Genomic DNA, 55,160 nt, shown 5'->3' on the forward strand with positions numbered 1-55,160 from the left:
CTTACCCCTGCGCCTGTCCTTCGCGTAGCGTGCTTTCGCCACGGCGAAAGCGCCGCGAACGCTGGAGACGCCACCGACGATCCTGCGTCCATCCCATTGACCGAAAGGGGGACGCAGCAAGCGATCGCAATCGCCCGGCGCTTTGCCTCTCCTCCGGGCATCGTGATCTGCTCGCCCTTCTATCGCGCACAGCAAACAGCCGCTCCAACGCTCGGTCAATTTCCCTTGACGCCGTGCGAGACATGGCCGATTCAGGAATTTACATATCTCGCGCCTGCGAAGTGTGCGGGCACATCGGCAGCACAGCGTCGTCCGTGGGTTGAAGCGTACTGGGATACGTCCGATCCGACGCTCGTGGACGGACCAGGGGCTGAATCATTCGCAACGTTCATCGAACGTGTGCGGGCCGCGTTGAGTCACCTCACGAAACTCCCCTGCTCGTCAGATCTCACGGCGGCGATGTTCGGCCACGGTCAGTTTTTCCAAGCGATGCGATGGTTGATCGAGACTGGCGCTCCAATCATCGATGCCGATGCCATGCGAGCGTACCGACTGATCGATCAGCGAAGCCCTATGCCCAATGGGGGCGGCTTTGTCGCGACGTTCGACGGTCGGTTATGGGCGCTTGAACAGGACTCGCCGATACGCTGACCAACTACCGCCCGGCCACCAGCTCAGCCCTAGCTCCACTTTTTCATGTTCACGAGGAATGTTCACAACACGCAATTGCTCGAGCTCGGATTTTGTGAACAGCGTGCGTGCGCTGAACAACTACCGGGCACTGGCACGATGCGCTGAAGAACTACCGCAGGCCGACCACAGTTCCGCGAGTCCGGCCAGTCATCAAATTGCGACAGCGCAAATTTCTTGCGCTGTCGCAATTTTTTGAGCGGATCGGCTACCTTGTCGGCTCGTCAGGTCCACGCTTGCCGCCCGGTACTGTCGACCGCTGGATTTCAACGTGCCGCACTCGTGACTTGCCAGGACGATCCCCGGCAGTCGGTTCATATGAAAGCTGAACGGCCGGCATCTGCTTTACTAGGTTCACGATTTCTACGGCCAGCGCTCGATCACCTACGTCCTCTGACTCGGCCATGGCACGCGCTATCGCGCCATATGCTCGTATCACTTTTTTGTCCGTCTCGACACGTATGCGGCGCGCTTCATCGCGCATCGGGCTGCGGGGCCGTTCAGGTACCACATTGCGCTTTTCCCGCATGTTCATCACTGGTTGAGGTATGGCCCGCTTCGTTACGCCGCGCGCCTGCCGACGGGTCGCATTTGCTTCCACGCCGTGATCGCGCAAATGCGAGGCGAACGATTCCCGCCAGTTTTGCAAATCTGCCTTTCGCGGATTGAGCCTCGTACCATCTTTGGATCGAGCGACAACGCACAGATGAACATGCGGGTGCGCTTCATCGGTGTGGCATGCGAATACATAACGGAAATTCTCCCCAAACTCCTCGGCAGCAAAGGCGCGCACTGAATCGTGAACGGCAGTTCTATCGGTGCCGGGCGGCATCGAGAACACGACATTGAAAGCCTCCCGGACGCGGCTCTCTTCCGGAATGCCGAATCCACCGTACTGAAGTTCCTTCTTGAGATAATTGATGTCGTCGCGGCCAATTAGCCGGTCGCCGTCCTGGTTTTCAAGCGACACCTCGCCATTGCGCGATATGTAGTCGAGATGAGCTCGAATCGCCCTCATTCCGCGGCCCCCACCGCTGATCTTGACGACCACTTCAGGCACCTTGCGCGTGGTTGCAACGAGCATCTGCCGAATCCTGGCTACGCCTGTCGGCCGGGTCCGTTTGCTGGGCGATCTCCGCCAAGGCGCGAGTGTCACTCCGGTGGCTGCTTTACGTGGTCGGACGACATGGGTGTCGTCACCGAACAACTCGTCGCCCCACGTGCGTAGTATTCCGTTTACGTAAATCTTCGGTTGAGTCACGTTCCCCAGCTCCCCGCCCCAGCGTTATCGAGTTCGCCCGCCAGATTCGCGCGAATGCAGTCAGTCCCTGCGGCCCAGCAGACGTTCATAGGTAGCTCGCTGGTATGCAGGGATTGGTGAGCTGGTACCTCCGGAAGATCTCGACGAAGGCTTCCCTCCATCGGATACGGATCCGCCGTTTCGGGGCTGAATCTTCGGAGGCAGTTGGGGCTGGTCACCACCATTCCCCCCGAACCCTAGGCGGCCCAGGACCGCTCCGAGTGCCATGGCCGCAGCACCTGAAACCGGAGCGCCGCCGGAGATCCCCGCCGCGACTCCCGGAAGCTGGATAATCAGGATGTTGATTCCCCCTGTCAGAGCCAGTAGGTTCATCGCATCCCCTAGTGCATTGGCTGTTGTAGAACTCGCGATCATTTGGTCGAAGAACGTCTTGTAGATCGACAGGCAGATCGCCGCCGCTGCCGCCAGGAGGAAAATCAGAAGACTGTAGTTTGCGATCTTTGATGTCCATCCTTCGGCGAATCGTCTCGTTGGCACAAAGGCGAAACACGCAACAAACAACGGACCAACGGCTAGCATGAGAGCCAACGCGACTTTCGCAAGCAGTAGAAAACCTGCGATGACGAGTTCGGCCGCCGCCGCCGATACACCTACGATCAACGCGGAAACGAGATCGGCATATCCACCTGCCGGAAAAAGATTGGTCCCTCTTTCCCAATACATCTGCATGAGCTGGAATCCCTTGGCATCAAGCTGATCGACCGCAGAAAACACGTTGCTCGTCGAACCCGGCATTACCGTTTGCACCAGCCCAGTTGTCAATCCGTTGACGAATTCGACCACGTAGGCCTGATAGGCACCCGATCCCAACGCGACCGCGAGTATCGCCGACACCTTGAACGCTCTCTCCGTAAATTGGGGAACCGGCTCGTGGACTTCGCCGCGCATCACCGTCCACCCATACATGAGAATCCAGATCGTCACCGCCGCCGTCACGCCGGGGATGATCGCGCTCGCAATCGATGACGAAATTTCGGTCACGTATTTTGAAATTGCGTTGTCGATTGATCCGGAAACAAACTGCCAAAGCTGACCTTGATCCATCGTCACTCTCCTTACTTGTTCCAACCGAATTGGCTAGCAGGTATGGGCGCGAGGTGGTCCTGCGCTCGTTCTTTGCTGGATTCGTTGCTCTCCTTCTGACATGCGGTGAGAGCAACAATCATGATGCAGATGAAAAGCAGTTTCATCGAACATCCTCCTCACTGGCGCGGAGTCCCACGTTCGCGCGCCGATAGCCGACAACGAACGTCACGAAAAGCGCTGCAATCACGTACAACCCATCGTTGTGGGCGAAGCCGAAAAGCTGGCGAGCCCCCAGCACAAGCAGCGCGATGTATGCGAGCATCGACGCGAGATCTCCGACGAAATAGATAGGTGTATGGACGAAGTAGCCGAGCAACTGGCGATTTCTGACGAGGAAGCTCCAGTCGAGGCAATGGATATAGAACAGGAAGCTTGAAACCAGAAAAATGAGAATCCAAAGGGAGATCATGGCCGGTCTCCCGGTTGAGCGCCCAGGGGGCGCAAGGGGCGCAGCCCCCTTCTTGCAGACCTAGCACATTGGAGCCTCGCAGGGCGAGGCTCGTCCGCTCGGTGAGGCATCAGATGACAATCCCAAACGCCAAGGTCAAGCAAGACGTTTTCGAAATCGAGATCAACGTCCAGGTCTAGCAGTTCCTCCGCGCACTCCTCAATCGATCTAAACCAAACTGCGCCGCCGTTTCGAAAAACAGGCACGGGACCAGATGTGGTTATCACATACAGGCCCAACCCGCGATACTTATTCGCTCGAATCAAAAGTGTGGGCATTGGCTCAATGCGACACGAAGCCGCGCGCTTGGGCGTAGTGATTTGATTCTTCCGAGCGGCCAGTGTTTTCAGGTCAAGCCATCTGACGCACTGCTGTAGCGACATGCTTCCCTCCATAGCTAACGTGTCCAACGTTCAACATTCGCTCGAATGAGCGTCGAAACTTCCACGGTGTGTGCTTCAACCCGCGTCGTAAGCGATTCGATAACGGTCATCAGGTCTTCGCTCCGGCTCTCTCGTGTCGAATTCACAATCCTCGCGATCTGGTTCAAGTTGCGTCCCATTGCGAGAAGCAGGCTATTCGAGCGAGAAAGCTGCTCAAGCTCGTACTGTCCAAATTGCGGACCATTGGCCAGTTGCGCGCGGATCACCGCCACTATCCACGCATTCACGGAAAATCCGGCATCCGTTGCCAGCCGCACTATCTCGTGATGCTCCGTCTCTGTTACGCGTATTTCGATTCGTCGCTTCAAGTCACCAAGCACGGGTGGTGCTGGATCGGCAGCAACTACTTCGGACGAGACGCTAGACACCAGTTTTCGGATCACCTGCCTCGTGGCGTCGCTCCTCGAAACGCCCCGGTCTTTGCAGTACCTTTCCCATCTTTCGTTAAGGTTTCCTAAATTAACACTGAGAATATTTCCCTTCGTCATGATCTGATCGTTAGGCAGCGCCCAACGCCGTTTCTCTATCGTTTCGCGACACTCAAATCTCTGATCTTCTGAAGTTCAAGCGTAGCCACGTCAGACAGGAGCCGCCCCGGAGACTCGGATCGAACTGACGCCATTGAACTGCCGTTACAACTACTGTTAGAGATATTTTTATTGTTACTGTTAACGACGCGAAATCCAGATACGCTATCCGGTGTCTCTGGATAGGGTATCGATACCGTATCCGGCACACCACCTGTGGATAAGTAGTTATCCAACACTTTTTGAACGTCGATGGACACGCGCGCGCGAAGATCTGCCACAAAAGAAAGCCACCATTGCGATGGCATTGCGTCGATTTGAGCAAGCGCTCTACCACGCAACTTTGGAGCCAGAGCCATTTGAGGCGAGTTGTGCTCCCACCACGTCCTGATCCATACATAACTCGTCGGCTCATCAAACGAAACCAGCCCCTTGTCGCCCAAACGGCGAACAACGGGCAGGAACTGTTCTGCCGTCCACCCCATTTCCGCGGCCGAGATTCGAGCCACAATCGGATAGACACCGATGATGTTGCTACTTGGCGACGTGAGCAAATACAGCAACGTCGCCTTGTCTTCTTGAGTAAGGTCCGCCACTTGGGGAGAGCGCCAGAAGTTGGCGTCATCTATAGTTCGTTGACGCCCCATCACTGAGCCTCGTCAAGAAATTTGGCAAGCTCGGTTGCCTTGAACATCACGCGACGTCCGAGCTTTACTTTCGCCGGCCGCAGCCGCGCAGCGAGCTCATTGTCGGTGTTGAGGGTAACGCGAAGTCCCTCGACACTTCGGTTTAGGAGTTCAGAACAATCCTTCAGCGAGAGCAATACGCCATACCGCTTGAGCAGCATCTCTTCGGTGGTCATCGTGGAAGCAACCTTTGCGCAATGAAAAGGACCGACTCATAATGAGTCAGCGTGGCTAGATTCACTAAATTCAGTCATATTTTGACTATTTATAGTCGTTATACGAACATTTTGGATAGATGTCAACAACTATTGAGGATCGGGTCATCTTGCTTCTGAAAGAGCAGATGAGCCCGGAAGAACAAGAGGCAGCCGGCGAAGGAACGCTTGTGTCGTTGTGGCGCCAGTGGCGGTCGCCGCCCTATGCCGGCAGAGGCTTCTGGGAGAGACTTGCTGAACTCACCCATACCCCGTCACAGCGGTGGAGGAGCGTCTTTACCCGTCGTCAAAAGCCAACGCCCGCAATGATCCAAGATCTAGCGCGCCTATGGCCTTCGTATGCCTTCTGGCTCGTCACAGGCATAACTGACGCTGTCAACGGCCATATCGCGCCCATGACGGCCTTGACATTCCCTGAACGGGTTTATTCGGAAGATGGTTCAAGCCGTTCGTACTTCCAGCAGTCGTTAGAGCTTTTTGACCGTCTCTTTGTGGAAGGGCAGGTATCCGAGGCAGACGATGACGCGCGCCTGGAGGCAGCGGAGAGAAACCGCTCACTTGCTCACTGGATCGGCGGAAAGTTAGTCAACACTGCGTACAAATTGGCTCGCAGTGAAGAATATGCTCGCGCCGTAGCGATCTGGGAACAGCGCGAAAACACGCGCTCCAAGCATGTTGGCATGCTGACGGGAACCTACCGGCCGTGGGAAGAGAAAGAACGAGAGCTGGCAAAGTCCGGCATGCTAACGCCCATACTTGGGGCCGATCAGCGCTCGGCCCATCAAAGTAACTGGGACTTGTTTTACAAGCCCCCTCCTTCGGGCAATTAAGCATCGTCGGACACGTCTTCTGTGGCCGCCAGCCGATCTAGCTTTCGGACAAGATCTTCGCCACGAAGATGTGTGTAGCGCTTCAGCATCTGCATCGATTGGTGTCCACTTATTGCCGCGACCTCTTGGTCGCTCAACCCCATTTCGACAAGACGGCTGACAGCTTCGTGGCGTAGGTCGTGGAAATGTAAGTCCGCTAAGCCAACGGTCTGCACAACGCTCGCCCAGAGCTTCTGAAACACGTAAGGCTTGCGCTTTCCGTCTCGCCCCGGCTCTCCGAAGAACACGAGATCGATGCCAATCGGTCGTATAGGATTGTCCAGCGCCGAGCGCAGGATTTCGACCGCCACGCGAGTCAACGGAACCAAGCGCGCGGAGCCATTCTTAGTGTCCTTGAGGGTGACAACCCGGCGGTTCAAATCGACTTGGGAGCGACGCAACCCCGTGATCTCGGATGAGCGCATGCCGGTTTCGACGGCCAGCCGCACAATCCATCCGAGCATCGGATTGCTATGTGCGTCGGCGGCGGCAAAAAGCCGCTGCTGGTCCTCCTGCGTCAAGCGCCGATCCCGGCCAGCGCCGGGGCTCGGCTTTCGAATGTTGGCGACTGGATTGAACGTCAGGCCGATCCCCCACTCCTGAATCGCAACCCGGAACAGATGCCCGAGCATTGCCAGCTCGATGCGCACGGTGTTGTTCGATTTGCCGGCCGCCAACCGTTCGTCGCGGTACTTGGCGACGAGTTCAGCACTGACGGCCGCCATCGAATACTTCCCGAAGAACGCAGCCAAGTGCTGCGAAGTAAAGCGCTCGCTGCGCTGCGTGGTCGCCTTCTTGGTGATCGACACCTCCTCCATATACCGTTTCAGTGCGGCCGACACCGTGAGTTTTTCGGAGGGAGCACGCGACAGGTAGACACCCCGAACCATCTCATCTTCGGTCCGGCGCGCCCAATCCTCGGCGTCACGTTTAGTGCGGAAGGTCTTGGCCGTAGTCGGCCAACCGATTTTGCGAATGACTGCCTTCCACGTGCCGGAAGGCGTCTTGACGATGGTTGCCATGTACCTGTTCTGAGAGCTGACTGTACCGAAAATGTACTTTTCAGCACCCAGAAAGCACAAGGGGTTACGTTAAACCCACGTAACCCCTTGATTTTATTGGTGCCGGCTGCAGGACTCGAACCCGCCACCTGATGATTACAAATCAACTGCTCTACCAGATGAGCTAAGCCGGCGTAAGCGCGAGATTCTACCTCATTTCACGATCTTGAGGCGAGGTCTGCTGCCGCCTTTCGAACCATCGCCGTCGGTTTTCGGCGGTTCATCGGCACCCTCGGACGGCTCTTCGTTCGCGCCGTGATCGGCAACCGGCGTCAGCACCGCAGGCGACTCGTCGCGTTGCGCATCGTCGGCCTGCTCGGCATCGTCCTCGAACGCACCCGAATCCGCGCCTTCGCCCGCCACCGCATCGACCTGGAATGCCATCCCCTGCCCGTTCTCCCGCGCGTAAATCGCGAGCACGTTGGCCACCGGAATCTCGATCTTGTGCGCCTTCCCGGAGAACCGGGCGGTGAACTCGATCCACTCGTTACCCATCTGCAGCTGGCTCGTCGCCTCGAAGCTGATGTTGAGCACGATCTCGCCGTCACGCACGAACTGACGCGGCACGCGCGTCGAGTTGTCGACCCTCACCGCGATATGCGGCGTGTAACCGTTATCGGTGCACCACTCGTACAGCGCGCGCAGCAGATAAGGTTTCGTTGAAATCTCTTGCATCACAATCCTCGAACCCGGAGCGGGCACGCGGCACGCCGCGCGCCCGCTCCGTCATGCACTCATTGCACCATCAACGACGCATGACCTTTTCGGACGGCGTCAGTGCTTCGATATAGGCCGGACGGCTGAAGATCCGCTCGGCGTACTTCATCAGCGGCGCGGCATTCTTCGACAGCTCGATGCCGTAGTGATCCAGACGCCACAAGAGCGGCGCGATCGCGACGTCGAGCATCGAGAACTCCTCGCCGAGCATGTACTTGTTCTTCACGAAGATCGGCGCGAGCTGCGTCAGGCGATCGCGGATCGCGAGGCGTGCCTTCTCGTGGTTCTTCTCCGCTGCCTTGCCCTTTTCGTTCTCGAGCGTGCTGACGTGAACGAACAGCTCCTTCTCGAAGTTGAGCAGGAACAGGCGTGCACGTGCGCGCTGCACCGGGTCGGCCGGCATCAGTTGCGGGTGCGGGAAGCGCTCGTCGATGTATTCGTTGATGATGTTCGATTCGTACAGAATCAGGTCGCGCTCGACCAGAATCGGCACCTGACCGTACGGGTTCATCACCGAGATGTCTTCCGGCTTGTTGAACAGGTCGACGTCACGGATCTCGAAATCCATGCCCTTCTCGAACAGCACCAGCCGGCAACGCTGGGAGAACGGGCAAGTTGTGCCGGAATACAGAACCATCATATTTGCGTTTCCTCAAAAAAGCCGAGGGCCGGCACGCGGCGCAACCCCTTTCACGGGTTCCGCCTTGCGCCGGCCCCACGCCGGTCAGGCGTGTTTACTTGATATCTTTCCAGTACGCGGCATTGAGCCGCCAGGCCAGGAAAGTCAGGACACCGAGAAAGACCAGCACCCACACGCCGAGGCGCTTGCGGGTCTGCTGGGCCGGCTCGGACATCCATGTCATATAGGCCACCAGGTCGGCCACCGCAGCATCATAGTCCGGCGACGACAACGTCCCCGGCGTGACCTGCTGGAAGCCGACGAGCGTGTGGACCTTCTCGCCCGTCTCCTCGTCCGTCTTGTCTTCGAATTTGGCAGTGCGCTGCCCCTGCAGTTGCCACAATACATGAGGCATGCCGACGTTCTCGAACACCGCGTTGTTCCAGCCGCTCGGCCGCGTATCGTCGCGGTAGAAACTCCGCAGGTACGTGTAGAGCCAGTCGCGGCCGCGCGCCCGCTCCTCGACCGACAGGTCGGGCGGTGAGGTGCCGAGCCAGTTCTTCGCGTCTTCGGGCCGCATCGCGACGGACATCGTGTTCCCGACCTTGTCGGTCGTGAACAGGAGATTCGTTTCGATCTCCTTCTGGGATATGCCCAGATCCGTCAGACGGTTGTAGCGCATCAGGTTCGCGCTGTGGCAGTTCAGGCAATAGTTTACAAACAATTGCGCGCCGTGCTGAAGCGAAACGAGATTTTCCGTGTTATCGGGCGCCCGGTCGAGCGGAAAATTACCTTCCGCGCGCACGGCCGGCGCCGCCAGCAGCGCCACGGCCGTCGCCCCGATCAGCGCGAGCGTCGAAAGCAGTTTCTTCATGTCGTTCTCTCCTCGCTCACGTTAATGGGGCTTGAAGCGCACCCGTTCCGGCGGCTGCTTGAACGTGCCAAGCGGCGTCCAGACGGGCATGCCGAGGAAGAACGCGAAGTAGATCAGTGCGCAACCCTGCGCAATCAGCGTCGCGACCGGCGATGGCGGCCGTGTGCCGAGGAACGCGAGGATCAGGAACGCCGCGACGAAGATCCCGAGGAACACCTTGTGGAACAACGGCCGGTAGCGAATCGACTTCACCGGGCTGCGGTCGAGCCACGGCAGGAAGAACAGCGTGATCACCGCGGAACCCATCACGACGACGCCCCAGAACTTCGATTCCGTCAGGAACATGAACACGACGATCGCGGCGGCCAGCACCGGCAGGCCGACCTTCCACTTGCCGCGCGCGCGGATCAGCGCGAGCACGCCGAGCAGCGCGATCACGACCATCAGCACGATCTTGAACGGGTCGGTGGTCGCGCGCAGCATCGCGTAGAACGCGGTGAAGTACCAGACCGGCGCGATCTCGGGCGGAGTCTGCAGCGGGTTCGCCGGGACGAAGTTGTTCGACTCGAGGAAGTACCCGCCCATCTCCGGCGAAAAGAACACGATCAGTGCGAACACCATCAGGAACACGCAGACACCGAAGAAATCGTGCACCGAGTAGTACGGATGGAACGGGATGCCGTCGAGCGGAATGCCGTTCGCGTCCTTCTTCGCCTTGATTTCGATGCCGTCCGGGTTGTTCGACCCGACTTCGTGCAGCGCGACCAGGTGCGCGATCACGAGGCCGACCAGCACGAGCGGAATCGCGATCACGTGGAACGCGAAGAAGCGGTTCAGCGTGACGTCGGACACGACGTAGTCGCCGCGGATCCACAACGACAGGTCCGGGCCGACGAACGGGATCGCCGAGAACAGGTTCACGATCACCTGCGCGCCCCAGAACGACATCTGGCCCCATGGCAGCAGGTAGCCGAAGAACGCCTCGGCCATCAGGCACAGGAAAATCGCACAACCGAAGATCCACACCAGCTCGCGCGGCTTGCGGTACGACCCGTACATCAGCCCGCGGAACATGTGCAGGTACACGACGACGAAGAACATCGATGCACCGGTCGAGTGCATGTAGCGGATCAGCCAGCCCCACGGCACCTCGCGCATGATGTACTCGACCGACGCGAACGCGAGCATCGAATCGGGCTTGTAGTTCATCGTCAGGAAGATGCCCGTGACGATCTGGTTGACGAGCACGAGCAGCGCGAGGGAGCCGAAGAAGTACCAGAAGTTGAAGTTCTTCGGCGCGTAGTACTCGGAAACGTGCTTCTTCCAGGTGGCTGTGAGCGGGAAGCGCTGGTCGATCCAGCCGGTGAGACCTGTCGTGGAGACTTCTTTGTTGTCGGCAGCCATCACGCTTCTCCTTTCTCGTCCTTGCCGATCACGAGGGTCGTCGCCGACGTGAACATGTAGGGCGGGATGTCGAGATTCTGAGGCGCCGGCTTGTTCTTGAACACGCGGCCGGCGAGGTCGTAGGTCGAACCGTGGCACGGGCACAGGAAGCCGCCCGGCCAGTCGTCCGGCAGGTTCGGCTGCGGACCCGGCGTGAAGCGTTGGCTAGGCGTGCAGCCGAGGTGCGTACACACGGCCATCACGACGAGAATGTTCTTGCGATCGGCCCGCGAGCGATATTCGTTCGCGCAATACGCGGGCAGCGGCATCGTATAGGGTTTTTCGGAGGTCGGATCGGCCACTTCCTTGTCGGCCTTGACGACGTCGGCCAGCATGGCGTCGGTACGGTTCAGGATCCAGACCGGCTTGCCGCGCCACGGCACGGTGACCATCTCGCCGGGCTTCAGGCCGCTGATGTCGACCTCGACCGGAGCGCCGGCTGCTTTCGCTTTCGCGGACGGCGCAAGCGACGCCGCGAAAGGTATGACGGTGGCTACGCCTCCCACGCCACCTGCTACGGATGTCGCAATCAGCCAGGTACGGCGGCCGCTGTCGACGCGTTTTTCTTCCTTGTCTCGCATCACACGCCCCACTTCTGAGTTGGATTTTCCGTCACGACTTTTCATTCCGCCGCTAGTTTGCGCGAATGGAGTCGCCATTTACAAGGCCCGGAGACGAAAATCCCTTCGAAGTAGTTGATAGTTAAGGGTTTTCCCCCACTATCGGAGCAATTAAATCATTTCTCTTTTAAGCGTCCGCTACATTGTGAAATTTCGATGCGCCGCCGCAAATCCGTCGTTCAGACCGGATTATGAATATCGATAAAAAGGTGTTCGATATCGAATTCTTCGGACAAGTGGGCGCCAAGCGCCTGGATTCCGTAGCGTTCGGTCGCATGGTGCCCTGCCGCAACGAACGCGACGCCGCTCTCGGCCGACGCGTGCGTGACGGCTTCCGACACTTCGCCGGTCAGGAACACATCGGCGCCGGCGTCGATCGCGGCATCGAAATAGCTCTGCGCGGCGCCCGTGCACCACGCGATGCGGCGCAGCTGCATCTCCGGATCGCCGAGCACGAGCGGCGTGCGGCCGAGCGTGCGCTCGACCTTCGCGACGAAGTGCTCGAGCGTGACGGGCATCGGCAGCGTGGCCATCCAGCCAAGATCGCCGTCGCCGAAACGCTGCTCGCCGATCAACCCGAGCTTCTCGCCTAGCTGCGCGTTGTTGCCGAATTCGGGATGCGCGTCGAGCGGCAGGTGGAACGCGAACAGGTTCAGGTCGTTCGCGAGCAGCAGCTTCAGGCGCCGGTACTTGCGGCCCGTGATCTGTGGCGCCTCGTTGCGCCAGAAATAGCCGTGATGGACGAGCACCGCATCCGCCCCCCATTCGAGCGCGGCCTCGAGGAACGCGACCGACGCCGTCACGCCGGTCGCGATCTTCTCGATCTTGCGACGCCCCTCGACCTGAAGGCCATTCGGGCAATAGTCCTTGAAGCGCGCGGTTTCAAGGGTATTGTTCAAGTACAATTCAAGTTCGATCCGATCCATATAAACCTCTAATCCATTCAGATGCTTAGACGCTTCTGGCTGTTCTTCGCGCAGGCGGTGACCGTACTGCTCGCGCTGATGTTCATCGTCGTGACGCTCAAGCCGCAATGGCTGCAACGGCAAGGACAGCTCGGCAAGCAGCTCGCCACGCCGATCGTCGCGCTGCGGGAAGTCGCGCCGGGCATCGGCGGTGCACCGGCGACCACGTCGTACGCGGAGGCCGCGCAAAAAGCGATGCCCGCCGTCGTCAACGTCTTCTCCAGCAAGGATGGCTCGCTGCCGCCCGATCCGCGCGCGAAGGATCCGCTGTTCCGCTACTTCTTCGGCGACCGCAACGCCCGCAAGCAGCAGGACGAACCTGCCGCCAACCTCGGCTCCGGCGTTATCGTGAGCCCTGAAGGTTACATTCTAACGAACCAGCACGTCGTGGACGGCGCCGACCAGATCGAAGTCGCGCTCGCCGACGGCCGCACCGGCACCGCGAAGGTGATCGGCAGCGACCCGGAAACCGATCTCGCCGTGCTGAAGATCAACATGACGAACCTGCCGACGATCACGCTCGGCCGTTCAGACCAGTCGCGGGTCGGCGACGTCGTGCTCGCGATCGGCAACCCGTTCGGCGTCGGCCAGACGGTCACGATGGGGATCATCAGCGCACTCGGCCGCAATCACCTCGGCATCAACACGTTCGAGAACTTCATCCAGACCGACGCGCCGATCAACCCCGGCAACTCGGGCGGCGCGCTGGTCGACGTGAACGGCAACCTGCTCGGCATCAACACGGCGATCTACTCGCGCTCGGGCGGCTCGCTCGGCATCGGCTTCGCGATCCCCGTGTCGACCGCGCGCACCGTGCTCGAAAGCATCATCACGACGGGCTCGGTCACGCGCGGCTGGATCGGCGTCGAGCCGCAGGACGTCACGCCGGAAATCGCCGAATCGTTCGGGCTCCAGCAGAAGTCGGGCGCGATCGTCGCGGGCGTGCTGCAGGGCGGCCCGGCCGACAAGGCCGGCATCAAGCCGGGCGACATCCTCGTGAGCGTGAACGGCGACGACATCACCGACACGACGAAGTTGCTGAACACCGTCGCGCAGATCAAGCCGGGCACGCCGACCAAGGTGCACGTCGTGCGCAAGGGCAAGGAGTTCGACGTGAGCGTGGTGATCGGCAAGCGCCCGCCGCCGCCGAAACAGACGCTCGACGAACAGGACAGCGACAGCGAGTGACATCCGGCGGGCGGCGTATCGACGCCACTTGCCGGTCAACGATGGAAATGCAAAAGGGCAGCCTGATCGGCTGCCCTTTTGCTTTGCTTCGAAGATCCTTCGTCGCGGTGACGAAGCTGCGTTCGCCCCCGCCGCCTGCACCGCCCCCGATCGCCCGTCCGGCTTCAACGTCGTCGAGGGACCGCATCGACGGCGCCCCTCATGCCGGCCGCCGCGTGCCGCGTTTCATCAGCTTGCGGCGCCGTTCTCCGCCTCGGGTTCTTCCGTCGGCTTCGGCACGAAGAATCGCGCGGCCAGCAGCCCGATCTCGAACAGCACGACGAGCGGCAGCGCGAGCATCAGCTGCGAGAACACGTCCGGCGGCGTGACGACCGCCGCGACCACGAACGCGCCGACGATCACGTACGGCCGCATCTCCTTCAGCTTCTTCAGCGTCAGCACGCCCATCCGGACGAGCAGCACGACGACGATCGGCACCTCGAACGTGACCCCGAACGCGATGAACATCCCGAGCACGAAGCTCAGGTAGTTGTCGATGTCGGTCGACATCTCCGCGCCGAGCGGCGCGTTGTAGTGCGCCATCACGCGGAAGATCGTCGGGAACACGAGGAAGTATGCGAACGCCATCCCGCACAGGAACAGGACGTAGCTGCTGCCGACGAGCGGTGCGACGAGCTTCTTCTCGTGCTGATACAGCCCCGGCGCGACGAACGCCCAGATCTGGTACAGCACGATCGGCAGCGCAATCACGAGCGCGACGAGCATCGTGACCTTCATCGGCACGAAGAACGAGCCGGTGACGTCGGTCACGATCATCCTGCCGCCCTTCGGCAGGTTTTCCATCAGCGGCCGCGCGAGCAGCCGGAAGATGTCGGGCGCCCAGTACACGAGCCCGAGGAACACGACGATCACGGCCAGCCCCGCGCGAATGATGCGATCGCGAAGCTCGACGAGATGGGAAATGAAGGTTTCTTCCGGGGCGTCGCCCGGATTCTGCTGGGGGTCGCTCACACCGGCCCTCGGTAGGATTGACGAGCGAGCATGCGCTCGGCTCAGAAGAAGCGCGTCGGCCGGCGCAGGCTGGCCGGCTGATGGCGCGCGACACGCGCGGCGCCCGACTGCACGTGCGTGCGGCGGGTCGTCGCGCGCTTGTACCAGACAGGCGTCGCCGCCTGTTTCACACGCCAGTTGCGACGCTTCGGCGCGAGCGCGGCCGTGCTGCCGCGCCACGACGGCGCCGCGGGCGTGTCGGAGCCGTACGTGCCGGCATCGACCGAGCCTTCGTTAAGGCCGCCGACCGCGGAATTCCACGTGTCGTTCAGTTCCTTCTCGTGCTCGCGCAGGTTGTCGTGAATCGTCGTCTCGACATTGCGCGCGGCCGACTCGAAATCGGTCTTCATCGTCCGCAGCGCGTCGAGTTCGATTTCACGCGAGACCTCGGCCTTCACGTCGTTGATGTACCGCTGCGCGCGGCCGAACAATGCGCCGGCCGTACGCGCGACGCGCGGCAGGCGCTCGGGGCCGAGCACCACGAGCGCGACGACGCCGATCAGCGCCATTTTTGAAAGACCGAGATCCAGCATCGCGAATGCCTGTCAGCGTGCCGGCGTTACGCCTTGTTCGAGTCGGAACGCGTCGTTTCCTTCGCGTTGACGTCGACCGACCCCGAACGCGGCAGTTGCTGCGCGTCCGCCGGTGTCTCGCCTTCCTTCATGCCGTCCTTGAAACCCTTCACGGCGCTGCCGAGGTCGTTGCCGATGTTGCGCAGCTTCTTCGTACCGAAAACCAGCGCGACGATCAGCAGCACGATCAACCAGTGCCAAATGCTCAATCCACCCATGATGAAACCTCTCCTCAACCACGCCGCGTCGCGGCGCAAATCGCCGGCGGCACGCCGGCTTCGACTATCGATGCGGGGAAACGCCCCGCCACGTCAACCCATCCGCAACCACGGGCGCGGGCCGGCCAGGATATGCGCGTGCAGGTGGTAGACCTCCTGCCCGCCGCCGGGGCCCGTGTTGATCACCGTGCGAAAACCGGTTTCGCCTCCCGTGTACGCAACGCCGAGCTGGTCGGCCAGACGGGCGACCAGCAGCATCAGCCGGCCGAGCATCGGCGCATCGGCCTCGCTCGCCGCCGACAGCGTCGGCAGGTGCCGGCGCGGAATCACGAGCACGTGTGTCTCGGCCGCCGGGCGGATGTCGCGGAACGCGACGAATTCGTCGTCCTCGTGCACCTTCGTGCTCGGGATCTCGCCCGCCGCGATCTTGCAGAACAGGCAATTCGGATCGTGACTCATGTTGCTCCTGCGAAACGCCCGCGCGCCGGTCAGAACCAGGCCTGCGGATCGAGCGTCTTGTTGTCGTTCAGGTACAGCCAACCTTTGATGATACGGTACAGCGTCCAAATCCATGTGACAAACATGACGACGAATCCCACCACCACGAACATCAGCGCGAAGCCGATCACGTAGGCGATCAGCGCGCGCCAGAACGTGCGGATCTGCCACTCGAAATGGTCGGCGTACGGCGTGCCGGCCACGTCGTCGCGCTTCACGTAGTTGATGATGATCGCGATGATCCCGGTGACGCCGCCCGTCAGCCAATGAATCGCATAGAGGCCGTACAGCACGTGCGTCAGCGTGCGCAGACCTTTCAGTCGCTCGGCGTCCGCTGCGCCCGGCACCGACGGTGTCGGAAACTGGCTCGGCGTATCGGTCATGATGCTACCCCCGTAAGATGACAATTCTTACAGCTTACCGCACTGTCGTCGGCACGGCAGGCCGCGTGTCGTCACCCGCCGTTTTCCTCGCGCTCGCGGCGCTTGCGCAGCGCCTTTTCCTCGATTCCCGACAGCCCTTCGCGGCGTTCGAGTTCGGCGATCACGTCGGCCGGGCTCAGGTCGAAATGCGACAGCATCACGAGACAGTGAAACCACAGGTCGGCCACCTCGCCGACCAGCGCCGTCGGCGCGCCGCCCTGGCGCACGTCCTTCGCGGCCAGCACGACTTCGGTCGCCTCTTCGCCGATCTTCTTCAGCACCGCGTCGTCGCCCTTGTGGAACAGGCGCGATACGTACGATTGTTCGGGGTCGCCGCCCTTGCGGCTATCGATCACGGCCGCGAGGCGCAGCAGCGTGTCTTCGGTCGATTGCGTCATTTGTAGATGTGTTCGGGGTCTTTCAGCACCGGATCGACAGCGACCCAGTCGCCGCTGTCCACGGTGCCTTCGAATTTCTGGAAGAAGCATGAATGCCGGCCGGTGTGGCATGCGATGCCCGACACCTGCTCGACCTTCAGCAGCACGACGTCCTCGTCGCAGTCGAGCCGCACCTCATGCACGTGCTGCACGTGGCCCGACTCCTCGCCCTTGAACCACAGGCGCTTGCGCGAACGCGAATAGTAGACCGCGCGCTGCGTCTCGATCGTCTTCGCCAGCGCCTCGCGGTTCATCCACGCGAACATCAGCACGTCGTTCGTCGACGCTTCCTGCGCGATCACCGGCACGAGGCCGTTGTCGTCCCAGCGGACCTTGTCGAGCCACGCGGGCAGGGATGTCGTTTCCGTATTCATCACAGCCTCACCGGAATGCCCTGGTCGGCCATGAAGCGCTTCGCCTCTCCGACCGTGTGCTCGCCGTAGTGGAAGATGCTCGCGGCCAGCACCGCGTCGGCGCGGCCGTCCTTGATGCCGTCCGCGAGGTCCTGCAGCGAACCCACGCCGCCCGACGCGATCACCGGCACCGGCACCGCGTCCGACACGCCGCGCGTGAGCGCGAGGTCGAAGCCCGACTTCGTGCCGTCGCGGTCCATGCTGGTGAGCAGGATTTCGCCCGCGCCGAGCTCGGCCATCTTGCGCGCCCATTCGATCGCGTCGATGCCCGTGCCCTTGCGGCCGCCGTGCGTGAAGACTTCCCAGCGCGGCGCCTCGCCGTCGGCCGACACGCGCTTCGCGTCGATCGCGACGACGATGCACTGCGAGCCGTACTTGTCGGCCGCGTCGCGCACGAGCTGCGGGTTCGCGACCGCCGACGAATTCATGCTGACCTTGTCCGCGCCGGCGTTCAACAGGCGCCGAACGTCCTCGACGGCGCGCACGCCGCCGCCCACGGTCAGCGGAATGAAGACCTGCGACGCGACGGCCTCGATGATCGGCAGGATCAGGTCGCGCTGGTCGGAGGTCGCGGTGATGTCGAGGAACGTCAGTTCGTCGGCGCCCTGGTCGTCGTAGCGGCGGGCGATTTCGACGGGGTCGCCGGCATCGCGCAGTTCGACGAAGTTGACGCCCTTGACGACACGCCCGGCAGTCACGTCCAGGCAGGGGATGATGCGTTTAGCTAGAGCCATGATGTTGCGCCAAATGCCGCGATGGGACGGCCGGTTACGGACGCCTCGCGCGAGGCGTCCGGTCGGGGCCGCCTGCTGGCGGCCCCGGCGAACGGAACGACCGCGCTCAGGCGTCGTCGAGTTCGCCGTTCAGTTCGTCCGCGCGCTTTTGCGCGGCCGCGAAATCGAGATCGCCGGAGTAGATCGCACGTCCGCAGATCACGCCTTCGACGCCGTGCTCCTCCACTTCACAGAGGTTCTCGATGTCGGTGAGGTTCGACAGGCCGCCGCTTGCGATCACCGGAATGCCGACCGCCTGGGCGAGCTTCACGGTCGCTTCGATGTTGATGCCCTGCAGCATCCCGTCGCGGCCGATGTCCGTGTAGACGATCGATTCGACGCCGTAGTCCTCGAACTTGCGCGCGAGATCGATCACCTCGTGGCCCGTCAGCTTGCTCCAGCCGTCGGTCGCGACCTTGCCGTCCTTCGCGTCCAGCCCGACGATGATGTTGCCCGCGAACGCGGTGCACGCGTCCTGCAGGAAGCCCGGGTCCTTCACGGCCGCGGTGCCGATGATCACGTAGGACAGGCCGGCGTCGAGATACTTCTCGATCGTCTCGAGGCTGCGGATGCCGCCGCCGAGCTGCACGGGGATTTCGTCGCCGACTTCGTCGAGGATCGCTTCGATCGCTTCGAGATTCTTCGGCTTGCCGGCGAACGCGCCGTTCAGGTCGACCAGATGCAGCCGCCGGGCGCCGAGATCGACCCACTTGCGGGCCATCGCCGCCGGGTCCTCGGAGAAAATCGTGGCCTGGTCCATATCGCCCTGTTTGAGGCGCACACACTGACCGTCTTTGAGATCGATGGCCGGAATCAGCAACATAGCAATCGGGTGTCGTCGTGGAAAATGAAAAGAATCCGGCACGTACCGGCCAAACCGGTGCCGCGCCGTCTCGCTAGTTTAGTACAACTCTTTCGGCGCATAGGGCCTGTTCCCGCCAATAGCGGGCTTGCGAACGGGCCTTTCCCGCCCGCCGAATGTGGCACGCACACGACGTTCACGGTTTCCAGTGTACGAAGTTGCGATACAGACGCAACCCGACCTCCGCGCTTTTCTCGGGGTGGAATTGGGTCGCGAAGAGGTTGTCCCGCGCGACCGCGGACGTAAACGGCGCGCCGTATGCCGTTTCGCCGACCGTGTGCGCCGGGTTGTCCGGGCGCACGTAATAGCTGTGCACGAAGTAGAAATACGCGTCGTCGGGCACGCCGTCCCACAGCGGGTGCGGCTGCGACTGGTGCACGCGGTTCCAGCCCATCTGCGGCACCTTGAAGCGCGAGCCATCGTCCTGCAGCCGGCCGTCGAGCTCGAAGCGCACGACCTTGCCGGGCAACAGGCCCAGACCCTTCGTGTCGCCTTCCGCGCTCCAGTCGAACAGCATCTGCTCGCCGACACACACGCCCAGCAGCGGCTTCGTGCGCGACGCCTCGATCACCGCTTCCTGCAGCCCCGATTCGCCGAGGCAGCGCATGCAGTCGGGCATCGCTCCCTGGCCGGGCAGCACGACGCGGTCGGCCGCACGAATCGCGGCCGGCGTATCGACGATCGCCACGTCGGCGGCCGGTTCGGCCTTCTTGAGCGCCTGCGCGACCGAGCGCAGGTTGCCCATCCCATAATCCACAATCGCAATCGAAGTTTTCATCTCAGTGCAGGCAGTAGCGCCCTCAGTCCATTGACGATGAATTCCACCGCCAGCGCCGACAGCATCAAACCCATCAGCCGCGTGGCGATGTTGATGCCTGTGCGGCCGATCCAGTTCGCGATCGGCTCGGCAAGCCGCATCGCGAAGAAACACAGCAGAGCCAGGACCGCGCCGATCGCGACGAGCCCGGCTCGCTCATACCAGTGATGCGAGTTCGCCGCATAGATGATCACCGTGCTGATCGAGCCGGGGCCCGTGAGCAGCGGAATCGCCAGCGGCACGACCGCGATGTTGTCCTTCAGCTCGGCCTCGTGGCGCTCCTCCGGCGTCGATCGCGTGTTGCCGATCTGCGCGTTCAGCATGTTGATCGCCATCAGCAACATGATGATGCCGCCGCCCACTTCAAGGGAGCCGACCGAAATGCCGAAGAAGTCGATGATCTGCTGCCCGAGCAGCGTCGTCACCGTCATCACGCAGAACACCGACACCGACGCGATCCGGATCGTGCGGCGCCGCTCGATGTCCGACTGCTGCGCCGTCAGGCTCAGGAAGAACGGCACCGCGCCGATCGGGTTGATCAGCGCCAGCAGCGAAATGAACGATTTGAGCAGATCCATCGCAAGCCGGCGCGCCGCGCCGAAGCCGTGAGGTTGTCGTTGACGTCCTGTCCGTTCGGAAGTTAGAGGCTGCCCTTCGTCGACGGAATCTGCCCCGCCGCGCGCTCATCGAGCTCCACCGCCGCACGCAGCGCCCGGCCGAAGGCCTTGAACACCGTTTCGAGCTGGTGATGCGCGTTGATGCCGCGCAGGTTGTCGATGTGCAGCGTGACGCCCGCGTGGTTCACGAACCCGCGGAAGAATTCGATGGAGAGGTCGACGTCGAACGTACCGATCCGCGCACGCGTGAACGGCACGTGGAATTCAAGACCGGGCCGGCCCGAGAAGTCGATCACGACGCGCGACAGCGCTTCGTCGAGCGGCACGTACGAATGGCCGTAGCGGCGGATGCCCTTCTTGTCGCCGATCGCCTTCGCGACGGCCTGACCGAGCGTGATACCGACATCCTCGACCGTGTGGTGGTCGTCGATATGCGTATCGCCATGCGCTTCGACCTCGAGATCGATCAGACCATGTCGCGCGATCTGGTCGAGCATATGGTCGAGAAACGGCACGCCGGTGGCCAGCTTTTGCCGGCCCGTTCCGTCGAGATCGAGCTTCACACGGATCTGCGTTTCGCTGGTATTGCGAACGACTTCCGCCACACGCATGGCAATTCCTTGAATGAGTCTGATGTAAATGGGGATTGATCGTCGCGCGCCGCCGCGCCCTGGGGTCAACCGGGCAGTGCGAGTTTCAAAGCAGCCAGCAGGCGCGCGTTTTCGTCGGGAGAACCGACGGTCAGCCGCACGCATTCGGACAGCAACGGATGCATTTTACTCACGTTTTTGACCAGCACCCGCTCCGTGAGCAGCGCATCGAACACGGCGGCCGCGTCCGGCACGCGCACCAGCAGGAAATTGCCGGCGCTCGGGAACACCGTCGTGCCCGGCAGCGCGGCCACGGCCTGCGCGAGGCGCGTGCGTTCCGCACGCAGTTCGGCCGCCTGCGCGTCGAGCACGTCGAGGTGGTCGAGCAGGAAATCGGCGGTCGCCTGGGTCAGCACGTTGATGTTGTACGGCGGGCGCACCTTGTCGAACTCGGTCAGCCACGCCGGCAACCCGGCGAGATAGCCGAGGCGGATCCCCGCGAGGCCGAGCTTCGACACCGTGCGCATCACGACGACGTTGTCGAACTCGGCGGCACGCGGCAGCCACGAGCGCTCCGCGAACGGCTGGTACGCCTCGTCGATCACGATCAGGCTGTGCGGCGCGGCCGCGATGATCCGCTCGACGTCGGCCTCGTCGTACAGCGTGCCGGTCGGGTTGTTCGGGTAAGCGAGGTAGACGAGCGCGGGCCGGTGCTCGGCGATCGCTGCGATCATCGCGTCGGCGTCGAGCGTCAGGTCGGCCTTGAGCGGCACGCCGACGAATTCGAGCTGCGCGAACTTCGCCGACAACTCGTACATCACGAAGCCCGGCACCGGTGCGAGCACCTTCGCGCCCGGTTTCGCACACGCCACCGACATCATGCTGATGATTTCGTCCGAGCCGTTGCCGAGCAGCACGTCGCATGCGGCCGGCACGCCCATCGCGCGGCGCAGCTTGTCGAGCAGCGCGCCCGGGCGCGGCGCCGGGTAGCGGTTCAGCGCGACCTGCGCGAGGCGTTCGCCGAGCGCCGCCGCGAGCGGTGCCGGTAGCGAATACGGGTTCTCCATCGCGTCGAGCTTCACGAAGCCGCTCGCGTCGGGCACCGGGTAGCTCGTCATCGCGAGCACGTCGCGGCGGATGATGTCTTGTGGCGTCGTCATGGTCTCAAGCCGGCGTGCGTCGCGCCGGCGTCAAATGGTCGGCAAGGCGGCGGCTGCCGCCCTGCGCCGGGCCTCCTCGTCGACCGGAACCGCTGCGTCGGCAGCGGCTCCGGCGCGCGTCACCCCTTCATCCGGAGCTCGGCGCTGCGCGCGTGCGCCTGCAGCCCCTCGCCGTATGCGAGCTCCGAGGCGATCTCGCCCAGCGTCTGCGCACCTTCGGCGCTGACTTCGATCAGGCTCGAACGCTTGATGAAGTCGTACACGCCGAGCGGCGACGAGAAGCGCGCGGTGCGCGACGTCGGCAGCACGTGGTTCGGGCCCGCACAGTAGTCGCCGAGGCTTTCGCTCGTGTAGCGGCCGAGGAAGATCGCGCCGGCGTGGCGGATTTGCTGGCCCCACTGCTGCGGCTCCAGCGCGGAAATCTCGAGGTGCTCAGGCGCGATATCGTTCGCGATCCGGCACGCTTCGGCCATGTCGCGCACCTTGATCAGCGCGCCGCGGCCTTCCAGCGACGCGCGGATCACGTCCTGGCGCGGCATCGTCGGCAGCAGCTCGTCGATCGCCTTCTCGACGCGCTCGAGGAATGCGGCGTCCGGGCACAGCAGGATCGACTGCGCGAGCTCGTCGTGTTCGGCCTGCGAGAACAGGTCCATCGCGACCCAGCTCGGATCGGTCGTGCCGTCGCACAGCACGAGGATTTCCGACGGGCCGGCGATCATGTCGATGCCGACCGTGCCGAACACGCGGCGTTTCGCCGACGCGACGTATGCATTGCCCGGCCCGCAGATCTTGTCGACCGGCGGCACCGTGGCCGTGCCGTACGCGAGCGCGCCGACCGCCTGCGCGCCGCCGATCGTGAACACGCGATCGACGCCGCCGAGCAGCGCCGCGGCGAGCACGAGGTCGTTCTTCACGCCGTCCGGGGTCGGCACGACCATCACGATCTCGCCGACGCCCGCGACGCGCGCGGGAATCGCGTTCATCAGCACCGACGACGGATACGCGGCCTTGCCGCCCGGCACGTACAGGCCGACGCGGTCGAGCGGCGTGATCTTCTGGCCGAGCACCGTGCCGTCGCTTTCCGTGTACTGCCAGCTATGGGTGCCGCACTCGATCTTCTGTTTCTCGTGGTACGCACGCACGCGCGCGGCAGCGGCTTCCAGCGCAGCGCGCGCCTTCGGCGCGAGGCCGTCGAGCGCCGTCTGCAGCGCGTCCTGCGGCAGTTCGAGCGCGGCGACGCTGCTCGCGTCCAGCCGGTCGAAGCGGTTCGTGTACTCGAGCACCGCGGCGTCGCCGCGCGACTTCACGTCGGCGAGAATCTTCGCGACCGACTGCTCGATCGCTTCGTCCTCGCTCGCCTCGAACGCGAGCACCGCACGCAGCGCGGCGTCGAAGCCGTCGCTCGTCGAATCGAGTTTGCGGATGGTGATGGCCATGGGAATTCCGTTACGGTGATGCGCTCAATTGCCATTCTGCGACGCGCGTTCGAACGCGTCGAGAATCGGCTTGAGCGCCGCGCGCTTCAACTTCAGCGCAGCCTGGTTCACGACGAGGCGCGACGAGATCGCCATGATCTCCTCGACCTCGACCAGATTGTTCGCCTTCAGCGTGCCGCCCGAGCTGACGAGGTCGACGATCGCGTCGGCCAGCCCGACCAGCGGCGCCAGCTCCATCGAGCCGTACAGCTTGATCAGGTCGACGTGCACGCCTTTCGCGGCGAAGTGTTCGCGTGCCGTTTCGACGTACTTGGTCGCGACCCGCAGGCGCGCGCCCTGGCGCACCGCGTTCGCATAGTCGAAACCGGCCGGCACGGCCACCGACATCCGGCAGCGCGCAATGTTCAGGTCGATCGGCTGGTACAGGCCCGAGCCGCCGTGCTCGACCAGCACGTCCTTGCCGGCCACGCCGAAATCGGCCGCGCCGTATTCGACGTAGGTCGGCACGTCGCTCGCGCGCACGATGATCACGCGCAGGTTCGGATCGGTCGTCGGCAGGATCAGCTTGCGCGACGTTTCCGGATCCTCGGCCACCTGCACGCCGGCGGCCGCCAGCAGCGGCAGGGTTTCCTCGAAAATCCGGCCCTTCGACAGGGCGAGGGTCAGCGGCGCGGTCATGCTTGGCTCCCGGAGAGGCGGCGCACGTTCGCGCCGACGGCGGTCAGTTTGGTTTCCATGCGGTCGTAGCCGCGGTCCAGGTGATAGATGCGGTCGACGAGCGTTTCGCCTTCGGCGCGCAGCCCGGCGATCACGAGGCTCGCCGACGCGCGCAGGTCGGTCGCCATCACGTTCGCGCCGGACAGCTTGTCGACACCGGTCACGAGCGCCGTGTTGCCGTCGATCGTGATGTTCGCGCCGAGCCGGTTCAGCTCCTGCACGTGCATGAAACGGTTCTCGAAAATGGTCTCGACGACCTGCGCGGTGCCCGTCGCGACCGAATTGAGGGCCATGAACTGCGCCTGCATGTCGGTCGGAAACGCCGGGTATTCCGACGTGCGGATCGTTACCGCCGACGGGCGGCGGTCCATCTTCACGCGCAGCCAGCTGTCGCCTTCCTCGATCGACACGCCGGCCTCGCGCAGCTTGTCGATCACCGCGTCGAGGATGTGCGGACGCACGCCCGTCAGCATCACGTCGCCGCCCGCCGCCGCGACCGCGCACAGGAACGTGCCGGCCTCGATGCGGTCGGGAATCACCGAATGGCGAGCGCCATGCAGCCGCTCGACGCCCTGGATCACGAGGCGGTCGGTGCCGATGCCGTCGATTTTCGCGCCCATCGCGACCAGCAAGTGCGCGAGATCGCTCACTTCCGGCTCGCGTGCCGCGTTCTCGATCACCGTCTCGCCATCGGCCAGCGTCGCGGCCATCAGCAGGTTTTCCGTGCCCGTGACCGTGATCATGTCGGTCACGATGCGCGCGCCCTTCAGGCGCTTCGCGCGCGCTTCGATGAAGCCGTGCTCGATGCTGATCTCGGCGCCCATCGCCTGCAGGCCCTTGATGTGCTGGTCGACCGGCCGCGCGCCGATCGCGCAGCCGCCCGGCAGCGACACCTTCGCCTCGCCGAAGCGCGCAAGCAGCGGCCCGAGCACGAGGATCGACGCGCGCATCGTCTTGACGAGCTCGTACGGCGCGACGAGGTTGTCGACGCGCGACGCGTCGAGTTGCACGCGGCAGCCGTCCGTTTCGCTCTTCACGCCCATCTGGCTCAGCACCTTCAGCGTGGTGCGCACGTCCTTCAGGTTCGGCACGTTGTCGAGTTCGACCGGCTCGGCGCTGAGCAGCCCCGCGCACAGGATCGGCAGCGCGGCGTTCTTCGCGCCCGACACGACGATCTCGCCCGACAACCGGCGACCGCCTTCGATCACCAGCTTGTCCATCCCATGTCCCTGCGATTCCCCGTTGGCGGCCGGGTGTGCCGTGGCGACGCTCTGGACGGCGTCGCGCTCGTTGACGGTGACTTGCACTCAGTGTTTCCGGTTATGCGTTCTGCCATTCGGCGGGCGTCAGCGTCTTCATGCTGAGCGCGTGAATTTCCTGCTTCATGCGATCGCCGAGCGCCGCATAGACGAGCTGGTGCCGCTGGATCGGCCGCTTGCCTTCGAAGGCCGCCGACACGATCGTCGCGAAGAAATGCTGGCCGTCGCCTTCGACTTCCAGATGAGTGCAGGCGAGACCGCCGGCGATGTATTGCTTGACCTGTTCGGGAGTCGGCAACATGAGGGGCTCCTGTCGGCGCGCGCCGCCCGTGGCGGCCGCCGCCGTCGATATCAATGACGCAGTTTGTAGCCGGTCGCGAGCAGCCGCATCGCGAACATCGCGAGCAGCACGAAGAAACCGGTGACGATCGCGAGGCTCGCGAGCGGGTTGATGTCGGACGCGCCGAAGAACCCGTAACGGAAGCCGTCGATCATGTAGAAAAACGGGTTGAGACGCGAGATCTCGCGCCACACGGGCGGCAGCGAGTGCGTCGAATAGAACACGCCGGACAGGAACGTCAGCGGCATGATCAGGAAGTTCTGGAACGCGGCGAGCTGGTCGAACTTCTCGGCCCAGATCCCGGCGATCAGCCCGAGCGTGCCGAGGATCGCCGAGCCGAGCAGCGCGAACGCGATGATGAACAACGGCGCCGCGAAATGCATCGGGATAAACCAGATCGTCACGACGAACACGCCCGCGCCGACCGCGAGCCCGCGCACGACGGACGCGAGGACATACGCACCGAAGATGTCCCTGTAGGACAACGGCGGCAGCAGCACGAACACGAGGTTGCCGGTGATCTTCGACTGGATCAGCGACGACGAGCTGTTCGCGAACGCGTTCTGCAGCACGCTCATCATCACGAGGCCCGGCACGAGAAAACTCACGTACTCGACGCCCGGATACACCTCGACGCGGCCCGACAGCGCATGGCCGAAGATCGTCAGGTACAGCAGCGCCGTCACGATCGGCGCGCACACCGTCTGGAACGACACTTTCCAGAAGCGCAGGAGTTCCTTGTAGAACAGTGTTTGAAAACCGCTTCCCGGCACTCGCCCGGTAGCACCCGGCTCGGGAGCCTGCAGGGAACGGGAGGGCTTCGCCCCCCCGAGCGAGCGAAGTTCGCGTGGGGATTGTTGATTCATGCCAGACCCTCGATGACCTCGGCCCCGTTCATCACCTGGACGAACACATCTTCGAGGTCGGCCTTGCGGACCTCGATCTCGTCGAACGTGCAGCCGGCCGCGCGACACTGCGCGAGGATGCGCTCGACATCGTCGTAGCTCGTGAGGCGCAGCAGATGCTCGCCCGGCGCGCGCGCGGCCGGATCGGTCTCCAGCCCGCGCAGCTCGGCGGGCAGCGCGCCGTTCGCGAGCCGCAGATACAGCTGCAGCCCCGCGAAGCGGCGCAGCAGCGCGTCGGTGCGGTCGAGCGCGACGACTTCACCGCGACGCAGCATCGCGATGCGGTCGCACAGCGACTCGGCTTCCTCGAGGTAATGGGTGGTCAGGACGATCGTGTGGCCCTCGCGGTTCAGCCGCGAGATGAACTGCCACAGCGTCTGGCGCAGTTCGACGTCGACGCCGGCCGTCGGCTCGTCGAGCACGATCACGGGCGGCCGGTGCACGAGCGCCTGCGCGACGAGCACGCGGCGCTTCATCCCGCCCGACAGCGCGCGCATGTTCGCGTCGGCCTTCTCGGTGAGGTCGAGATTGGCCATCACTTCGTCGATCCAGTCGTCGTTGCGGCGCAGCCCGAAATAGCCGGACTGGATCCGCAGCGTCTCGCGGACGGTGAAGAACGGGTCGAACACGAGTTCCTGCGGCACGACGCCGAGCGCGCGGCGCGCATCGCGGAAGTCCTTGACGACGTCGTGGCCGCGCACCGAGATACTGCCTTCATCGGCCCGGGCAAGCCCGGCGAGGATACTGATGAGCGTGGTCTTGCCTGCGCCGTTCGGGCCGAGCAGACCGAAAAACTCGCCTTCCTCGACCGACAGGCTGACGCCCTTGAGCGCCTGAAGCGATTTGTAGCGCTTCTTGACGTGACGGATTTCTATGGCTGACATGACTGTGCGCGGCGCAAGGGCCGCGACGCCTATTCTGTGCTTGCTGCGAAAGAAAATGGGGGCCGGACGCCGATTGGCTGCCCCGCAAAACGCTTGATTATAGGGCAAACCGGCTGGCGGGGCCGGCGCAGGAGGCGCGCGGCCTGAAGCGTGCGCGCGCCGGCTGGCGCGGCAGGCTTCGGTCGGACAGGGTCAATGTCGCCCGGTGCCGTCGATGAGCGCGTCGACGCCGTAGGCGCGCGCGAGGCTGGCGAGCTTCTGCGGGAGATTGAGGATATCGAGGGTCGCGCCGCGCGCTTTGGCGGCACGTTGCCATGCGAGCAGCACGGCGAGCGCGGACGAGTCGAACTGCGTCAGCGCGGCGCAATCGACGGCGGTCGCGCCGGCGCCGATGCGCGCAAGACCGTCCGCGAGCGCGGACTTCGCGCTCGCGACGGTCAGCGAAGAGCCTGCTTCGAAGCCGCTCACGACGCCTGCTTGCCGGCGGCAAGTTGCTGGTTGCGCTGCGTCAGGAACTGGATCAGGCCGTCCACGCCGCTTTGCTGGATCTTCTCGTTGAACTGCTGCTGGTACGTCTGGATCAGCCACGCGCCGAGCACGTTCAGGTCATACACCTTCCAGCCATTCGCCGACTTGTACAGGCGATAGTCGATCTGGACCGGCTGGCCGTTGTTCATCGCGACCGTCTTCACGACCACGTCGGTGTCGGCCGGATCGGCGCGGAACGGCGGGTACTGGATCTGCTGGTCCGGCTTCAGCTGCGCGAGCGCGCCCGAATACGTGCGGATCAGCAGCAGCTTGAACTGCTCCTGAACCTGTTGCTGCTGCTCGGCCGATGCCGCGCGCCAGTTGCGACCCATCGCGAGCTGCGTGGTGCGGCGGAAATCGGTGTACGGCAGGATGTCCTTGTTGACGATCGTAATGATGCGGTTGGTGTCGCCCTGCTTGATCGTCTGCTGCTTGACCTCGTCGAGGACCTGCTGCGTCGCCGTCTTGATCAGCGCTTGCGGGTTCGACTGGTCGACTTGCGCGTGAGCTGCGCTGCCGAACGAGAACAGCGCCGCGAAAACGGGGATCAGGAACAGTTTTTTCATCATAGTGACCTGCATGAAGAGTCGATGCGTAGGTTGGAGCCGGTAGCTTACGCGCAAGTTCGCGTGCGCCACCGACTGAATCGTTTCCGGCTGTAACGAATGTAAATGGGTCAGTGCAGCTTGATGCTAGGGAAACGAATCCCGCCCGGTGCGGGCGGCGTCATCTGCATTGCCGGCACGTTCGTCGCGCTGGCCGGGTTCGGTGCTTCGGCACTGCCCGACGCCGGTGCGGCAACGGCCGCGCCCGATGCGCCGGCCGGTGCCGATGCGCCGGCCGGTGCCGCCGCGCCGCCGACTGCCGCCGCACCCGCCGTTCCCGCCGCGCCGGCTGCCGCCGGTGCCGCGCCGTCGTCCGGCAGGTCGTACTTCGGCAGCGCATCGGTGCTCGACGCCGTCGAGGCCTGACCGCGCGCGTTGTCGATCAGCATCTGGCGGCGCTGCAGGTACGCATTGCGCACGAACGAATACTTGTCGAGCGCCGCGGCATCCAGCACGTCGCCCGCGCCGAGCAGGTTCGCACGCGTGTTGACGAGGTTCACGCCGAACAGGCCCCAGCTCAGGCCGTCCGGCTTCACGTAGGTGAGCGGATTGCCCACGTAGTCGACGCCGAGGCCTGCCGTGTCGCGCAGCGTGCTCGGGCCGAGCAGCGGCAGCACGAGATACGGGCCCGACGGCATGCCGTAGCGGCCCATCGTGATCCCGAAGTCGGCCGTGTGCTTCGGCAGTTTCGCGATCGTCGCGACGTCGAACAGGCCGCCGACACCGAATACCGTGTTGATCACGACGCGCATGATGTCGCCGACGCCGTCCGCGATTCGCAGCTGCACGATGTTGTTCGCGGCGATGTAGACGTCACCGATGTTCGAGAAGAAGTTCGTCACGCTGTCGCGCACCGGCTGCGGCACCACGTACTGGTAGCCCTTCGCCACCGGTTTCAGCGCGTACGTGTCAACCGTGTCGTTGAACTTGTACATCGACCGGTTGAAGCCTTCGAGCGGATCGCCCTTGGTCGGCGTCTGCACGGTCGCGCAACCGCTCAACGCGGCGACTGCCGCCACCGCGAGCGCGGCGTGCCTGATGCGGATCGTCTGCATGGTCATTACCCTCTTGTCTTTCTCTCGTGTGGTTATTGGGCGGTCGAACCGGACACCGCGGAGGCGGGCACCGCGACCGGCGCGGGTGCGGCCGGCGTGGCCGAGGCCCCCGATGCCGGCTTCGCGCCACCCGCGTCGGCTGCCTTGCTGTACAGGAACTGGCCGATCAGGTTCTCGAGCACGATCGCCGACTGCGTCATCGTGATCGTATCGCCCGCCTTCAGCATTTCGGTGTCGCCGCCCGGATCGAGGCCGATGTACTGCTCGCCGAGCAGGCCCGACGTCAGGATCTTCGCCGACGAATCCTTCGGGAACGGATACTGGCCGTCGATATCGATCGTCACCACCGCCTGGTAGGTGTTGGTGTCGAAGCCGATCGACTTCACGCGGCCGACCACGACGCCCGAGCTCTTCACCGCGGCGCGCGGCTTCAGCCCGCCGATATTGTCGAATTTCATCCTCACCGAGTAGGTCGGCTGAAACGACAGCGAGCTCATGTTGCCGACCTTGAGCGCCAGGAACAGCACAGCAAGGAAGCCCACCACCACGAACAGGCCGACCCAGAAGTCGAGAGCAGTCTTTTTCATCGTCATCCCAAAATTTGGCTTGGCTGAGGCTTAGCTGAACATCAGCGCGGTCAGCAGGAAATCGAGGCCGAGTACGGCGAGCGACGCGAACACGACCGTCTTGGTCGTCGCGCGAGACACGCCCTCGGGCGTGGGCTTCGCTTCATACCCTTGAAACAGTGCAATGAAGGTCACGGCGAACCCGAACACGATGCTCTTGATCACGCCATTGCCGACGTCGGCCCACACCTCGACCCCGCCCTGCATCTGCGACCAGAACGCGCCCGGATCGACGCCGATCAGCACGACCCCGACGAAATAACCGCCGAGCACGCCGACCGCGTTGAAGATCGCGGTGAGCAGCGGCATCGCGATGATGCCGGCCCACAGACGCGGCGCGATCACCGTCTTGATCGGATCGACGGCCATCATCTCGAGCGCGGTGAGCTGCTCGCCAGCCTTCATCAGTCCGATCTCGGCCGTGAGCGACGTGCCCGCGCGGCCCGCGAACAGCAGCGCGGTCACGACCGGGCCGAGCTCGCGCACCAGCGACAGCGCGACCAGCAGGCCGAGCGCCTGCTCGGACCCGTAGCGATTCAGCGTGTAATAGCCCTGCAGGCCGAGCACGAAGCCGACGAACAAGCCCGACACGGCAATGATCACGAACGAATAGTTGCCGAGGAAGTGGATCTGCTTCGTGACCAGCCGCGGCCGGCGCAGCAACGGGAAGAATTCCAGCACGAGGCGCACGAACAGCCGCGTGCCGTAGCCCGCGCGCTCGAGGCCGCCGATGACGTAACGTCCGATCGCGCTGATCATGCGCGCCCTCCGCCGAGCCCGAAATCCGCAGCCAGCGGCGGGCTCGTGTAATGAAATTTGAACGGGCCGTCCGGCGCGCCGTCGATGAACTGTCGCACGCTCGGGTCGGTCGACGCGCGCAGCTCGTCGGGCGTACCCTGCGCGAGCACGCCGCCATTGGCCAGAAAATACACGTAGTCGGCGATCGCGAACGATTCCGGCACGTCGTGCGTGACGAGGATCGACGTCGCGCCGAGCGCCTCGTTCAGCGTGCGGATCAGGTTCGCCGTGATGCCGAGCGAGATCGGATCGAGGCCCGCGAACGGTTCGTCGTACATGATGAGCTGCGGGTCGAGCGCGATCGCGCGCGCGAGCGCGATGCGGCGCGCCATCCCGCCGGACACCTCCGACGGCATCAGGTCGCGCGCGCCGCGCAGGCCGACCGCGTTGAGCTTCATCAGCACCAGGTCGCGGATCAGGTCTTCGGGCAGGTCGGTGTGTTCACGCAGCGCGAACGCGACGTTCTCGAACACCGACATGTCGGTAAACAGCGCGCCGAACTGGAACAGCATGCCCATCTTGCGGCGCAGCGCGTACAGGCCGTCGCGCGTCTGCGCGCCGACGTCGGCGCCGTCGAACAGCACCTGGCCACGGCTTGCGCGCACCAAGCCGCCGATCAGGCGCAGCACGGTCGTCTTGCCGCAACCCGACCCGCCCATGACGGCGACGACCTGGCCGCGCCCGAAGCGCATGTTCAGGTTCGACAGGACGAGGCGGTCGCCGTAGCCAAAGTCGACGTCGCGAAGTTCCAGCAGTGTCTCGGTAGGAGTGGGGCTCACGGAGCTGACAGTCCTTTTACGCAGAACGCCGAATTATAGGGCCTGCATTGGAATGATGTCGTGACGCCGTTCCAGGCCCTGCGGTCAATGATTGTCAAATTGTCGGGCAAAACATTGCTGCAACGCAACAATCGCCGCCCGATAATCGCCTGCGCCCGTGACCGCGCTGACCACCGCGACGCTGCCGACGCCCGTCGCCAGCACGTCGGGCAACGTGTCGAGCCCCACGCCGCCGATCGCGACGAGCGGCGCCCGCGCGCCCGCGAAGCGCGCGTAGCGGGCAATCCGCGCGAGGCCTTGCGGCGGCGCCGCGACCGCCTTGGTCGCGGTCGCGTACACGGGGCCGAGCGCCAGATAGCTCGGGCGCTCGTGCAACGCGCGCAACATCTCGTAATAACCGTGACTCGACAGGCCGAGCCGCAGGCCGGCGCGTGCGATCGCGGCGAGATCGGCCGTTTCCAGGTCCTCCTGACCCAGATGTACGCCGTACGCCCCCTCTTCTATCGCGATCTGCCAGTGATCGTTGATGAACACGCGCGCATCGGGATAGCGGCGCCCCACCGCAACCGCGCGTGCAACTTCCCGGCGCAACCCGTCCGGATCCGCTCCTTTCACGCGCAGCTGCACGGTTCGCGCGCCGCACTCGAGCACGCGTTCGACCCATTCGGCGTCGGGGACGACCGGATAGAGGCCCAGTTGCGCGGGGCACGGCGGGAATGCGGGCTCGGGTGCCGGGGCCAGGCCGGCGACGCGCGGAAACCGCGCGGCATCGACCGGCCACGCATCGCCCCCGCGCGCTTCGTCGCCGTCGCGCCACGCGAGCGCGAGCACCAGCGCGTCGATCGGCGCGAAGCCGCAATCGAGGAACGCCGCGAGCGCCGCGATCCAGTCGTCGGCGAGCGGATGCGCGGCTTCCAGCGCGTAGCGTACGCCCGCGGCGTGCAGCACCGCGCCGTGTTCGTCGAACTCGATCGCGACCGCGTCCGGCGACGCGGGGCGCGACGCAGCCGACGCGCGCGCCTGCGCGGCACGATCGCCGGCCGACACGATCAGCACGTCGCCGTCGGCCGGCACGTCGGGTGCCGCGACGCACAGCCGCCACGGCGTCGTGCCGGTCGGCCAGTCGCCCAGGCGGGCGCGAATCCGCTCGGCCGCTTCGGCCAGCTCGTCGGCCGGCGGCCAGAATGCATCGGCGAAGCGCACGCTCATGCGCTGCCCCCGTCCTGGTGCCAGAACGGCATCCCGACGACCGGCGTGCTCGCGTGCGCGGTCTCGCGCGCATCCATCGGCCCGGCGAGATAGGCCGCACGGCCGGCCTCGACGCCTTGCGCGAACGCACGCGCCATGATTTCCGGATGCGTGGCCTGCGACACGGCCGTGTTCAGCAGCACGCCGTCGAAGCCCCACTCCATCACCTGGCATGCGTGCGACGGCACGCCGAGCCCGGCGTCGACGATCAGCGGCACGTCCGGCAGCCGCTCGCGCAGCACGCGCAGCCCGTACGGATTCACGACGCCCTTGCCGGTGCCGATCGGCGCGCCCCACGGCATCAGCGCCTCGCAGCCGACGTCGAGCAGACGCCGGCCGATCACGAGATCCTCGGTGCAGTACGGCAGCACCTTGAAGCCGTCCTTGACCAGCTGCGCGGCCGCCTCGATCAGCCCGACCGGGTCGGGCTGCAGCGTGTAGTCGTCGCCGATCAGCTCGAGCTTGATCCAGTCGGTATCGAAGACCTCGCGCGCCATATGCGCGGTCGTCACCGCTTCGGCGACGGTCTGGCAGCCGGCCGTGTTCGGCAGCAGCGGCACCGCGTGACGCTTGAGCAGATCGAAGAAGCCGGCCTCGGCCGTGCCGCCGGTCATCTGGCGGCGTAGCGCGACCGTCACCATCCCGGGGCGCGACGCGGCGATCGAATCGGACAGCGACTGCAGCGACGGGTAGCGCGACGTGCCGAGCAGCACGCGGCTTGCGAAGGTTTCGCCGTACAGCGTCAGCGCGTCGGCGGAAGTGAGGGACGTCATGTCGTTTTCCTGGAAGAGCGGGGGGCGAACCGGCGGCGCTCAGCCGCCCGCGACGGGGTGCACGACGTCGAGCTTGTCGCCCGTCGCGAGCGCGCGCGCCGCATGCTGCGTGCGCGCGACGAAATTGCCGTTCAGCGCGACCGCGTACGGCGGACGCGCGCCGTACGCGGCGAGCGCGTCGGCCACCGTCGCGCCGTCGGGTAGCGTCAGCGTCTGTTGGTTGATCTGGATATCCATGAGGCTTGATCGAATTCGGTCGGCGGCGCGCGTCAGGCCGGCTGGCGCGCGTCGTCGCGGTGATGAAGGAGCGTCGGCCAGCGCGCGGCATCGCGCCACGCCACGAACGCGTCGGCATCGGCGAATGCACCGCCGAGCGCGGCTTGCGCGAACGCGACCGCCGCATGCGCGACTTCCGGCGCGATCATGAAGCCGTGCCGGTACAGGCCGTTGACGGCCAGCGTCGTCGCGCCGTCCCAGATCACCGCCGGGCGGTGATCGGGCAACGTCGGGCGACATTGCGCGTTCAGTTCGAGGATGCGCGCCTCGCCGAATGCCGGGTGCACGGAAAACGCCGCGCTCAGCAGCTCGAGCGCCGAGCGCACGCTGACGGGCGACATGTCCTCGCCCTCCACTTCGGTCGCGCCGATCACGTACAGGTCGTCCTGTTTCGGCGCGATGTACAGCGGATAGCGCGGATGCAGCAGGCGCACGGGCCGCGTGAGCCCGATGCCCGGCGCGCGCACGCGCGCGACTTCGCCGCGGATGCCGCGCAGCGAGGGCAGCGCGGATTTCGCGCCGAGCCCGCGACAATCGATCGTGAAATGCGCGTCGGGCCGGTTCGCGTCGTCGATCGTCGCGTGCCAGTGCAGCTCGACGCCGCGTTGCGCGAGGCCCGCCGCGAGTGCGCGCAGCGCCTGCCGGTTGTCGAGCTGCCCCTCGCGCGGCAGCATCAGGCCGCGCGGGAAGCGCCCCGCGAGCGCGGGCTCGGCCGCGTCGACCTGCGCGCCGGCAAGCGCGACGAAGCCACCGTCGAACAACTCGGCCGGTGCGTTCGCGCGCACGCGTCGCTCGAACAGCGGTGCCTCGGCGCGATCGGCCTGATGCCAGACGACGAGCGTGCCGTCTTGCTGGAAAAACACCGGTTCGGGCAGTTCCGCGAGCCATTGCGGCCAGCGCGCGAGCGATGCCGCGCCGAGCTCTGTGATCAACAGCTCGGCGCTCGCCGCCTCGGCGAGCGGCGCGAGCATCGCGGCCGCGACCCACGCGGCCGACTGCTCGCCGTCCGGGCCGCCGCGCTCGTACAGCGCGACGCGATGCCCGTCGCCCGCAAGCCGCCACGCGATCAGACGGCCGACGAGGCCGCCGCCGAGTACCGCGAAATCGGGCCGGGAAGCGTGGAGGTTCATCGCGCGCCCTCCCCGCAGATCGCGCGGGCGCGTGCGACGAACGTTGGCGCGCGCACACCGTCCCGTGCGGACGCACGCGACAGCGGATCGGGAACAGCGCAAAAGACTGAAGATTGAGCGGTCATCATTCCTTCCGTAACGCGCGACGCGCGTACCCAAAAGGACGAAACCGGCAGCAAAGGCCGGCCGGGCGGGACTCGGGCGCTGACCATGTGGGATGGCAGCCAGCGCGGCCCGGCGGGATCAGAAACTTCCCTCGCCGGTATTACCCGGATCGGGTGCGAAGGGTCTTTCTCAGCCTCGCCGCGTCGCCCGGAACTGTCCGTCGGCCGCGCTCGAAGCACCCCTGTTTCGTCGTCGGCCATTAGACCATAAAAGCGGAAAGCGCCGCAAACTGTCCCCCATGCGGCAAATTCGCCGTCGTGCCGCGCCGCTCTGGCACAATGCCCGCAGGCCGGCCGCGCGAGCGGCCGGTTGCCGCGTCACCGCCGGCCTTAAGTGCCGTTTAAGACGCCCGGGTCACCATCCGGACGCCCGCCGTCAGTCGGCACCCCGTCCCGGCATGCCGTATCGCGGCGCGCGTCCGGCCCCGCCCGGCACGCGCGCCGGCTACTCATCAGGAAGCACATGACCCAATCGATCGATCCCGTCCGCTCCGCCTCCGACGCGCCGCAGGACGAGCGCCCGGTATCCGCGTGGAGCCTCATCAAACCCTACTGGGTGTCGTCCGAATGGAAAATCGCGTGGGGGCTGCTGGTCACGATCATCGCGATCAATCTCTGCGTGGTCTGGATCAACGTCAAGCTGAACAAGTGGAACGCGCAGTTCTACAACGCGCTGCAGTCGAAGGACGTCCACGATTTCCCGAACCTGCTGATGCAGTTCTCCGCGCTCGCGTTCGGCTTCATCATCCTCGCGGTGTACGGCCGCTACCTGCGCCAGATGCTCGGGTTCCGCTGGCGCCAGTGGCTCACCGACCGCTTTCTCGGCCAGTGGCTCGGCGATCGCGCGTTCTACCGGATCGAACGCGACCGCCTCGCCGACAACCCGGACCAGCGGATCACCGACGACCTCCAGTCGTTCGCGACGACGACGCTCGCGCTGTCGCTCGATCTGCTGTCGACGGTCGTCACGCTCGTGTCGTTCATCACGATCCTGTGGTCGCTCGCCGGCGCGCTGACGTTCTCGCTCGGCGCGACGCCGATCACGATCCCCGGCTACATGGTGTGGGCGGCCGCGCTGTACGCGGTGGTCGGCTCGCTGATCATCCAGAAGGTCGGCCACCCGCTCGTGTCGATCAACTACCAGCAGCAGCGTGTCGAGGCCGACTTCCGCTTCGGGCTGATCCGCGTGCGCGAGAACGCCGAGCAGATCGCGTTCTACGACGGCGAGAAAACCGAGACCATCAACGCGCAGAGCCTGTTCACGCGCATTCGCGACAACTGGTGGCGCGTGATGAAGTACACGAAGCGCCTCACGTTCGTGCTGAGCTTCTACGGGCAGATCGCGATCATCTTCCCGCTCGTCGTCGCGGCGCCGCGCTATTTCGCGGGCGCGTTCTCGTTCGGCGTGCTGATGCAGATCTCGTCGGCGTTCGGCACCGTCAGCGATTCGTTCTCGTGGTTCATCAACAGTTACTCGACCCTGGTCGAATGGCGCGCCACCGTCAACCGTCTGCGTGAATTCAAGCGTGTGATGGGCACGTCGCACCTGAAGGAAAGCCTGTCGCCCGCGACCGAGCACGGCGGCATCAACCTGCACTACGTCGATGCCGCGAAGCTGTCGACGTCGTCGCTGAAACTCGCGCTGCCGAACGGCAACGCGCTCGCGAACATCGGCAACGTGACGATCGAACCCGGCTCGCGCTGGCTCGTGGTCGGCAAGTCGGGTTCCGGCAAGAGCACGTTCATGCGCGCGCTCGCGGGCCTGTGGCCGTTCGGTGACGGCGCGATCGACGCGCCGGTCGGCGCCCGGATGATGTTCGTGCCGCAAACCAGCTACCTGCCGATCGGCACGCTGAAGGCCGCGCTCACCTATCCGGCCGCGCCCGACGCGTTCACCGACGACGCGTGCCGCGACGCGCTGCGTGCGTGCCGCCTGGAAGACTACGTCGGGCGCCTCGACGAGACCGGCCACTGGACGCGCGTGCTGTCGCCGGGCGAACAGCAGCGTCTAGCCGGCGCGCGCGTGCTGCTGCACAAGCCCGACTTCCTGTTCCTCGACGAAGCGACGAGCGCGCTCGACGCCGACAACGAAGCGCGGCTCTATCACCTGCTCGCCGAACGGCTGCCGAAAGCCGCGATCGTCAGCATCGCGCATCGCGAATCGCTGGCCGCGTTCCACGTCGGCACGATCAACGTCGAACGCGTGAACGACAGCGACAAGGTCGCCGCGTAACCGAAGCAAAAAGGCCGACGCATACCGCGCCGGCCTTGCTCTCTTCCTCGCCCCACCCGCCTTCCCGCTACGCCCGCCCGACCGGCACCGACACGATCGGCACATGCGACACGCCGTCGTGCGACGGCCGGCTTTCAAATAACGTCAGCGCGACGAAACGCAGCGCGACCGGCCGCCCGGTCGCGCCGCCGTGCGCGGGCTGCCCGTCCGCGTCGCGCGGCAGCCGCGCGAGCGTGACGTGCGGCCTGAACGGCCGGCGGTCCGCCGGCACGCCCAGTTCGAGCAGCAGCGCGCACAAGTCGGCATTCAGCGCAGTACAGGCGGGATCGGGTGCGAGTTCCGCGACGATCAGTCTCGCGCGCGGCAGGCTCGGCCACCACGCAATCCGCTCGACCGGCTGCATCGGCAGCGCATGCGCGGCCGCGAGCGCCGGCAGGCGTGCGGCCAGCGCATCGCAACGCGCGCGTTCGATCGCGCCGATGAACGCGAGCGTCACGTGCAGTTGCGCGGGCAGCGTGCGCCGCGCGCCCCGGGTGACCGGCAGCGCGTGCAGCGCGTCGCGCGATGCCGCATCGGGCATCAGCGCGACGAACGCACGGAGCCGGTCGCCGTTCATGACTCGCGCACCGCCACACGCGCTTCGGCCACCGCATCGGCCGACACCGGCCGCTGCGGCAGCGGACCGTGCTCGCCCCACACGTCGGGCGGCAGCACGCGCGCGAGCTCGGGAATCGTGTTGCGCGTAAACACCGGATCGGCAATGCCCTGCGCGCGCTGGCGGCGATAGTCGCGCCACGCGGCATGCGCATACTTGCCGAGCGCGAGGATCGCGACCAGATTGATGATCGCCATCAGCCCCATGCTCGTATCGGCCATCGCCCATACGAGCGGCAGTTGCCCGACGCTGCCGAACATCACCATGCCGAGCACCGCGATGCGGAACAGCGGCAGCACGCCGCGCCGCTTCGTGATGAAGTCGACGTTGCCTTCCGCGTATGCGTAATTGCCGATCACCGACGAGTACGCGAAGAAGAAGATCGCAACGGCCATGTAGATGCCGCCCCAGTCGCCGACGTGGCTCGCGATCGCACGCTGCGTGAGCGCCGCGCCCTCCATGCCGGTGCCGAGTTCGTACTGGCCCGACAGCAGGATCACGAACGCGGTCGCGCTGCAGATCACGATCGTGTCGACGAACACGCCGAGCATCTGGATCAGCCCCTGCACGACCGGATGCCGCACGCTCGCAGTCGCGGCCGCGTTCGGCGCGCTGCCCATGCCGGCCTCGTTCGAGAACAACCCGCGCTTCACGCCCATCGCGACCGCCTGGCTGACCGCGTAGCCGGTCAGGCCGCCCGCCGCCTGCTCGAGCCCGAACGCACTCTTCACGATCAGCGCGATCACGCCCGGCACCAGCGCGAAGTGCGTCGCGACCGCGTAGACGGCCAGCGCGAGGTAGCCGATCGCCATGACAGGCACGATCACCTGCGCGACCGACGCGATGCGGCGAATCCCGCCGAAGATGAGCGGCGCGGTGAGCAGCACGAGGCCGAGGCCGACCGTCTCGCGGCTCCAGCCGAACGACGTATGGAACGCATCGGCGATCGCATTGGCCTGCACCGCGTTGAACACGAAGCCGAACGCGAGGATCAGCGACAGCGAGAACAGCACGCCGAAGCCGCGCGAGCGCAGGCCGGTCTGGATGTAGTACGCGGGGCCGCCGCGATAGCTGCCGTCCGGATGCGACACCTTGAAGATCTGCGCGAGCGTCGCCTCGACGAACGCCGACGACATCCCGACGAGCGCCGTCATCCACATCCAGAAGATCGCGCCCGGCCCGCCGACCGTCAGCGCGACCGCGACACCGGCGATGTTGCCGGTACCCACGCGGCTCGCGAGCCCGGTCGCGAACGCCTGGAACGACGAGATGCTGCCCGGCTCACCCTTGCTGCCGACCAGTTTGATGCTGAGGAACAGCGCCTTCAGCTGGATCATCCGGAACCGCAACGTGAACCATGCGCCCACGCCGAGCAGCAGCGCGATCAGCACGTAGTTCCACAGCACACCGTTGACGGCGTCGATCAGCTCTTGTACGAATGCTTCCATTCAGAGTCCTTGTAAATGGGGTCGGTCAAATGCGGCGGCCGCGCGAACGCGGCCAGCGGGCGATGATATGACAGTTCCAAGGAATATTACAAAATGAAAGAATTCGGGATCGCGGAGAATCAACGTCCGATGTGATCAGGTTAGGCGACGCTTCGGGGCGGTGCGGGGGGATGCGACGGGGGGCGCGGCGCGACGAGTACATGGCCGGGGCTTGCGTCATGCCCCGGATCCCGGCTCTTTGTCACACGGTGAGCCTGGCTCGGCGAGCAGCGATCCCGAGCGGAAATACCGTAGCGGGCGAGTCGCGATCTTTGACACCCGAAAACAGTCGCAAAATTGATTCGCCAAACAGAAATGGCGATAAAAAAAGAAACTATTATTTAAGCAGATTTTCCCTACCTGTAAATCACGCCCCCCCTTAGAAGCGCCCGATCTCGAAAAAATAGAAATAAACCGGGCGAATCTGATGTCGTTTATTGCGATACTGGTTAATTACCGCAAAATAATTCACCCGTCGACGACGCGCATGCATCTGAGTCAGTCGGCACGGGTCGCCGCGGGCATCCTCTGCCCGCGGCGACCGCAAACAATTCTTATGCTCGTAGCGATTGCGGCGCTCTTTCGGCGACTGCCTGGAAGGCATGAACCGGCGTCCATTGTTGTGCGTGGGTGCCGTTGTAGGGGTATGCCCAGACGAGGTTGTTGGCTTGCAGACTATCGTAATGATCGTCGATCACAAGGCCGGTGTTAGCGAGTGACGTGATGTAACCGGGGCGAATGGAGATGCTCCACCGCTGCGAAGGCGCTCCCGTGAACGGGCGCAGGACCAGCGGGGTTTCGGGGGCGACCTTGCCGTCCGCGAAATCGACCGCCAGCTTGCCTCCGCCGTTCGAATCGCTGAAATCCAGAATGATGAAGCCATGGGTGGGATCGTAGTCCCACAGGGTCTGCACATTCGGGTCGGTGAAGTAGCGAAGTTGCACCGGGGCATTAGGGCCGATCACACTGCCGTTGGTGTTGTTTTGGGCGACACCGAGGACGCGCGTCGGATCCTGCGTGAACTGAAACGACATCGATATATACGCCATGATTTTCTCCAGAGGGTGTGAAAACCAGATCGTTCAATATGCCCGAATTAATCGGACAAAAATCACTATAGGCGGCAGCAGACCCCGATTCAACGCTCATTACGAGATAAATATCGATATTTTTGTTTTTATAAATGATCAATTTAATTGATGCCGAATGAATTGTTGGCTGATCACGGAAAATCTCCGCCAACCCAGTCGTCCCGGACTCGCGCCCCATAAAAAAACCGGGCGCCCTTTCGGACGCCCGGTTTTCTTCGAAACCCGCTCGCGCGCTTCAGCTCAGCGCGGCAGTTCCGAATGCCCCATCAGGTACGCATCGACCGAGCGCGCGCACTGGCGGCCTTCGCGGATCGCCCAGACGACGAGCGACTGGCCGCGGCGCATGTCGCCTGCCGCGAACACCTTGTCGACCGACGTGTAGTACGAGCGATCGCCTTCGGTCGCCGCGCGCGCGTTGCCGCGTGCGTCCTTCGCGACGCCGAACGCCTCGAGCACGGTGGCTGCCGGCTGCGTGAAGCCCATCGCGAGCAGCACCAGGTCGGCCTTCATCTCGAACTCGGAGCCCGGCACTTCCTGCATCTTGCCGTCCTTCCATTCGACGCGTACCGCGATCAGCTTCTCGACCTTGCCGTTCTTGCCTTCGAGACGCTTGGTCGCAACCGCCCAGTCACGCTCGCAGCCTTCCTCGTGCGACGACGACGTGCGCAGCTTGATCGGCCAGTACGGCCACACGAGCGGCTTGTTTTCCTCTTCCGGCGGCTGCGGCAGCAGCTCGAACTGCGTGACCTGCTTCGCGCCGTGACGGTTCGACGTGCCGACGCAGTCCGAACCCGTATCGCCGCCACCGATCACGATCACGTGCTTGCCCTTCGCGAGCAGCTGGTCGACGAGCTTGTCGCCCGCGTTCACGCGGTTCTGCTGCGGCAGGAAGTCCATCGCGAAATGCACGCCGGCGAGCTCGCGGCCCGGCACCGGCAGGTCGCGCGGCGTTTCCGACCCGCCCGCGATCACGACCGCGTCGAATTCTTCCTTCAGCTTCTCCGGCGAAATGGTTTCCTTCGCCATGTTGCCGATCGAGTCCGGCAGCGCGTCCTTGCCGATGAACACGCTGGTGCGGAACGTCACGCCTTCCGCTTCCATCTGGCGCATGCGGCGATCGATCAGCCACTTCTCGAGCTTGAAGTCGGGGATCCCGTAACGCAGCAGGCCGCCGATGCGGTCGTTCTTCTCGAACACCGTCACGTCGTGGCCGGCGCGCGCGAGCTGCTGCGCGGCCGCGAGACCCGCGGGGCCGGAACCGACGACCGCGACCTTCTTGCCCGTCTTGTGCTCGGCCGGCAGCGGCTTCACCCAGCCTTCCGCCCAGGCCTTGTCGATGATCGCGTGCTCGATCGACTTGATGCCGACCGGATCGTCGTTGATCCCGAGCGTGCAGGCTGCCTCGCACGGGGCCGGGCAGATGCGGCCCGTGAACTCGGGGAAGTTGTTGGTCGAATGCAGGACTTCGATCGCCTGCTGCCAGTCCTGGCGGTAAACGAGATCGTTGAAGTCCGGGATGATGTTGTTGACCGGGCAGCCGTTGTTGCAGAACGGGATGCCGCAGTCCATGCAGCGCGCGCCCTGGACCTTCGCGTCCGCGTCGGTCAGCGCCGCGACGAATTCCTTGTAGTGCTTCACGCGCGTGAGCGGTGCTTCGTACGCCTCGTGGCGGCGTTCGAACTCCAGAAAACCGGTTGCCTTGCCCATAAGGTGCTCTTCTGTTCGGTGTATCGGGTGGGGGAGCCGCGCGCGGCAATCATGCGCGCGCGGCATTCGCTATGTCGTTCGTCGCTCAGGCGGCCAGCACTTCCTTCGCCGCCTTCTTCGCACCGATCTCGCCCAGCGCGCGCTTGTATTCGTGCGGGAACACCTTCACGAACTGGCGGCGCGCCGCGTCCCAGTTTTCCAGCAGCGACTTCGCGCGCGGCGAACCCGTGAACTGGAAATGACGCTCGACGAGCCCCTTGAGCAACGCTTCGTCCGTCGTGCCCTCATGCCAGAGCGCGCGGTCGACCGTGCGCTCCTGCTCGGCCTGCTGCAGCACCGGCTCGAGCGCGACCATCGACTTGTTGCACTTCGCCGCGAACGTGCCTTCCGGATCGTAGATGTACGCGAGACCGCCCGACATGCCGGCCGCGAAGTTGCGCCCGGTTTCGCCGAGCACGACGACCGTGCCGCCCGTCATGTATTCGCAACCGTGGTCGCCCGTGCCTTCGACGACCGCCGTCGCGCCCGAGTTACGCACGCAGAAGCGCTCGCCCGCGACGCCGCGGAAGAACGATTCGCCTTCGATCGCGCCGTACATCACCGTGTTGCCGCAGATGATGTTTTCCTCGGACTTGCCGCGGAAGTCGTTGGTCGGACGGATGATGATCCGGCCGCCCGACAGGCCCTTGCCGACGTAGTCGTTGCCGTCGCCGACGAGGTCGAGCGTCACGCCCTTCGCGAGGAACGCGCCGAAGCTCTGGCCGGCCGTGCCCTTCAGCTGGATGTGCACCGCGTCGTCGGCCAGGCCGTCGTGGCCGTGCTTCTTCGCGATCACGCCCGACAGCATCGCGCCGACCGTGCGGTTCACGTTGCGCACCGGCTGGATGAACGACACGTGCTCGCCGTTCTCGATCGCGGCCTTCGCCTTCTCGATCAGCACGTGGTCGAGCGCGCGCTCGAGGCCGTGATCCTGCACGTCGACATGGCGGCGTGCCACGTCCTCGCACTCTTCCGGCTGGTAGAACACGCGCGAGAAGTCGAGGCCCTTCGCCTTCCAGTGCTCGATGCCCTTGCGGGTGTCGAGCAGGTCGGCGCGGCCGATCAGGTCGTCGAACTTCGCGATGCCGAGCTGCGCCATGATCTCGCGCACTTCCTCGGCGACGAAGAAGAAGTAGTTCACGACGTGCTCGGGCTGGCCCTTGAACTTCGCACGCAGCACCGGATCCTGCGTCGCGACGCCGACCGGGCACGTGTTCAGGTGGCACTTGCGCATCATGATGCAGCCCTCGACGACGAGCGGCGCCGTCGCGAAGCCGAATTCGTCCGCGCCAAGCAGCGCGCCGATCACGACGTCCCGGCCCGTCTTCATCTGGCCGTCAGCCTGCACGCGGATGCGGCCGCGCAGGCGGTTCAGCACCAGCGTCTGCTGCGTCTCGGCGAGGCCGAGTTCCCACGGCGTGCCCGCATGCTTGACCGACGACAGCGGCGATGCGCCCGTGCCGCCGTCATGGCCGGCGATCACGACGTGATCGGCCTTCGCCTTCGCGACACCGGCCGCGACCGTGCCGACGCCGACTTCCGACACCAGCTTCACCGAGATGCTCGAGCTCGGGTTCACGTTCTTCAGGTCGTGGATCAGCTGCGCCAGATCCTCGATCGAGTAGATGTCGTGGTGCGGCGGCGGCGAGATCAGGCCGACGCCCGGCACCGAGTAACGCAGCTTGCCGATGTATTCCGACACCTTGTGGCCGGGCAGCTGGCCGCCTTCGCCCGGCTTCGCGCCCTGCGCCATCTTGATCTGGATCTGGTCGGCCGATGCCAGGTACTCGGCGGTGACACCGAAGCGGCCCGACGCGACCTGCTTGATCTTCGAGCGCAGCGAATCGCCGTCCTTCAGCGGAATGTCGCTGACGATCTCGTCGCCGATCACCGACTTCAGCGTCTCGCCCGACTTGATCGGAATGCCGCGCAGTTCGTTGCGGTAGCGCTTCTCGTCCTCGCCGCCTTCGCCGGTGTTGGACTTGCCGCCGATACGGTTCATCGCGATCGCGAGCGTCGCGTGCGCTTCGGTGCTGATCGAACCGAGCGACATCGCGCCCGTCGCAAAGCGCTTGACGATGTCCTTCGCCGGCTCGACGTCGTCGATCGGGATGGCCTTGGTCGGCTCGACCTTGAACTCGAACAGGCCGCGGAACGTCATGTGACGCTTGGTCTGGTCGTTGATCAGGTGCGCGTATTCCTTGTACGTCTGGTACGAGTTGCTGCGCGTCGCGTGCTGGAGCTTCGCGATCGAGTCCGGCGTCCACATGTGGTCTTCGCCGCGCACGCGGTATGCGTACTCGCCGCCCGCGTCGAGCATGTCGCGCAGGACCGGGTTGTCGCCGAACGCATCGCGATGCAGGCGGATCGCCTCTTCCGCGACTTCGAACAGGCCGATGCCGCCGACCTTCGATGCCGTGCCCTTGAAGTACTTCTCGACGAGGTCGCTCGACAGGCCGAGCGCTTCGAAGATCTGCGCGCCCGTGTACGACATGTACGTCGAGATGCCCATCTTCGACATCACCTTCTGCAGGCCCTTGCCGACCGCCTTCGTGAAGTTGTAGACGGCCTTCTCCGGCGACAGGTCGCCCGGCAGGCCTTCCGCCATCTTCGCGAGCGTTTCCATCGCGAGGTACGGGTGCACGGCTTCCGCGCCGTAGCCCGCGAGCAGCGCGAAATGGTGCGTCTCACGCGCCGAGCCCGTTTCGACGACGAGGCCCGTGCTCGTGCGCAGCCCTTGCTGGACGAGGTGCGTGTGGATCGCCGACGTGGCGAGCAGCGCCGGAATCGCGACGTGCTCGGCGTCCGTCTTGCGGTCCGACACGATCAGCATGTTGTAGCCCGACTTGACCGCGTCGACGGCTTCCGCGCACAGCGACGCGAGACGTGCCTCGATGCCTTCCTTGCCCCATGCGACCGGATAGCAGATGTTCAGTTCGTATGCGCTGAACTTGCCGCCCGTGTACTGGTCGATCGCGCGGATCTTCGCGATGTCCTTGAAGTCGAGCACCGGCTGCGACACTTCGAGACGCATCGGCGGGTTGATGTTGTTCGTGTCGAGCAGGTTCGGCTTCGGGCCGATGAACGACACGAGCGACATGACCATGTTCTCGCGGATCGGGTCGATCGGCGGGTTCGTGACCTGGGCGAACAGCTGCTTGAAGTAGTGATAGAGCGTCTTGTTCTTGTTCGACATCACCGCGAGCGGCGAGTCGTTGCCCATCGAGCCGACGGCTTCCTCGCCCTGCTGCGCCATCGGCGCCATCAGGAACTTCAGGTCTTCCTGCGTGTAGCCGAACGCCTGCTGGCGATCGAGCAGCGCCGCGCCCTGCGTGCGGCCGGCCGCGACGTCCTCGGCCTTCGGCTCGATCTCGTCGAGCTTGATGCGCACGGCGTCGATCCAGCTCTTGTACGGCTTCGCGTTCGCGAGGTTGTCCTTGAGCTCCTTGTCGTCGATGATGCGGCCGTGTTCCATGTCGATCAGGAACATCTTGCCCGGTTGCAGGCGCCACTTCTTGACGATCTTCGATTCGGGGATCGGCAGCGTGCCGGCTTCCGACGCCATGATGACGAGGTCGTCGTCGGTCACGATGTAGCGCGCCGGGCGCAGGCCGTTGCGGTCGAGCGTCGCGCCGATCTGGCGGCCGTCGGTGAACGCGATCGCGGCGGGGCCGTCCCACGGCTCCATCATCGCGGCGTGGTATTCGTAGAACGCGCGGCGGTTCTCATCCATCAGCGTGTGCTGTTCCCAGGCTTCCGGGATCATCATCATCACCGCGTGCACGAGCGGGTAGCCGGCCATCACCAGCAGTTCGAGACAGTTGTCGAACGACGCGGTGTCCGACTGGCCCGGGTAGATCAGCGGCCACAGCTTCGGCAGGTCGTCGGCGAGCACGTGCGACGCGATCGCGCCGGTACGCGCGTTCAGCCAGTTCACGTTGCCCTTCACGGTGTTGATCTCGCCGTTGTGCGCGATCATCCGGTACGGGTGAGCCAGCTCCCATGCCGGGAACGTGTTGGTCGAGAAGCGCTGGTGCACGAGCGCGAGCGCCGACACGACGCGCTCGTCCTGCAGGTCGCGGTAGTACACGCCGACCTGGCCCGCCAGCAGCAGCCCCTTGTAGACGATCGTGCGCGCCGACATCGACGGCACGAAGTATTCCTTGCCGTGCTTGAGCTTCAGCGCCTGGATGCGGTGGCTCGCGGTCTTGCGGATCACGTACAGCTTCCGCTCGAGCGCGTCCGTCACCATGATGTCCTTGCCGCGCCCGATGAAGATCTGGCGGATCAGCGGCTCGCTCGCCTTCACGGTCGGCGAGATCGGCATCGCATGGTCGACCGGCACGTCGCGCCAGCCGAGCACGACCTGACCTTCTGCCCGCACCGTCCGCTCGAGCTCCTGCTCGCACGCGAGACGCGACGCATTTTCCTTCGGCAGGAAGATCATCCCGACCCCGTATTCGCCGGCAGGCGGCAGCGTCACGCCCTGCTTCGACATTTCCTCGCGATAGAACGCGTCCGGAATCTGGATCAGGATGCCGGCGCCGTCGCCCATCAGCGGATCGGCACCGACCGCGCCACGGTGATCGAGGTTCTCCAGGATCTTCAGACCCTGCTGAATGATCTCGTGGCTCTTCTTGCCCTTGATGTGAGCGACGAAGCCGACGCCGCAGGCGTCGTGTTCGTTTTGCGGGTCGTACAGACCTTGTGCGGCGGGCACCGCGGCGAGCGGCTGCTGGTGGTCGTTCATGGGGACACCGTCGTAAAGGGGCCGCGAGGGCCGTTGAACCATTTTTTGTTGCCGTCGATCCCGCTCCCGACGGGAGACGGCACGGCCGACAGTGGTTGGGCGAGCTTCACCCGGGCCACCGGAATTCGGAATATACGCGACGAATCAAAGGAATAGCAACAAAAACCGCTTGATCGAACCCCAATTAAACACATGCTCCGATCTGGTGCCGTTTTATTGGGGCCGTATCGTTTTGGTGCAAAAAGAAGCGGCGCCCGCAGCGCCGCCCCTGATCCGCCTTTCCCGCGTTACTGCTGGATCGGCGGGGTGTTTTCACGCACCTTTCTGGGGCGTCCACGCGGCAGCGGCGACACGCGGCGGTTCGCGGTGCGCGCCGCCCATTCTCGGTAGTTCTCGCCGCCGAGCACCCACCCCTTCAGCGTCGCCTGCTGGAGCTGGTCGGCCTGCCGCTCGTCGAGCGGCTGCTCGCAGAGCTCCTTGTATGCGCGTTGACGATCGAACGGCGTGTTGCCGAGCGCCCAGTAGAGCGGATGGTCGGTGATCAGGCTGTCGACGGTGAGCCCGACGTGGTGCCGGTAGCTCGACCAGCGATAGGCGTCAGGGGTCGCGACCAGTTGCGAGCGCACCGGGCTCATCTCGACCACGCGGCTCGCGAGCAGGAAATAGCGCTCGCCTTCGATCACGGTCGCGCGATAGCGGCCTTCCCACAAGGTGCCGCGACGCGAATAACGTCGGTTGAAATGCGCGACGTAGCGGCGACCGACCGCCTGCATCGCCTTCGGCAGGCTTGCCTCGTCGCTCGGCGTCACGAGGAGCTGCACCTGGCGCGGCAGCAGCACGTAGGCATGCACCGAAAGGTGGTGATCGCGTGCCGCGGCCTTCAGACAATCGATGAAGAGTTCGTAGTCCTGGTCGTCGACGAACGCGGGTTGCTGATCCAGGCCGCGCAGTATCACGTGCTGCGGCTGGTCGGGAACGTAGAGTCGTGCTAACCGTGCCATGCTGAATGTCCGTTTGAACGCGTTAGGAAATACCCGAAGGTCCGAAATTGCGCACCTGCGTAGAATGCCAATCCCGGCGGGGCGCGGAAGCGTACGGTCGTACTAATCCTAGGGTGAAAACTCTAACTTACGAGCTTGTTTGGTTTTAAACGCAGTCGTCATAATGAGCACGCCTTAAATCGGAGGAGACACAATGAATCGAAAACTGGCCATTACGGGGGCTGCAGCGCTCGCTTTCACGTTTGCGGGCGGTACGGCACAAGCACAATCCGCAGGTGATTTCTACGTCAGCACCGGCTGGTTCCACCTGTCGCCGCAGGACAGCAGCGATCCGTTGTTCCTGTACCGCGTCGGCGGCACGCCCATCAACCAATCGATTCCCAACACCGGCGCCGGCATCAACGACGCCGATACGCTTGGGCTCGCCGCTGGCTACTTCGTCACCGACCACATCTCCACCGAGCTCGTCATGGGGATACCGCCGAAGTTCGACATCACCGGCAAGGGTCAGTTCGAAAAGTTCGGCGTACTCGGCCGTGCGTACCAGTGGAGCCCCGCCGTATTGCTTCGCTATCACTTCAACGACGCCAACGCGAAGTTCCGCCCGTATGTCGGCGTCGGCGCGACGTATGTCTGGTTCACCGGCGCAAAGATCACGAACAGCAGCTTCGAGAACGGCGTGCTCGGCGGCCCGACCAGTGCCACGACCAGCAACCAGTGGGCGCCCGTGCTCAACGCCGGCTTCACGTACAACTTCACGAAGCACTGGTTCGGGGGCCTGTCGATCTCGTACATCCCGGTCAGCGTGACCGCGACCTTCACGACCGCCCGCCGGACGCCGGTCGGCACCCTGACCGAAACCTCGAAAGCGAAGATCTCGCTCAACCCGATCGTCACGTACCTGAACGTCGGCTACCGCTTCTAAGCGTAGTCGAATATTTGGGGAATGGTTAATCCTGCTGCAATTTGTAGCGGATTTTTCGTGACGTAACGTCTCCTCGATGCAAAACGCCCCGGCGGAAGTCCTGCCGGGGCGTCGTTTTTTTGTCTCAGGGTTTTCCCGTACCCGCCATCGCACGGGACGGGTCGCTACGCGATGTCGTCCAGCGCATCGGGGCCGATCAGGTCGATCCGGTCCGTGCAGACCGCATCGACGCCCCAGCGCACGAGTTCGCGCGCCCTTGCGAGATCGTTGACCGTGTAGACCAGGATGCGCAGCCCGGCCGCCTTGATCGCGCGCACGAGCGGTTCGTCGAGCGCCTTGTGGCTCGCATGCAACGATACGCAGCCGAGCGCGCCGACGACCTGCGCGTGCCAGTCGTCCGGCACCGCCTCGTACAGCATCCCGCGCGGCAGCGCCGGTGCGCTTGTGCGCGCCTGTTGCAGTGCGTCGAACGAGAACGACGACAGCAGCGGCGGCACGGCCGCGCCGTGCCAGTACGCGGCCGCATCGGCCGCCACCCGCCGCCCCGTATCGCGCTCGCGGCCCGCGCACGGCTTGATCTCGACGTTCGCCGCCAGCCCGTGCGCGATGCAGCGCGCCGCCGCCGCCTCGAGCGTCGGCATCCGCTCCCCCGCGAAACGCGCGTCGAACCAGGCGCCGGCGTCGAGCGCGGCCAGCGCCGCGTAGCGCATGCCCGCTGCCGGCCCGCTGCCGTTCGACGTGCGGTCGACCGTGTCGTCGTGCAGCAGGAAGCTCACGTCGTCGGCGGACAGCTTCGCGTCGAACTCGACCATCCGGTGACCGCGCCGCGCGCCTTCGTCGAACGCGGCGAGCGTGTTCTCCGGCGCGAGCGTGCCGCCGCCGCGATGGGCGACGACGCGCGGATAAGGCCAGTCGGTACGGAAAGTCATCGTGCGCCTCTCAGCGGGTTCGTCAGGGTCAGCCGGCACGCTTGCCGGTCTCGGGATCGAAGAAGTGCAGCCGATGCGCGGGCAGCGCGGCGGCCAGCGCCGTGCCGCGCGCTGGACGATCCGCGTGCGGCAGGCGCACCGCGACGTCGTGGTTGCCCCAGCGGCCGTGCGCGAGGTTGTCCGCGCCGAGCAGCTCGCACGAGTCGACCGGCAGCGTCGCCTGCGCGACACCCGGCTGCGGCGTCATGTGCTCCGGCCGCACGCCGAGCACCCATTCGCGTCCCGTGGCGATCACGGTGCCGATGCCGGGCGCGCCGGCAACCGGCAGCGCCGGGCCGCCGCCCGCGACCGTGAACGTCGCGCCGTCGTCGGACAGCCGGCCGTGCATCAGGTTCATCGCCGGCGAGCCGATGAAGCCCGCGACGAACACCGTCGCCGGCTTCTCGTACACGTCGACCGGCGCGCCGATCTGCTCCGCATAACCGCGGTTCATCACGATCACGCGCTGTGCAAGCGTCATCGCCTCGATCTGATCGTGCGTCACGTACACGCTCGTCGTCGCGAGCCGCGCATGGAGCCGCTGGATCTCCAGCCGCATCTGCACGCGCAGCTTCGCGTCGAGGTTCGACAGCGGCTCGTCGAACAGGAACACCGACGGCTCGCGCACGATCGCGCGCCCCATCGCGACGCGCTGCCGCTGGCCGCCCGACAGCTCGCGCGGCCGCCGCGCGAGCAGCGGCTCGAGTTCGAGGATCTTCGCGGCCGCGGCCACCCGCGCGTCGATCGTCGCGCGCTCGATGCCGCGGATCTTCAGCCCGTAGCCCATGTTCTGCGCAACCGTCATGTGCGGATACAGCGCGTAATTCTGGAACACCATCGCGATGTCGCGATCCTTCGGCTCCAGCGCGTTGACCACGCGCTCGCCGATCGCGATCTCGCCGTCCGTCACCGTCTCGAGCCCCGCGATCATCCGCAGCAGCGTCGACTTGCCGCAGCCCGACGGGCCGACCAGCACGATGAATTCGCCGTCGGCGATCTCCACGTCGATGCCATGCAGCACATGCTGCTTGCCGTCGTAGGATTTCCTGACGCCCTTCAAGCTCAGCGCAGCCATACCTGGTCCTTCTCCCGGTTACCGTCCGTGGTTCATTTCTCGGAATCGACGAGGCCGCGCACGAACCAGCGCTGCATCGCCAGCACGACGACGAGCGGCGGAATCATCGCCAGCAGCGTCGCCGCCATTACGTATTGCCACTCGGTCGCGGCGTCGCCGCTCGCGATCATCGTCTTGATGCCCACCACCGCCGTCGACAGCGACGCCTCCGTCGTGATCAGGATCGGCCACAGATACTGGTTCCAGCCGTAGATGAACGTGATCACGAACAGCGCCGCGATGCTCGTCTTCGACAGCGGCAGCACCACGTCCCAGAAAAAGCGCAGCGGCCCCGCGCCGTCGATGCGCGCGGCGTCCATCAGTTCGTCGGGCAGCGTCATGAAGAACTGGCGGAACAGGAACGTCGCGGTCGCCGACGCGATCAGTGGCAGCGAAAGCCCCGCGTATGTATTCGTCAGGTGCAGCGTCGACACGACCTGCACGGTCGGGAAGATCCGCACCTCGACCGGCAGCATCAGCGTGATGAAGATCAACCAGAACGCGGTGTTGCGGAACGGAAAGCGGAAATAGACGATCGCGTACGCGGACAGGATCGACACCGCGATCTTGCCGACCGCGATCCCGAGCGCCATCACGAGGCTGTTGACGAGCAGCCGGCCGAACGGCGCCGTCGTGCCGCCGCTGCCGTGCCCCCAGATGTAAGCGATGTTCTCCAGCAGGTGTGTGCTCGGCACCAGCGACAGCGGGATCGTGAACACTTCCTGCGCGTTCATCGTCGCCGCACAGAACGCGACGTAGACCGGAAACACGATCAGCACGACGCCCGCGATCAACACCGCGTGGCAGAACAGGTCGAAGCCCTTGCGATTTTCGATCATGCGTATTGCACCCTTCGTTCGACGAAGCGGAACTGGATCACCGTCAGGCCGACGACGATGATCATCAGCACGACCGACTGCGCGCCCGAACTGCCGATGTCGAGGCCCTGGAAGCCCTCCGTGAAGATCTTGTAGATCAGCGTTTTCGTGCTTTGCGCGGGGCCGCCGGCGGTGGCCGCGTCGATCACCGGGAACGTGTCGAAGAACGCGTAGACGAGGTTCACGACCAGCAGGAAGAAGCTCGTCGGCGACAGCAGCGGCAGCACGATGTTGAAGAAGCGCCGCACCGGCCCGGCGCCGTCGATCGCCGCCGCCTCGATCAGCGAGCGCGGAATCGCCTGCAGCCCCGCGTAGAAGAACAGGAAGTTGTAGCTCACCTGCTTCCACACCGACGCGAGCACGACGAGAAACATCGCCTGGCCGCCGTTCAGTGCGTGATTCCAGACGATGCCGCCTTTCGCGAGCGCATAGGTGACGAGCCCGATGCTCGGGTTGAACAGGAACGCCCACAGCACGGCCGCGATCGTCGGCGCGACCGCGTACGGCCAGATCAGCAGCGTGCGGTACACGCGCGCGCCGCGGATCACGCGGTCGGCGCACGCGGCGAGCAGCAGCGACACGACGAGCCCGCTGACCGTGACGAGCGAGCTGAACACCAGCGTCGTGCGGAACGAGTCGAGGTACAGCGGATCGGCGAACAGGTGCGTGAAGTTCGCGAAGCCGACGAATTCACTCGACGTGCCGAATGCATCCTGCATCTGCGTCGACTGCCACAGCGCGACGCCGGCCGGCCACAGGAAGAATACGGCGGTGATCGCGAGCTGCGGCGCGATGAGCAGGTACGGCAGCAGGCTCGCGCCGAAACGGGAACGGGATTGCATCGCGGGCATCCGGTCAGACGAAACGGGAAAGGAACCGCGCCGCCGGCCCCCCGCTCGCATATGCGACGCGGCGGCCGGCGGCACGAACGCGATGCGGGATCAGCCGCCCGACTTCTCGAAGCGGCGCAGCAGCTCGTCGCCGCGCGAGGCCGCCGAATCGAGCGCGTCCTTCGGCGACTTCTTCTGCGCCCAGACCTGCTCCAGTTCCTCGTCGACGACCGTGCGGATCTGCGGCATGTTGCCGAGACGCAGCCCCTTCGTGTAGGGCAGCGGCGGCTTGTTCATCATCTGCTTGATCGCAGTTTCCGCGCTCGGGTTCTTCGCATAGAAGCCCTGCTGGCGCGTGAGGTCGTACGCGGCCGTCGTGACCGGCAGGTAGCCGGTTTCCTGGTGCCACTTCGCGGCGATCGGCGGCGAGGCCAGAAACGCGAGGAATTTCGCGACGCCCTTGTAGGTCGCCGGATCCTTGCCGCCCAGCACCCACAGGCTCGCGCCGCCGATGATCGCGTTCTGCGGCGCGCCCTTCACGTTCGCGTCGTACGGCATCATGCCGGTGCCGTAGCTGAACTTCGCGAACTTCTGCACGTTCGCGAGCGCGCCCGACGACGTCGTCAGGATCCCGCAGTCGCCGCTGTAGAACTTCGCGGACGCTTCGTCCTTGCGACCCGCATACGTGAACGTGCCGTCCTTCTGCATCTGCTGCAGGAACGCGATGTGCGCGATCTGCTGCGGCTTGTTGAATTCGAGCACCGCGTCGGTGCCGTCGAAGCCGTTGTTGCGGCTCGCGAACGGCAGCGCATGCCACGCGCTGTAGTTCTCGAGCTGGATCCAGCCTTGCCAGCCGGTCGTGAAGCCGCACGTCATCCCGGACTTGCGCAGCTTCTCCGCGGCGGCCTGCACGTCGGCCCACGTCTTCGGCGGCTGGTTCGGATCGAGCCCGGCCTTCTTGAACGCATCCTTGTTGTAGTACAGCACCGGCGTCGAGCTGTTGAACGGCATCGACACGAGATGGCCCGTCTTCGCATCGCTGTAGTAGCTCGCGATGGTCGGCACGAACGCCTTTTCGTCGAGCGGCACGCCGGCCTGCTTGAACACGTCGTACACCGGCACGACGGCCTTCTTCGCCTGCATCATCGTCGCGGTGCCGACTTCGTAGACCTGGAGGATCGCCGGCGCGTTGCCGCTGCGATAGGCAGCGATGCCCGCCGCGAGGGCCTGGTCGTAAGTGCCCTTGAACACCGGCACGATCTTGTAGTCGCTCTGCGATGCGTTGAACTGCGTGGCGAGTTCATTCACGCGCTCGCCCAGCGCCGACTCCATCGCATGCCAGAACTGGATCTCCGTCACGGCGAACGCCGCATGCTGCACACCGAACATCAACGCGCCGCCCAGCGCGATCGAGCGAATCATGGTCCCCGCGGGCTTCTTCTTCATCGACCTCTCTCCTATGAAAACGTTACCAACAGCGTGTGCAACATTCCCGTCGCCATTGAACCGGCGAAGTCTAGTGATCGTTTGTGACAGTCAGTTGTCGTTGATGACGAACAGGCGCTGATATTCCTTCAGCGCGAAGCGGTCGGTCATGCCGGCGATGTAGTGCGCGACGAGGCGCGGCTGCTGCGCGTCGTCGTCCGACTGGTACGGCGGCGGCAGCAGGCGCGGATCGTCGATGAACGCGTCGAACAGCCCGGTGACGACGCGCTGCGCCTTGTTCGCCATGCGCATCACCTTGTAGTGGCGATACAG

At 64.7% G+C, this 55,160-nt stretch carries 59 protein-coding genes, 1 tRNA gene and 1 riboswitch (1 of these 61 running past the window's edge); of the genes, 5 read left to right on the plus strand and 55 right to left on the minus strand.

Annotation, left to right across the window (positions count from 1 at the left end; genetic code table 11):
• The coding region (locus ACV22W_RS24095) for a histidine phosphatase family protein (protein ID WP_448022204.1) at window positions 1-651 on the plus strand (651 nt) is incomplete at its 5' end.
• Between the two features lie 247 nt (window positions 652-898).
• Here ACV22W_RS24095 and ACV22W_RS24100 read toward each other — a convergent pair.
• The 6 genes from ACV22W_RS24100 to ACV22W_RS24125 form a co-directional block, all read right to left on the minus strand.
• The gene (locus ACV22W_RS24100; protein ID WP_448022205.1) at window positions 899-1,774 is read right to left on the minus strand and encodes a relaxase/mobilization nuclease domain-containing protein; all 876 of its coding nucleotides are present in this window, start codon (window positions 1,772-1,774) and stop codon (window positions 899-901) included.
• Between the two features lie 237 nt (window positions 1,775-2,011).
• Window positions 2,012-3,055, minus strand: coding sequence for a type IV secretion system protein (locus ACV22W_RS24105; protein ID WP_448022206.1), 1,044 nt, complete (start codon window positions 3,053-3,055; stop codon window positions 2,012-2,014).
• Between the two features lie 142 nt (window positions 3,056-3,197).
• A complete protein-coding gene (locus ACV22W_RS24110) occupies window positions 3,198-3,506 on the minus strand; it encodes a hypothetical protein (protein ID WP_448022207.1) in 309 nt (102 codons plus the stop codon).
• Window positions 3,507-3,942: 436 nt separating this feature from the next.
• On the minus strand, window positions 3,943-4,476 hold the full coding sequence (locus ACV22W_RS24115; RefSeq protein ID WP_448022208.1) for a plasmid mobilization protein: 534 nt from the start codon (window positions 4,474-4,476) through the stop codon (window positions 3,943-3,945).
• 35 nt (window positions 4,477-4,511) lie between these two features.
• The gene (locus ACV22W_RS24120) at window positions 4,512-5,162 is read right to left on the minus strand and encodes a hypothetical protein (RefSeq protein WP_448022209.1); all 651 of its coding nucleotides are present in this window, start codon (window positions 5,160-5,162) and stop codon (window positions 4,512-4,514) included.
• Window positions 5,162-5,377 carry a DNA-binding protein gene (locus tag ACV22W_RS24125; protein WP_448022210.1) on the minus strand — a complete coding sequence of 72 codons (216 nt, stop codon included), beginning with the start codon at window positions 5,375-5,377 and terminating at the stop codon, window positions 5,162-5,164. Before ACV22W_RS24125 ends, ACV22W_RS24120 begins: the two co-directional genes overlap by 1 nt.
• 119 nt (window positions 5,378-5,496) lie before the next feature.
• Between ACV22W_RS24125 and ACV22W_RS24130 the strand changes: the two genes are divergently transcribed.
• Entirely contained in the window at window positions 5,497-6,246 is a 750-nt protein-coding gene (locus tag ACV22W_RS24130; RefSeq protein ID WP_448022211.1) for a hypothetical protein, read from the plus strand.
• On the opposite strand, the gene ACV22W_RS24135 is transcribed toward ACV22W_RS24130, so the two are convergent.
• From ACV22W_RS24135 to ACV22W_RS24170, 8 genes are all read right to left on the minus strand, one after another.
• Entirely contained in the window at window positions 6,243-7,307 is a 1,065-nt protein-coding gene (locus ACV22W_RS24135) for a tyrosine-type recombinase/integrase (protein WP_448022212.1), read from the minus strand. The genes ACV22W_RS24130 and ACV22W_RS24135 overlap by 4 nt on opposite strands.
• A gap of 97 nt (window positions 7,308-7,404) precedes the next feature.
• A tRNA-Thr gene (locus ACV22W_RS24140) sits at window positions 7,405-7,480 on the minus strand.
• 19 nt (window positions 7,481-7,499) lie between these two features.
• Complete coding sequence (locus tag ACV22W_RS24145; protein WP_448022213.1) at window positions 7,500-8,021, minus strand: ClpXP protease specificity-enhancing factor; 522 nt, start codon at window positions 8,019-8,021, stop codon at window positions 7,500-7,502.
• Between the two features lie 70 nt (window positions 8,022-8,091).
• Complete coding sequence (locus ACV22W_RS24150) at window positions 8,092-8,703, minus strand: glutathione S-transferase N-terminal domain-containing protein (RefSeq protein WP_006400565.1); 612 nt, start codon at window positions 8,701-8,703, stop codon at window positions 8,092-8,094.
• A gap of 94 nt (window positions 8,704-8,797) precedes the next feature.
• The gene (locus ACV22W_RS24155) at window positions 8,798-9,556 is read right to left on the minus strand and encodes a cytochrome c1 (RefSeq protein ID WP_059535662.1); all 759 of its coding nucleotides are present in this window, start codon (window positions 9,554-9,556) and stop codon (window positions 8,798-8,800) included.
• Window positions 9,557-9,577: 21 nt separating this feature from the next.
• Window positions 9,578-10,960, minus strand: a complete 1,383-nt coding sequence (locus ACV22W_RS24160) for a cytochrome b (protein WP_448022214.1) — start codon at window positions 10,958-10,960, stop codon at window positions 9,578-9,580.
• On the minus strand, window positions 10,960-11,580 hold the full coding sequence (petA, locus tag ACV22W_RS24165; RefSeq protein ID WP_059820894.1) for a ubiquinol-cytochrome c reductase iron-sulfur subunit: 621 nt from the start codon (window positions 11,578-11,580) through the stop codon (window positions 10,960-10,962). Before petA ends, ACV22W_RS24160 begins: the two co-directional genes overlap by 1 nt.
• A 218-nt stretch (window positions 11,581-11,798) precedes the next feature.
• Window positions 11,799-12,545, minus strand: a complete 747-nt coding sequence (locus tag ACV22W_RS24170) for a Nif3-like dinuclear metal center hexameric protein (RefSeq protein WP_448022215.1) — start codon at window positions 12,543-12,545, stop codon at window positions 11,799-11,801.
• A 21-nt stretch (window positions 12,546-12,566) separates the two neighbouring features.
• Between ACV22W_RS24170 and ACV22W_RS24175 the strand changes: the two genes are divergently transcribed.
• Complete coding sequence (locus ACV22W_RS24175) at window positions 12,567-13,772, plus strand: Do family serine endopeptidase (RefSeq protein ID WP_059535654.1); 1,206 nt, start codon at window positions 12,567-12,569, stop codon at window positions 13,770-13,772.
• A 228-nt stretch (window positions 13,773-14,000) separates the two neighbouring features.
• Here the strand turns inward: ACV22W_RS24175 and tatC are convergent, their stop codons facing one another.
• The 29 genes from tatC to ACV22W_RS24320 all read right to left on the minus strand — a co-directional run bounded on the left by tatC (window position 14,001) and on the right by ACV22W_RS24320 (window position 35,560).
• On the minus strand, window positions 14,001-14,783 hold the full coding sequence (tatC, locus tag ACV22W_RS24180) for a twin-arginine translocase subunit TatC (RefSeq protein WP_044845948.1): 783 nt from the start codon (window positions 14,781-14,783) through the stop codon (window positions 14,001-14,003).
• Between the two features lie 41 nt (window positions 14,784-14,824).
• Window positions 14,825-15,355 (minus strand): Sec-independent protein translocase protein TatB, encoded by a 531-nt coding sequence (gene tatB, locus ACV22W_RS24185; RefSeq protein ID WP_059535650.1) that lies wholly within the window; start codon window positions 15,353-15,355, stop codon window positions 14,825-14,827.
• Between the two features lie 26 nt (window positions 15,356-15,381).
• A complete protein-coding gene (tatA, locus tag ACV22W_RS24190) occupies window positions 15,382-15,612 on the minus strand; it encodes a Sec-independent protein translocase subunit TatA (RefSeq protein ID WP_034183658.1) in 231 nt (76 codons plus the stop codon).
• 93 nt (window positions 15,613-15,705) lie between these two features.
• Complete coding sequence (locus ACV22W_RS24195; RefSeq protein WP_059820892.1) at window positions 15,706-16,071, minus strand: histidine triad nucleotide-binding protein; 366 nt, start codon at window positions 16,069-16,071, stop codon at window positions 15,706-15,708.
• A gap of 29 nt (window positions 16,072-16,100) precedes the next feature.
• Entirely contained in the window at window positions 16,101-16,493 is a 393-nt protein-coding gene (locus ACV22W_RS24200; protein ID WP_059449807.1) for a DUF4870 family protein, read from the minus strand.
• Between the two features lie 71 nt (window positions 16,494-16,564).
• Complete coding sequence (locus tag ACV22W_RS24205) at window positions 16,565-16,930, minus strand: phosphoribosyl-ATP diphosphatase (protein WP_044845953.1); 366 nt, start codon at window positions 16,928-16,930, stop codon at window positions 16,565-16,567.
• Window positions 16,927-17,343 carry a phosphoribosyl-AMP cyclohydrolase gene (hisI, locus tag ACV22W_RS24210; protein ID WP_448022216.1) on the minus strand — a complete coding sequence of 139 codons (417 nt, stop codon included), beginning with the start codon at window positions 17,341-17,343 and terminating at the stop codon, window positions 16,927-16,929. The genes ACV22W_RS24205 and hisI overlap by 4 nt, the downstream gene beginning before the upstream one ends.
• A complete protein-coding gene (hisF, locus tag ACV22W_RS24215; RefSeq protein WP_059535646.1) occupies window positions 17,343-18,116 on the minus strand; it encodes an imidazole glycerol phosphate synthase subunit HisF in 774 nt (257 codons plus the stop codon). Before hisF ends, hisI begins: the two co-directional genes overlap by 1 nt.
• Window positions 18,117-18,222: 106 nt before the next feature.
• Window positions 18,223-18,978, minus strand: coding sequence for a 1-(5-phosphoribosyl)-5-[(5-phosphoribosylamino)methylideneamino]imidazole-4-carboxamide isomerase (gene hisA / locus ACV22W_RS24220; protein WP_059535644.1), 756 nt, complete (start codon window positions 18,976-18,978; stop codon window positions 18,223-18,225).
• A 175-nt stretch (window positions 18,979-19,153) separates the two neighbouring features.
• Window positions 19,154-19,795, minus strand: a complete 642-nt coding sequence (hisH, locus tag ACV22W_RS24225) for an imidazole glycerol phosphate synthase subunit HisH (protein WP_059535642.1) — start codon at window positions 19,793-19,795, stop codon at window positions 19,154-19,156.
• The gene (locus ACV22W_RS24230; RefSeq protein WP_059535640.1) at window positions 19,792-20,412 is read right to left on the minus strand and encodes a MarC family protein; all 621 of its coding nucleotides are present in this window, start codon (window positions 20,410-20,412) and stop codon (window positions 19,792-19,794) included. Before ACV22W_RS24230 ends, hisH begins: the two co-directional genes overlap by 4 nt.
• Before the next feature lie 62 nt (window positions 20,413-20,474).
• The gene (hisB, locus tag ACV22W_RS24235) at window positions 20,475-21,062 is read right to left on the minus strand and encodes an imidazoleglycerol-phosphate dehydratase HisB (RefSeq protein WP_006751804.1); all 588 of its coding nucleotides are present in this window, start codon (window positions 21,060-21,062) and stop codon (window positions 20,475-20,477) included.
• A gap of 65 nt (window positions 21,063-21,127) precedes the next feature.
• The gene (gene hisC, locus ACV22W_RS24240; protein ID WP_059535638.1) at window positions 21,128-22,201 is read right to left on the minus strand and encodes a histidinol-phosphate transaminase; all 1,074 of its coding nucleotides are present in this window, start codon (window positions 22,199-22,201) and stop codon (window positions 21,128-21,130) included.
• 119 nt (window positions 22,202-22,320) lie between these two features.
• Window positions 22,321-23,637 (minus strand): histidinol dehydrogenase, encoded by a 1,317-nt coding sequence (gene hisD, locus ACV22W_RS24245; protein WP_059692366.1) that lies wholly within the window; start codon window positions 23,635-23,637, stop codon window positions 22,321-22,323.
• Between the two features lie 24 nt (window positions 23,638-23,661).
• On the minus strand, window positions 23,662-24,315 hold the full coding sequence (gene hisG, locus ACV22W_RS24250; protein ID WP_006751807.1) for an ATP phosphoribosyltransferase: 654 nt from the start codon (window positions 24,313-24,315) through the stop codon (window positions 23,662-23,664).
• Window positions 24,312-25,661 (minus strand): UDP-N-acetylglucosamine 1-carboxyvinyltransferase, encoded by a 1,350-nt coding sequence (gene murA / locus ACV22W_RS24255; RefSeq protein ID WP_059702572.1) that lies wholly within the window; start codon window positions 25,659-25,661, stop codon window positions 24,312-24,314. The genes hisG and murA overlap by 4 nt, the downstream gene beginning before the upstream one ends.
• A 13-nt stretch (window positions 25,662-25,674) precedes the next feature.
• On the minus strand, window positions 25,675-25,914 hold the full coding sequence (locus ACV22W_RS24260) for a BolA family protein (RefSeq protein WP_006477131.1): 240 nt from the start codon (window positions 25,912-25,914) through the stop codon (window positions 25,675-25,677).
• 50 nt (window positions 25,915-25,964) lie between these two features.
• Window positions 25,965-26,819: an ABC transporter permease gene (locus ACV22W_RS24265; RefSeq protein WP_448022217.1), complete on the minus strand. Its 855-nt coding sequence runs from the start codon at window positions 26,817-26,819 to the stop codon at window positions 25,965-25,967.
• On the minus strand, window positions 26,816-27,742 hold the full coding sequence (locus ACV22W_RS24270; protein WP_448022218.1) for an ABC transporter ATP-binding protein: 927 nt from the start codon (window positions 27,740-27,742) through the stop codon (window positions 26,816-26,818). Before ACV22W_RS24270 ends, ACV22W_RS24265 begins: the two co-directional genes overlap by 4 nt.
• A gap of 192 nt (window positions 27,743-27,934) precedes the next feature.
• Complete coding sequence (locus ACV22W_RS24275) at window positions 27,935-28,210, minus strand: STAS domain-containing protein (RefSeq protein ID WP_059467858.1); 276 nt, start codon at window positions 28,208-28,210, stop codon at window positions 27,935-27,937.
• Entirely contained in the window at window positions 28,207-28,836 is a 630-nt protein-coding gene (locus ACV22W_RS24280) for an MlaC/ttg2D family ABC transporter substrate-binding protein (protein WP_448022219.1), read from the minus strand. Before ACV22W_RS24280 ends, ACV22W_RS24275 begins: the two co-directional genes overlap by 4 nt.
• Before the next feature lie 110 nt (window positions 28,837-28,946).
• Window positions 28,947-29,930 (minus strand): MlaA family lipoprotein, encoded by a 984-nt coding sequence (locus ACV22W_RS24285; RefSeq protein WP_448022252.1) that lies wholly within the window; start codon window positions 29,928-29,930, stop codon window positions 28,947-28,949.
• 32 nt (window positions 29,931-29,962) lie between these two features.
• Window positions 29,963-30,523 carry an outer membrane lipid asymmetry maintenance protein MlaD gene (gene mlaD / locus ACV22W_RS24290; protein WP_448022220.1) on the minus strand — a complete coding sequence of 187 codons (561 nt, stop codon included), beginning with the start codon at window positions 30,521-30,523 and terminating at the stop codon, window positions 29,963-29,965.
• 24 nt (window positions 30,524-30,547) lie between these two features.
• On the minus strand, window positions 30,548-31,315 hold the full coding sequence (gene mlaE, locus ACV22W_RS24295) for a lipid asymmetry maintenance ABC transporter permease subunit MlaE (RefSeq protein ID WP_448022221.1): 768 nt from the start codon (window positions 31,313-31,315) through the stop codon (window positions 30,548-30,550).
• Window positions 31,312-32,133 carry an ABC transporter ATP-binding protein gene (locus tag ACV22W_RS24300; protein ID WP_448022222.1) on the minus strand — a complete coding sequence of 274 codons (822 nt, stop codon included), beginning with the start codon at window positions 32,131-32,133 and terminating at the stop codon, window positions 31,312-31,314. The genes mlaE and ACV22W_RS24300 overlap by 4 nt, the downstream gene beginning before the upstream one ends.
• 84 nt (window positions 32,134-32,217) lie before the next feature.
• A complete protein-coding gene (thiE, locus tag ACV22W_RS24305) occupies window positions 32,218-33,342 on the minus strand; it encodes a thiamine phosphate synthase (RefSeq protein WP_448022223.1) in 1,125 nt (374 codons plus the stop codon).
• Complete coding sequence (locus ACV22W_RS24310) at window positions 33,339-34,154, minus strand: thiazole synthase (protein ID WP_448022224.1); 816 nt, start codon at window positions 34,152-34,154, stop codon at window positions 33,339-33,341. Before ACV22W_RS24310 ends, thiE begins: the two co-directional genes overlap by 4 nt.
• A gap of 39 nt (window positions 34,155-34,193) precedes the next feature.
• Window positions 34,194-34,391, minus strand: a complete 198-nt coding sequence (gene thiS / locus ACV22W_RS24315) for a sulfur carrier protein ThiS (RefSeq protein WP_014898319.1) — start codon at window positions 34,389-34,391, stop codon at window positions 34,194-34,196.
• 32 nt (window positions 34,392-34,423) lie between these two features.
• On the minus strand, window positions 34,424-35,560 hold the full coding sequence (locus ACV22W_RS24320) for an FAD-dependent oxidoreductase (RefSeq protein WP_448022225.1): 1,137 nt from the start codon (window positions 35,558-35,560) through the stop codon (window positions 34,424-34,426).
• A 234-nt stretch (window positions 35,561-35,794) separates the two neighbouring features.
• A riboswitch (TPP riboswitch) is annotated at window positions 35,795-35,918 on the minus strand.
• Window positions 35,919-36,187: 269 nt separating this feature from the next.
• Between ACV22W_RS24320 and ACV22W_RS24325 the strand changes: the two genes are divergently transcribed.
• Window positions 36,188-37,957: an ABC transporter ATP-binding protein/permease gene (locus ACV22W_RS24325; protein WP_448022226.1), complete on the plus strand. Its 1,770-nt coding sequence runs from the start codon at window positions 36,188-36,190 to the stop codon at window positions 37,955-37,957.
• 67 nt (window positions 37,958-38,024) lie between these two features.
• Here the strand turns inward: ACV22W_RS24325 and thpR are convergent, their stop codons facing one another.
• The 6 genes from thpR to ACV22W_RS24355 all read right to left on the minus strand — a co-directional run bounded on the left by thpR (window position 38,025) and on the right by ACV22W_RS24355 (window position 48,687).
• On the minus strand, window positions 38,025-38,573 hold the full coding sequence (thpR, locus tag ACV22W_RS24330) for an RNA 2',3'-cyclic phosphodiesterase (RefSeq protein WP_448022227.1): 549 nt from the start codon (window positions 38,571-38,573) through the stop codon (window positions 38,025-38,027).
• A complete protein-coding gene (locus ACV22W_RS24335) occupies window positions 38,570-40,060 on the minus strand; it encodes an alanine/glycine:cation symporter family protein (RefSeq protein WP_448022228.1) in 1,491 nt (496 codons plus the stop codon). The genes thpR and ACV22W_RS24335 overlap by 4 nt, the downstream gene beginning before the upstream one ends.
• Before the next feature lie 593 nt (window positions 40,061-40,653).
• Window positions 40,654-41,148 carry an RICIN domain-containing protein gene (locus ACV22W_RS24340; RefSeq protein WP_448022229.1) on the minus strand — a complete coding sequence of 165 codons (495 nt, stop codon included), beginning with the start codon at window positions 41,146-41,148 and terminating at the stop codon, window positions 40,654-40,656.
• A 282-nt stretch (window positions 41,149-41,430) separates the two neighbouring features.
• The gene (locus ACV22W_RS24345; RefSeq protein WP_448022230.1) at window positions 41,431-42,897 is read right to left on the minus strand and encodes a glutamate synthase subunit beta; all 1,467 of its coding nucleotides are present in this window, start codon (window positions 42,895-42,897) and stop codon (window positions 41,431-41,433) included.
• An 85-nt stretch (window positions 42,898-42,982) separates the two neighbouring features.
• A complete protein-coding gene (locus tag ACV22W_RS24350; RefSeq protein WP_448022231.1) occupies window positions 42,983-47,686 on the minus strand; it encodes a glutamate synthase-related protein in 4,704 nt (1,567 codons plus the stop codon).
• A gap of 287 nt (window positions 47,687-47,973) precedes the next feature.
• Complete coding sequence (locus ACV22W_RS24355) at window positions 47,974-48,687, minus strand: transposase (RefSeq protein WP_040143092.1); 714 nt, start codon at window positions 48,685-48,687, stop codon at window positions 47,974-47,976.
• A gap of 193 nt (window positions 48,688-48,880) precedes the next feature.
• On the opposite strand from ACV22W_RS24355, the gene ACV22W_RS24360 reads away from it, so the two are divergent.
• Window positions 48,881-49,612 (plus strand): OmpW/AlkL family protein, encoded by a 732-nt coding sequence (locus ACV22W_RS24360; protein WP_448022232.1) that lies wholly within the window; start codon window positions 48,881-48,883, stop codon window positions 49,610-49,612.
• Between the two features lie 164 nt (window positions 49,613-49,776).
• On the opposite strand, the gene ugpQ is transcribed toward ACV22W_RS24360, so the two are convergent.
• From ugpQ to ACV22W_RS24390, 6 genes are all read right to left on the minus strand, one after another.
• Window positions 49,777-50,541 carry a glycerophosphodiester phosphodiesterase gene (ugpQ, locus tag ACV22W_RS24365; RefSeq protein WP_448022233.1) on the minus strand — a complete coding sequence of 255 codons (765 nt, stop codon included), beginning with the start codon at window positions 50,539-50,541 and terminating at the stop codon, window positions 49,777-49,779.
• Window positions 50,542-50,569: 28 nt separating this feature from the next.
• Window positions 50,570-51,655, minus strand: coding sequence for a sn-glycerol-3-phosphate import ATP-binding protein UgpC (locus ACV22W_RS24370; RefSeq protein WP_448022234.1), 1,086 nt, complete (start codon window positions 51,653-51,655; stop codon window positions 50,570-50,572).
• A gap of 32 nt (window positions 51,656-51,687) precedes the next feature.
• Window positions 51,688-52,533, minus strand: a complete 846-nt coding sequence (gene ugpE / locus ACV22W_RS24375) for a sn-glycerol-3-phosphate ABC transporter permease UgpE (protein ID WP_059820880.1) — start codon at window positions 52,531-52,533, stop codon at window positions 51,688-51,690.
• The gene (ugpA, locus tag ACV22W_RS24380; RefSeq protein WP_057924841.1) at window positions 52,530-53,414 is read right to left on the minus strand and encodes a sn-glycerol-3-phosphate ABC transporter permease UgpA; all 885 of its coding nucleotides are present in this window, start codon (window positions 53,412-53,414) and stop codon (window positions 52,530-52,532) included. The genes ugpE and ugpA overlap by 4 nt, the downstream gene beginning before the upstream one ends.
• Before the next feature lie 99 nt (window positions 53,415-53,513).
• A complete protein-coding gene (ugpB, locus tag ACV22W_RS24385) occupies window positions 53,514-54,848 on the minus strand; it encodes a sn-glycerol-3-phosphate ABC transporter substrate-binding protein UgpB (RefSeq protein ID WP_448022235.1) in 1,335 nt (444 codons plus the stop codon).
• 90 nt (window positions 54,849-54,938) lie between these two features.
• Window positions 54,939-55,160, minus strand: partial view of a deoxyguanosinetriphosphate triphosphohydrolase gene (locus ACV22W_RS24390; protein ID WP_448022236.1) — the 3' portion only. The gene runs 987 nt beyond the window's last position; 222 of the gene's 1,209 nt are visible here — the last part of the coding sequence; its start codon lies off the right edge, out of view — the gene reads right to left on this strand; its stop codon occupies window positions 54,939-54,941.

This window comes from Burkholderia sp. AW49-1 (genome assembly GCF_053427845.1).

Bases quoted from the DNA above. Each gene is read 5' to 3' on its own strand.
- ACV22W_RS24100 (WP_448022205.1), bottom strand. From the start codon at position 1,774: ATGCTCGTTGCAACCACGCGCAAGGTGCCTGAAGTGGTCGTCAAGATC.
- ACV22W_RS24105 (WP_448022206.1), bottom strand. From the start codon at position 3,055: ATGGATCAAGGTCAGCTTTGGCAGTTTGTTTCCGGATCAATCGACAAC.
- ACV22W_RS24110 (WP_448022207.1), bottom strand. From the start codon at position 3,506: ATGATCTCCCTTTGGATTCTCATTTTTCTGGTTTCAAGCTTCCTGTTC.
- ACV22W_RS24115 (WP_448022208.1), bottom strand. From the start codon at position 4,476: ATGACGAAGGGAAATATTCTCAGTGTTAATTTAGGAAACCTTAACGAA.
- ACV22W_RS24120 (WP_448022209.1), bottom strand. From the start codon at position 5,162: ATGGGGCGTCAACGAACTATAGATGACGCCAACTTCTGGCGCTCTCCC.
- ACV22W_RS24125 (WP_448022210.1), bottom strand. From the start codon at position 5,377: ATGACCACCGAAGAGATGCTGCTCAAGCGGTATGGCGTATTGCTCTCG.
- ACV22W_RS24130 (WP_448022211.1), top strand. From the start codon at position 5,497: ATGTCAACAACTATTGAGGATCGGGTCATCTTGCTTCTGAAAGAGCAG.
- ACV22W_RS24135 (WP_448022212.1), bottom strand. From the start codon at position 7,307: ATGGCAACCATCGTCAAGACGCCTTCCGGCACGTGGAAGGCAGTCATT.
- ACV22W_RS24145 (WP_448022213.1), bottom strand. From the start codon at position 8,021: ATGCAAGAGATTTCAACGAAACCTTATCTGCTGCGCGCGCTGTACGAG.
- ACV22W_RS24150 (WP_006400565.1), bottom strand. From the start codon at position 8,703: ATGATGGTTCTGTATTCCGGCACAACTTGCCCGTTCTCCCAGCGTTGC.
- ACV22W_RS24155 (WP_059535662.1), bottom strand. From the start codon at position 9,556: ATGAAGAAACTGCTTTCGACGCTCGCGCTGATCGGGGCGACGGCCGTG.
- ACV22W_RS24160 (WP_448022214.1), bottom strand. From the start codon at position 10,960: ATGGCTGCCGACAACAAAGAAGTCTCCACGACAGGTCTCACCGGCTGG.
- petA (WP_059820894.1), bottom strand. From the start codon at position 11,580: ATGCGAGACAAGGAAGAAAAACGCGTCGACAGCGGCCGCCGTACCTGG.
- ACV22W_RS24170 (WP_448022215.1), bottom strand. From the start codon at position 12,545: ATGGATCGGATCGAACTTGAATTGTACTTGAACAATACCCTTGAAACC.
- ACV22W_RS24175 (WP_059535654.1), top strand. From the start codon at position 12,567: ATGCTTAGACGCTTCTGGCTGTTCTTCGCGCAGGCGGTGACCGTACTG.
- tatB (WP_059535650.1), bottom strand. From the start codon at position 15,355: ATGCTGGATCTCGGTCTTTCAAAAATGGCGCTGATCGGCGTCGTCGCG.
- tatA (WP_034183658.1), bottom strand. From the start codon at position 15,612: ATGGGTGGATTGAGCATTTGGCACTGGTTGATCGTGCTGCTGATCGTC.
- ACV22W_RS24195 (WP_059820892.1), bottom strand. From the start codon at position 16,071: ATGAGTCACGATCCGAATTGCCTGTTCTGCAAGATCGCGGCGGGCGAG.
- ACV22W_RS24200 (WP_059449807.1), bottom strand. From the start codon at position 16,493: ATGACCGATACGCCGAGCCAGTTTCCGACACCGTCGGTGCCGGGCGCA.
- ACV22W_RS24205 (WP_044845953.1), bottom strand. From the start codon at position 16,930: ATGACGCAATCGACCGAAGACACGCTGCTGCGCCTCGCGGCCGTGATC.
- hisI (WP_448022216.1), bottom strand. From the start codon at position 17,343: ATGAATACGGAAACGACATCCCTGCCCGCGTGGCTCGACAAGGTCCGC.
- hisF (WP_059535646.1), bottom strand. From the start codon at position 18,116: ATGGCTCTAGCTAAACGCATCATCCCCTGCCTGGACGTGACTGCCGGG.
- hisA (WP_059535644.1), bottom strand. From the start codon at position 18,978: ATGTTGCTGATTCCGGCCATCGATCTCAAAGACGGTCAGTGTGTGCGC.
- hisH (WP_059535642.1), bottom strand. From the start codon at position 19,795: ATGAAAACTTCGATTGCGATTGTGGATTATGGGATGGGCAACCTGCGC.
- ACV22W_RS24230 (WP_059535640.1), bottom strand. From the start codon at position 20,412: ATGGATCTGCTCAAATCGTTCATTTCGCTGCTGGCGCTGATCAACCCG.
- hisB (WP_006751804.1), bottom strand. From the start codon at position 21,062: ATGCGTGTGGCGGAAGTCGTTCGCAATACCAGCGAAACGCAGATCCGT.
- hisC (WP_059535638.1), bottom strand. From the start codon at position 22,201: ATGACGACGCCACAAGACATCATCCGCCGCGACGTGCTCGCGATGACG.
- hisD (WP_059692366.1), bottom strand. From the start codon at position 23,637: ATGGCCATCACCATCCGCAAACTCGATTCGACGAGCGACGGCTTCGAC.
- hisG (WP_006751807.1), bottom strand. From the start codon at position 24,315: ATGACCGCGCCGCTGACCCTCGCCCTGTCGAAGGGCCGGATTTTCGAG.
- ACV22W_RS24260 (WP_006477131.1), bottom strand. From the start codon at position 25,914: ATGTTGCCGACTCCCGAACAGGTCAAGCAATACATCGCCGGCGGTCTC.
- ACV22W_RS24265 (WP_448022217.1), bottom strand. From the start codon at position 26,819: ATGAATCAACAATCCCCACGCGAACTTCGCTCGCTCGGGGGGGCGAAG.
- ACV22W_RS24270 (WP_448022218.1), bottom strand. From the start codon at position 27,742: ATGTCAGCCATAGAAATCCGTCACGTCAAGAAGCGCTACAAATCGCTT.
- ACV22W_RS24280 (WP_448022219.1), bottom strand. From the start codon at position 28,836: ATGAAAAAACTGTTCCTGATCCCCGTTTTCGCGGCGCTGTTCTCGTTC.
- ACV22W_RS24285 (WP_448022252.1), bottom strand. From the start codon at position 29,930: ATGCAGACGATCCGCATCAGGCACGCCGCGCTCGCGGTGGCGGCAGTC.
- mlaD (WP_448022220.1), bottom strand. From the start codon at position 30,523: ATGACGATGAAAAAGACTGCTCTCGACTTCTGGGTCGGCCTGTTCGTG.
- mlaE (WP_448022221.1), bottom strand. From the start codon at position 31,315: ATGATCAGCGCGATCGGACGTTACGTCATCGGCGGCCTCGAGCGCGCG.
- thiE (WP_448022223.1), bottom strand. From the start codon at position 33,342: ATGAGCGTGCGCTTCGCCGATGCATTCTGGCCGCCGGCCGACGAGCTG.
- ACV22W_RS24310 (WP_448022224.1), bottom strand. From the start codon at position 34,154: ATGACGTCCCTCACTTCCGCCGACGCGCTGACGCTGTACGGCGAAACC.
- thiS (WP_014898319.1), bottom strand. From the start codon at position 34,391: ATGGATATCCAGATCAACCAACAGACGCTGACGCTACCCGACGGCGCG.
- ACV22W_RS24320 (WP_448022225.1), bottom strand. From the start codon at position 35,560: ATGAACCTCCACGCTTCCCGGCCCGATTTCGCGGTACTCGGCGGCGGC.
- ACV22W_RS24325 (WP_448022226.1), top strand. From the start codon at position 36,188: ATGACCCAATCGATCGATCCCGTCCGCTCCGCCTCCGACGCGCCGCAG.
- thpR (WP_448022227.1), bottom strand. From the start codon at position 38,573: ATGAACGGCGACCGGCTCCGTGCGTTCGTCGCGCTGATGCCCGATGCG.
- ACV22W_RS24335 (WP_448022228.1), bottom strand. From the start codon at position 40,060: ATGGAAGCATTCGTACAAGAGCTGATCGACGCCGTCAACGGTGTGCTG.
- ACV22W_RS24340 (WP_448022229.1), bottom strand. From the start codon at position 41,148: ATGGCGTATATATCGATGTCGTTTCAGTTCACGCAGGATCCGACGCGC.
- ACV22W_RS24345 (WP_448022230.1), bottom strand. From the start codon at position 42,897: ATGGGCAAGGCAACCGGTTTTCTGGAGTTCGAACGCCGCCACGAGGCG.
- ACV22W_RS24350 (WP_448022231.1), bottom strand. From the start codon at position 47,686: ATGAACGACCACCAGCAGCCGCTCGCCGCGGTGCCCGCCGCACAAGGT.
- ACV22W_RS24355 (WP_040143092.1), bottom strand. From the start codon at position 48,687: ATGGCACGGTTAGCACGACTCTACGTTCCCGACCAGCCGCAGCACGTG.
- ACV22W_RS24360 (WP_448022232.1), top strand. From the start codon at position 48,881: ATGAATCGAAAACTGGCCATTACGGGGGCTGCAGCGCTCGCTTTCACG.
- ugpQ (WP_448022233.1), bottom strand. From the start codon at position 50,541: ATGACTTTCCGTACCGACTGGCCTTATCCGCGCGTCGTCGCCCATCGC.
- ACV22W_RS24370 (WP_448022234.1), bottom strand. From the start codon at position 51,655: ATGGCTGCGCTGAGCTTGAAGGGCGTCAGGAAATCCTACGACGGCAAG.
- ugpE (WP_059820880.1), bottom strand. From the start codon at position 52,533: ATGATCGAAAATCGCAAGGGCTTCGACCTGTTCTGCCACGCGGTGTTG.
- ugpA (WP_057924841.1), bottom strand. From the start codon at position 53,414: ATGCAATCCCGTTCCCGTTTCGGCGCGAGCCTGCTGCCGTACCTGCTC.
- ugpB (WP_448022235.1), bottom strand. From the start codon at position 54,848: ATGAAGAAGAAGCCCGCGGGGACCATGATTCGCTCGATCGCGCTGGGC.